Origin of the sequence: Butyricicoccus sp. AM27-36, assembly GCF_003480945.1 — a bacterium.
GTDB classification, from domain to species: Bacteria; Bacillota; Clostridia; order Oscillospirales; family Butyricicoccaceae; genus Agathobaculum; species Agathobaculum butyriciproducens.
Genome location: NZ_QUJR01000001.1, coordinates 229,267 through 286,937, shown reverse-complemented (window position 1 = coordinate 286,937; position 57,671 = coordinate 229,267). Strand labels below are relative to the sequence as shown.

The following is a 57,671-nucleotide window of genomic DNA, read 5'->3' as shown; positions in this document are numbered from 1 at the left end:
GGTGAAAGTCTGCGGCCAGCTTCTGCGCTGCATCATACAGCGAGAGCCGGAACAGCTTGCTTACAAAATCAATCACATCTCCGTGCTCCCCGCAGGCGAAGCAATAATAGTCATCGTCCGCCGCATACAGGCTGGGATGCCGGTCATTGTGAAACGGGCAGAGCGCCATGCCGTAATGGTTGACCTCCACGCCGTACCGCTCCGCCGCCTCCCGGCAGCTTACACCATATTTGACGTTCTGAAAACAATTCATGCGTTATCCTCCGTAAAATAGATTGGAGAGGCAGCTTTCACTCCTCTCTGCCTGTTTTATGTTCGGATTCGCAAAAAGCAGACGGATGGCATGACAAGTTCATTTCAAAAAAAACATGACAGGAGGGTGCAGCATGGCACAGGAGCTTATCAGCCACAAGGTTTTATCTCTGGATTTCTGGCAGGATACCGTAACCTATGCAGGAAGCGTCATGCCGACCGGCACGATTGGCTGTGCGGTACTGAATATCCCAGACGAAACGATTGCGCAGTTGGACGCGCCGTGCATGACCTTGAATCTGCTGCTGACCGGCATCGGGGCAAAGAATGTGGATAGGCAGCTTCTTCCGAAAGCGCAGGAGGCGGGACAGACCATCATTCATGCGCTGCATGATGTCCAACCGTTCTCCCGCTTGGACAGAAAGCAGTTTGAAGATTATCTCATGCAGGCATTTTCCGAGGAAGCATTTACCGAGCTGAACGAGTATTTGCAGCTCCCGATGGAGCAGCAGGCAGCCAGCAATATCACAGGAGCGCATCCCTTGGCGGCGCTGCTGGTGCGCGTTATTCCAGTGCTGGGGCATTTGAGCTATTCCCTGCACCAGTACAAGAAAACTATGACGGCGTTTGCAGAATTTCTGCAAGAGAATGCCGAAATACGAACGCCTGCGGGATACGCCGCTGCATTCGGGCAGTTTTTCAAGGAAAACGTGACTCTGGAGGAAAGCAATCCCTCATGGATGGCACTGACCAATGCGACAGTGCAGTATGTCCCTGCGATCCGTCTCGGAAATACGCAGGCGCAGCTTGTCAAGCGGATGCATTTTGTATCCTTCGTTGGGATGTTCCGCGCCGATCTTTTTGAAGGTTTATGCGTCGGACACGCGCCGAGGAAATGCGCGGTCTGTGGGAAATGGTTTCTGACCACTGACGCAAGATACGCCAAATACTGCGACGGTCTGGCTCCCGGAGACAAGCGCGGGCGTACCTGCCGTCAAGTCGGGAATCTCCGTGGACGGGAGCAGCGGGAGCTTGCCGCCGACCATCCCATCAAGAAAATCTATACGAAGCGGTTCAACACGATCACGCAGTATCTTGGCCGCGGCACACTGGACGAGCAGACCGCCGCCGCAATGAAAGCACTGGCAAAAAGCAAGCTGGAGAAAGCCCTGCAAGACATCGGCTATGCGCAGGGCGGCTATGCCGCCGAGATGGAGCAGGCGGCTCTGCTGGCGGAAGCGAAGGAAACGATGGAGCGGTAATGGAACGCCATAGCGGTGGGAGGTGCAGACATGGAGGATAACCGTAACAAACTGATACCGGCACAGCTTGCGGGCTACACATGGGAGCTGTCCGGTTATGCGTCCAAAGTGCCGTTCGCCAATGAGGACAGCCTGACCATGTGCGAAGTCCGGAACATCTTTCGGCTTGACCCGGAACCGCCGCAAATGGAGCTGGACGACTACATACGCGAAACTGTCCGTCACAAAGACCTTGCATACTTTTCCTTCTTCCTGCACCACTTTGAAAAGCGTCTGAACAGCGTGATTTACCGATTTCTCACCCACAACGGAATTGATCGCTACGATCCGGCGCGGTTTCTGGACTATAAGCTGGAACTCCTGCAAATGCTGCTGTTTTGCCTGCCGAGGTTCGACCCGGCGCAGGAAACAGAATTCCTGAAATACGCGAAGCATTATATTCAGGACGGGCTGCTGTTCTGCCGTATGATGGGAGAAGTCGGTTCCTTTGCCAGTCTTGCGGAGTACCGGCGTGTGCGTCAGATCGGCGCAATCTATAACAATTCGGGTAAGAGACGCGCAGAGGTCGTTTCCGAGTTTGCCATCCAAAGCGGATACAAGGACGAAAGCGTATCTGCGGATGAGCTGCTGACCATTGCCCAGCGCAACCGCAGCATTGTTTCCCTCTACCGCACGGAGCAGGACGAGAACGGCGAAGAAACCAGCGAGGATGTGACGCGCGACGATAGCTGGAACTATGCCGAAATCCTATGGAACGGAATACAGGCAAAGACGGTCACGGCGGCGTTTGAGCAGCTTTCCTACAAAGAGCAATGGTATCTGGGAAAGCGGAACGCCATCTGCATGACCTGCGGGCGCGTCAGCCCCTTGTCCACGCAGTCCACCTTTGAAGATTTAGCGGTGGATTTTGAAGGAACGACAGCCAGCGGTGCGAAGCGGTTCTACCAGCGTACATTAGACAAACTGCGACTGAAGCTGCTGGAAAGCGGTGTGATCCATACCGTGACGCTGAAACAGACCGAGCGCCGCAAGAAGAATAAAAAAATAGCCGCCGCTGTCTACCTGTATCAGGCAGACAACGACAGCGAATGGGGCAAGCTTCGGTTTGATTTTGAAAACGGCACGGCGGAGATCGTAAAGCTGGCGGATTGGGACACGGTGAAAAGCAATATCTTTGCAAAGACGGCGATACGGTTTGTGCAGGGTTTGCCGGAGACGAGACTGCTGAAATCTACAGTGGTTCCGTTTGAGATGGAACGGCTGGATCTGATTTGATCATGACGGAAAGCAAAACGACGCCGTTGACAACATCTTCGGATCGTGCTACAATTTGACTGAAATGAACAATATGGTCATAAATCCAAGGAGCGTGCGCAGTGGCTTTTACAGATGAACAGAATGAACAGATCCGCAAAGACCTGATCCGGGAGGCCCGGCGCTGCGGCATTACCATTGGGATGCGAAAAACCTCTGTGGAGCAGCTGACGGAGGCCGTTGGGATCTCCAAGGGATCATTTTACAAATTCTTTGATTCCAAAGAGCTGCTGTTTTTCGCTGTACTGGAGGACATTCATACCGAGTGCTTCGCGGCGGCGCAGAAGTCTTTGCAGGAAAATACAGCCTTATTGCCTGCCGACCGCGCGGCAGCGGCGATCCTGGCGGCCTGTCGGTGGCTCTCCAGGACAAAAGCTTTTGTGTTCATCGAAAATGACGCAGATTTTCTTCTGCACCGCCTGCCGGAGGAAGTGAAGACCGCTCACTACCACGATGACGAGACGCACATCCGTACCCTGCTGGAGATGGGCGGCTTGCAGCCCAAGGGCGGTATGGCGCTGGCTGCCGCCACAGTGCGGGGCTTGATTTTAACCGTCTCCCATCAGGAGCAGATTGGGGTGCTTTACCCGCAGGTGCTGGAAACGCTGGTGCGGGGCGCCTGCCGGGAGCTATTTGCATAAGCGGAAAAGCCGCAGTGATGCGGCTTTTTCAAAGGACTACGGTTAGCCTGCTCTAACCCATCTGTGCCATCCATGTGAGTTAGAGGAGTTTAACATCTCGTTGTGAGGGCGAAATCATGAGAAACAGTCAAAATTTCTGGGATAAAAACGCCGGGCGGTACGACCGCTTCATGCGAAAGGACGCCGCAGCTTATGAGCAGATGTACGAGCTGCTGCGCCCCGTGGTACGGCAAAAAAACGTTCTGGAGCTGGCGACCGGCACAGGGCTGATCGCCAAAAACATTGTAAACAGTGCCGCTCATATTGATGCCACAGACGCTTCGCCGGAGATGATCGCAGAAGCGAAGCGGGACAACCGATCCGCCAAGCTGCATTTCTCCGTGCAGGATATGTTCCACCTACCTTATGCCGACGAAAGCTTTGACGTGGTCATCGTGGCCAATGCGCTGCATATCGTGCCGGAGCCGGAGAAAGCCCTCTCTGAAATTCGTCGGGTGCTGAAAGAGGACGGGATACTGGTCGCACCGACCTTTACTCATGCCGGTAATGACTTTCGTGGAAAGGGCAAAGCATTTTTCATGAAGCTGGCGGGCTTCCCTCTCCACAGCAAGTGGACAAGCCACGAATACCTGGCATTTCTGCGGGAAAACGGCTGGACGGTGCGGAAAAGCACCGTGCTGAAAGCCTCGTTCCCGCTGACCTACGCAGAGTGCGTGAAATCGGAGGGATGAACCATGCAGATATTGGAACACGGGCAGGCGCAGGAGCGGACGCTGCTGTTTTTCCCCTGCACGGCAGAGCCTGTATGGGCCTTTGCCGACACGATCACGCTGCTTTCTCAGAGATGGCATGTTTTTCAGGTGGTGTATGACGGCCATCAGCCGGAGTATCCCGGGGATTTCACCTCAGTCGAGCAGACCGTGGACGAGGTGATCTCCTATTTGAAGAGCCACGGCGTCTCCCGTCTGGGTGGGGCCTATGGCTGCTCCATGGGCGGTGCCTGCCTGACCCGTATGCTGGCATTGGGGGAAATGCCCATCGACCGGGCCATCATCGACGGCGGGATCACGCCCTATCAGCTGCTCTACCCGGTGCGAAAGCTGCTGCTTTGGCGGGATATTGTGTCCTTTAAAATGGCGGCGAACAGCCGAAAAATTCTGGAAGCGGCCTTTCCGCCGGAACGGTTTACCACCGCAGGGCACGACCCCAAAAAGGAGTACGACGCCATGGAAGCCTATCTCAAAACTTTTTCCGTTCGGACGATCCGCAATGTATTCTGGTCTGCCAACAACTATGCGCTTCCGAAGCGCTCCGCTAAAATCGGTGCGAAAATCACCTACTGGTACGGCGACGATGAAAAGAAGGATCGCAGGCGGGATATCCGGTTCATCAAGCGCTATTTTCCTAAGGCGCGCATCCATGGCATCCCCAAGATGGCCCACGCGGAGCTGGTGATGGTGCACCCGGAAAAGTTCTGCCGGTATGCGGAAAAATTTCTGACTATACAAGCGGAGGAAATATGACATGAGAGAAAAGATCAAACTCTCCGGCGTGCCGGAGACTATGCTGCAAACCGTTTATGCAAGGGCGAAAGAGAGCAGCGGCAGAGGCGCTATCCATGATACAAAGGCGGAAGAAATCATCGGGAAGTTGGATTACGATTTTTCCCTTGCGGACAAGGATACAGCCATGCGCAGCGGCGTTATCGCCCGCACCATCGCGCTCGACCGGATGACGAAGGAATGGCTTGCGTCGCACCCCGGCGCGGTGGTGGTCAACATCGCCTGCGGGCTGGATACCCGGTGCTATCGGATGGCAGGTTATGCGCATTGGTATAACCTGGACCTTCCGGAGGCCATGGCCGTGCGTGAGAAGCTGCTGCCGGAAAGCGGCACGATTTCGCAGATTGCCATGTCTGCCATGGACGATTGGGGCAGCAAAATCAGCGAGCAGAATGTGCCGGTGCTGATCGTCATCGAGGGGCTGACTATGTACCTGTCAGAAGCGGATATGCAGCGCATTTTCACGGTGATTTCCCGCCGATTTGAGAAAGCCACAGTCTTTGTGGAAACCATGAATCCTGCGATGGCGCGGCACTTCAAGGAGAAATCCATTGACGCAAGCAATGCCAAATTCAACTGGGGAATCGAGAATGGGAAAGCACTTGCCGAACTGCTGCCGGGTTTTCGATTCATGGAGGAACACAGTCTGACGGAGGGCATGGCGGCATTCGCACCGATCTATAAACTGCTGGAAAAGCTGCCCGCCGTGCGGAATATTTCCAATAAGATCATTGTGGTGGAAAAGGAGTTGTAGAAGATGTCATTCTTTGAAAACACCCGCAAACCTGTGGGCCTCGGCGGGAAGCTCATGGTCGCCATGATGAATTTGGGTCACAGCCCTGTGGCGCGCTGGGGGCTTCAATTTCTGAATGCTGCGCCGGATGCCAAGGTGCTGGACTGCGGCTGCGGCGGCGGTGCGAACATGAAAAGGCTGCTGAAAAAATGCCCGCAGGGTATCGTGAAGGGTATCGACTATTCTCCCGTCAGCGTGGAGAAGACGAAAAAGGTCAACAAGACCGCCATTGCGGAGGGGCGCTGTGCCGTCCTACAAGGCAGTGTGGCGGATATAATCTTCGCAGATGACTGGTTCGATGCGATCACCGCTTTTGAGACAGTCTACTTCTGGCCGAATCTGCCGCAATGTTTTCGGGTGATTTATCGGGTGCTGAAGCCCGGCGGAACCTTTCTCATCTGCAACGAGAGCAGTGGCGACACGGACAAGGATGAGAAGTGGACGGAGATTATCGGCGGTATGACCATATACAGCGGCGATGAGCTGAAAACATTTCTGGAAAACGCTGAATTCTGCAATGTTCAAATCCATAAAAACAAAATTGGCTGGCTCTGCGTGACAGGACAGAAGCGAGAGGAATAAGGAATGCTGCTGCAAACGATTCTGGAAGGACTGGGACTGGGGGCGCTACTGGTCTTGGTGTGCGCCATCGGCATCCACAAGGGCGCTGTCGGCATGGTGCATCTGTATGACTCGAAGGTACAGGAACGGTGCGTTGCGCTGGGTCTGACCACAAAGGAAAAGATCAAGCAAAACTCGCTGCGCTTCAAGCTGATCTGCGTTCCGGGATATCTTGCTTATGTGCTCATTTTCGTGTATGCCATCAATGGTGCGCAGACATTTTGGGGCGGTTTCTGGCAGTGCTTTGTAATCCTGTCTGTGATGAATCTCATCGACCGGCTTGGCATCGACGGCTATTGGGTCGGACACACCAAGGCGTGGGTGATACCGGGGACAGAGGATCTGATGCCGTACATCTCGAAATCAGACAAGCAGAAGAAATGGCTGTTCGGAACACTGGGAATGGCCGTGATTTCCCTGCTCCTTGCGGGACTCGGGCTGCTGCTGTAAGGAGGAAATACCGATGTCAAAGAAAGCGACCGAATTTCAGAAAAGAGAAATGAGCAAGATGTACCGCGGCAAGGAAATATTCAAGCCGCTGAACACTGGCTGGGTGGATGAGCGCGTAGCCTGCGTGCGGGAGTGGGTGGCGAACATTTTCTTCTACCGCAAGGGCGGCACCACCATCATGATCGATGCCGGGTATAACTACGACCGGCTGGCAGAAAAAATGGACTGGCTGGGCATCGACCCGCAGTCCATCCGGCACATCCTCATCACTCATCAGGACACCGACCACGTGGGCGCGGTGGAGGCAGACAGCCCCGGTTTGTTCCGGAGCGCAAAGCTCTATATCGGTGAGATTGAAAACCGGTATCTCACCGGCGAGGTGCGGCGAAAAGTCATATACCATCTCTATAAATTACCGCAGGTCACAATTAACAACGAAAAGGTGCTGCTGCATGACGGCGAGACTTTCGAGATTGACGGTATCAAAATTGAGTGCTTCCTTGTTCCCGGTCACACATGGGGTCATATGGTCTATCTCATTGACGACAAATATCTCTTCACCGGCGACACTCTCTGGTTCGGCGCGGACGGCGGCTACAGCTTCATTTCCTCTCTGGCAGAAAGCAACAAACTGGCGGTAAAGTCGCTGGCGGCGCTGGAGCAGAAGCTGCAAAGCCGTGACCTGCATCCGCTGTTTCTCACCGGTCACACCGGCTGGACGGACAACTTCGAGTTCGCCTTTGCCCATAAGGACAAGCTTTGCTCACCGTTCCAAAAGCGGGTTCCCGACCCCACCGCGCCTTACGACGCTTATGATGAATCGGACGACACGGAAAAAATGGCAAAGAGTGGGTTCCTGGAGGGGGTGGGGAGATGAAGGTTTATTCCTTCGGCGCAGAAAATGCCCTGGTCATCCTACTGCTTCCCGGCACCTGCTGCCACTGGAAGGGCAATTTTGGACGGGTCATTCCGCTGCTGTCGGACAGGTATCGCGTTCTCTGCGTCAGCTACGATGGCTTCGATGAAACGGAACATACCGAGTTTCCCACTATGCTGGAGGAAACAGAGAAAATAGAATCTTACATTCAGAAACATTGCGGCGGACATATCCGGGCGAGCTATGGCTGCTCGCTGGGCGGCTCTTTTGTGGGGCTGCTGGCGGCGCGGCAGAATATTCATATGGATTACGGAATTCTCGGCAGCTCTGATCTTGACCAAGCATCTCCCATTGCGGCAAAGCTGCAAACAAATCTGCTCCTGCCGCTGATTTATCCGTTTATTCGAGACGGACGGTTCAAGAGTCGATTGCTGCAAAAACGCCTCACGCAGCGAAAGTCGGAAATGGGCGGCTATGTGCAAGTGTTCATGGAGATGCTCGGCGGCGCACGACCTTATGTGACCGTGCAGAGCTGCAAGAATCAGTTCTATTCCGACCTTGTCACCCCGCTGCCGGACAAGATCAACGTTCCGGGAACAGAGATTCATATTTTCTATGCGCTCAAAATGGGTGAGAAATACCGCGAGCGCTATGAACGGCACTTTGCAAACCCAGCCATTCACGAGCAGGACTTGCAGCACGAGGAGCTGCTGGCCTGTTATCCGGAGCGCTGGGTGCAGTTGGTGAAGGATATCATGGAGGGAAAGCGATGAAGCATCAGCACTTTGATGTGGAGACCGCCGGCTTTTACGGCGCGTACTGGGCGTGTGCCGGCGGATCGGACTGCGCGGTCATTGCGATGATTGGTGACGATCCGGAGGATCGGCTTGCGCGTTCAGCCGTGAAATGGCTCTGCGGGCGGGGCGTAAATGTGCTCACCATGTCGCCTGCGAAAAAGGATTACGGCCATCATAATTATCCGCTGGAGCGCGTGGAGACGGCTATTTCGTGGCTGAAAGCCAACGGCAACCATAAAATTGGCATTGCCGGTGCATCAACTACGGGAACGCTCGCGCTGACAGCGGCTGCCATGTTCCCGGATGTTACCCTGACCATTGCCATGACGCCCAGCGATTTTGTGTGGCAGGGTTTCATGCAGGGCAAAAGGGACGGCTGCAAGGAATGGCCGGTCGAGGGCGAGTCGCTGTTCTCCTACCGGGGCAAGCCGCTGCCCTATATGCCGTTTTGCTATCAGCATCCCGACTATTGGCACTGCGTCGCCGCAGAGAGCAAGCGCGCTGGCGATATGGTTAACTCCCGCAAGCTGTTTGACGACTCCGAGAAGGCTCATCCGATCGAGCCGGAGGAATATATTCCTGTTGAAAACATCCGGGGAAAGCTGCTGCTGATCGGCGCGGAGGACGATGCGCTGTGGGATACCGCAAAGTATATCCGCCGTATGGAAAAGCGCCTTGCGGAAAAGCCGCATGAATGCGAGATTGAAACAATGGTTTATGCTCACGGCACCCACTTTGTCTTTCCGGAGGGGATGCTGAAAATCATGCTGCCGGTTGGCTCCGGTCTGTTTGTAAAGTTGGCGTTTCAGGCGGCAAAGAAATATCCCAAGGAATGCCGCCAGACCCGGAAAGACATCGAGAAACGGATGTGCCGGACTCTTGCGGAATGGAAAGGAGCGAAGTGAGATGCGTTGGATGGGAATGCCCATAGCCATATGGGCAGTGTTTGCGAAGTCCTTTCAAGCGCAGCTGACGGCGGTACTGGGCTATGACCCGGACACCGCACGTAAAATCACGGAAAAGGCCAAGCCGAAGTACCGTGAGATCATCGCAAAGCTGCCCGAATTTGAAAAAGGTGATCGGTTCAGCATGAACATCATTGGCTGCGCCATGCTGGGGGCGTTTGTCCTCTCCATGCCGCGCCGTCCCGATGTGGAAAGCCTTACCGACTACTATGAGAAAGCGCAGATGACGCCGCTGATGAAATGGTTCTGCCGCCAAAGCGGCAAGTCGAAGTTCACGCCCAAGGATATTGCCGCCATGAAAGCCACCGCCGCCCGGAAGGCGGCTGACCGCAACCCCTACTCGTGGAATATGGACTTTTACGAGTATCCCGACGGCAGCGGTTATGAGGGGCGCTTCACGAAATGCGGCATCTGCACGCTGATGCAGGAGCTGGGGCTTTATGACCTGACACCCGCCATGTGTCATTTGGACTACGCCATGAGCGAGGCGGGCGGCGTGACGAATTTTGTGCGGCAGTACACGCTGGCCTCCGGCGACCCTTACTGCGACTGCGGATATCAAAAGAAACGAGTGTGAGGTGGCGGAGTATTGAAATATTTTGAGTTCGGACAAGAGTACCCGGAACTGATGGTGATGCCCCACGGCGGCGTATGCTATCGCGGCGCACTGCCGGTGGCGGAGGAAATGGCAAAGACCTATGGCAGGCGCTAGAGGCAGAGTGTGGGAATTACTTGCAGGGAGGGGGAAAACCATGAACTATAAAATCGAGAAAAACACTGTACAGGAAACGCTGATCATCCCACTCTATGCACGGAAAATGTGCGCAGAGGTATATCCAAGCCTCTATCGGGACGAAACGGCACTGCGGCTGGTGAATGCGGTGGACTATAATTTTTCGGCGCTTCAGAAGAAATCCCACAGACTCATGCAGCGGTTTGGCTTTTTAGAGGTTGCCATGCGGCAGAACGACCTTGCCTTCGAGGTGCGGGAGTATCTGAAAAGTCATCCCAATGCGGCGGTGGTGAATCTCGGCTGCGGGTTGGACAGCACAGGTCGGGCTTGCGATAACGGTAAGTGCAAGCTCTACAATCTGGACTTTCCTGACGTCATCGCTGTGCGCAACGAGCTGCTCCCAGCCAGGGATCGGGAGGAAAACATCCCCTGCGACCTCAACGATACATCGTGGTTTGAGAGAATCGACGTCTCCGGCGGTGCGGTCTTCTTTGCTGCGGGAGTGTTCTACTATTTCCTAAAGGAGCAGGTAAAAACACTGGTACGTGCTATGGCAGACGCTTTTCCGGGCGCTGTACTGGCGTTCGATGCCGCCAATGAGAAGGCAGTAAAGCTGATGCTGAAAACATGGCTGAAGGATGCGGAAATCAAGGATGTCGGCGCGTACTTCGCCGTTTCGGACGCCAAGCGCGAGATCGGTGCATGGGACAGTCGCCTGCATATCGCCAGCCGGGGCTATATGCTGGGCTACCACGACCTGAAAGACCCGTCCGTCAGCGGATTTTTCCGCTTTCTTGCAAGGGTCGGTGACGGAGTGATGAATATGCAGATCGTGAAGATTGGATTTGAACAAACAATATAGGAAACAAAACGGAATAGTTTGAAAGCACAAATCATGTTAGAATATCCGGCAGTTAGAGAACACTAACCAAAGAACTTCAGGAGGTACCGTATGAAAAAGAAATTTGCCGCTTTTGTGCCTTGCTTATCATCTGGAACTTCGCCATGCGGAAGAAAGGACGTGATTTAATTGAAAAAACAATCCGATCTTTCCCGGCTGATGGGTTACGCCGGGAACCACCGATATTTCACCTACGCTTCGTGGATGCTGTCTGCGGCCAGTGCGCTGGTGGCGCTGGTGCCTTTTGTATACATCTGGAAGATTCTGCGGGATGTGCTGAACGCGGCGCCAAACTATGCGCAGGCGGTGAACATTCCTCATTACGGCTGGATGGCAGTGTTATTTGCAGTGCTGTCTTACCTTATTTACATTGCGGCACTGATGTGCTCCCATCTGTCGGCGTTCCGGGTGGCGACAAATCTGCGGCTGGCAGTGTCGGAGCATCTGGCAGTGCTGCCGCTGGGCTTTGCTGAGACCTTCGGCAGCGGTAAACTGCGCAAGATCATCCACGAGAGCACCGGAGCCGCCGAGACCTATCTTGCCCACCAGCTGCCCGACCAGTACAATGCCATCGCCACCCCGGTGGGGCTGCTGGTGCTGCTGTTGGCGTTCGACTGGCGGTTGGGGCTGCTGAGCCTTGCGCCGGTGGTGCTGGCATTCCTCATTATGGCGACCATGACTGGCAAGCGGATGGTTGAAAAAATGCGGCAGTACGGCAACGCCTTGGAGGCCATGTCCAACGAGGCAGTGGAATACGTCCGGGGCATTCCGGTGGTCAAGACCTTCGGGCAGAGTGTGTTTTCCTTCAAAAAATTCAAGACCACCATTGATGAGTACGAAAAGTGGGTCATCTCCTACACCAAAGACCTGCGCCTGCCCATGATGTTCTACACCGCCGCCGTCAACGGCGTGTTCGCCTTTCTGATTGCAGGCGGGCTGCTGTTCACGGCTCACGGTGTCACGCCGGAATTTCTGCTGAACCTGCTGTTCTATATCATCATCACTCCGGTGATCTCCCTGACTTTGACCCGCATAATGTACATGAGCGAGAACAAGATGGTGGTAGCGGATGCACTGGCACGCATCGACTCGGTGCTGGAGGCAGCACCCATGCAGGTTCAGGCTGTTCCGCAGCACCCGCAGGATGCTTCTGTCGCGCTGCAGAACGTGCATTTCAGCTACGACGGAAAAAACGAGGTTATTAAGGGCGTTTCGCTGGAGATTCAGCCGGGACGGACTGTGGCTTTTGTAGGTCCCTCCGGCGGCGGAAAATCTACGCTGGCAAACCTTGTCTGCCGGTTCTTTGATGTGCAGAGCGGCAGCGTCCGGGTGGGCGGAGCGGATGTGCGGGCAATCCCCAAGGAAGAGCTGATGGATACCATCTCCTTTGTGTTCCAGAACAGCCGCCTGCTCAAGGGCAGCATTCTGGATAATGTCCGTCTGGGCAGACCGCAGGCCACCGAAGCCGAGGTGCTGGCAGCGTTGAAAGCGGCGCAGTGCATGGATATTATAGAAAAGTTCCCGGCGGGCATCCATACTGTTATCGGCACCAAGGGCGTGTATCTGTCCGGCGGCGAGCAGCAGCGCATTGCCATTGCACGCGCCATGCTGAAAAATGCGCCCATCCTGATTCTGGACGAGGCTACCGCTTTTGCCGACCCGGACAATGAAGCTAAGGTGCAGGCAGCCTTTGCCCGGCTTGCCAAGGGCAAAACCGTGCTGATGATCGCACACCGCCTGTCCACCGTAGCCAATGCCGACTGCATCTATGTGGTACAGGATGGACGTATTACTGAGACTGGCACAAAGGACGAACTGTGCGCACAGAACGGCCTGTTTGCCCGGATGTGGCAGGAATATCAGGCATCGGTGCAGTGGAAGGTCGCAAAGGAGGGGTAAAGATGATCGAAAAAATTCAACACGCCACGGCCAGTTCCCCGGAGGGCGCAAGGGGGCTTGTAAAGGGCGTTTTGGCGTGTGCGTTCCAGAATATATCATTTATGCTGCCCACCGGGCTGCTGTATCTCCTGGTAAAAGATCTGCTGGCAGGCTCAACGAGCGGGAGAACCGCCTTTTATCTGCTGGGGTGTGCGGCCTGCTTTGCGCTGATCTTGCTGACCACATGGTTCCAGTATAACGGCACCTATTTTACTACTTATAAAGAGAGCGGCATCCGCCGCCTGACCCTTGCGGAACGGCTGCGCAAGCTGCCCCTGTCCTTTTTCGGCAAGCGGGATCTTGCCGACCTGACCAGCACCATCATGGCAGACTGCGAGGTGTTGGAAAAGGACTGTTCCCACTTCATCCCCGGTCTATTCGGCTCCCTCATCTCTACGGTGCTCATTGCCCTGAGCCTGTTCACTTTTGACTGGCGGATGGCGCTGGCAGCCCTGTGGGTCATCCCGGTATCCGCCGCCATCGTGGTGGGCAGCTACCGGGTGCAGGACAAGGTGCAGGCCAAGACCATGGCGGCGAAAATGGCCTGTGCGGACGGCATTCAGGAGTACATCGAAACCCTCCGTGACCTGAAAGCCAGCAATGCGGAGCAGCGTTATCTGTCCGGTCTTTCCGACAAAATTCGGGCTGTGGAAAAGCAGTCCATCGCAGCAGAACTGGAAACAGCGCTGTTTGTGTCCTCTGCGAGCATGGTGCTCAAGCTGGGCATTGCATCGGTGGCACTCACCGGCTCGGTGCTGCTGGTGCAGGGCAGTATCGATGTGCTGACCCTGTTTCTGTTCCTGATGGCGGCTTCCCGGATGTATGACCCTATGCAGGGCGCGTTGCAGAATCTGGCGGCGGTCATTGCCATGCGCACCAATGTGGGGCGGATGAACGAGATTCTGGACGCTCCCCTGCAGACCGGCAGCGAGCAGCTGACCAATCAGGGCTGCGATATCGTGTTCGACCATGTGGGCTTTGCCTACAACTCCGGCGAAACGGTGCTGCGGGATGTCTCCTTTACCGCAAAGCAGGGCGAGGTCACGGCACTGGTGGGTCCCTCCGGCGGCGGCAAGACTACCGTTTCCCGGCTGGCGGCACGGTTCTGGGACTACCAGAAGGGCGGCATCACCGTGGGCGGCATGGAGGTTTCCCGAATCGACCCGGAAAAGCTCATGAGCCTGTATTCCATCGTGTTTCAGGATGTGACTCTGTTTGACAATACGATACTGGAAAATATCCGTCTGGGGCGCAAAGGTGCCACCGACGAGGAGGTCCTTGCGGCGGCAAAGCTGGCAAACTGCGAGGAATTTGCCGAAAAGCTGCCGGACAAGTGGAACACGAACATCGGCGAGAATGGCTGCGCCCTTTCCGGCGGCGAGCGTCAGCGCATTTCCATTGCCCGCGCCTTCCTGAAGGATGCGCCCATCATTCTGCTGGACGAAGCCACCGCCAGTCTGGACGTGGAGAACGAAACTGCCATTCAGGAGGCACTTTCCCGGCTCATAAAACACAAAACTGTCCTTATCATCGCCCATCGGATGCGCACCGTAGCTGGGGCGGACAAAATCGTGGTGCTGTCCGACGGCGTGGTGGCCGAACAGGGCGCACCCGATGCACTTTATGCCCGGAACGGCCAGTACACCCACATGGTGGATCTGCAGACCGAAAGCCAGCGCTGGGTCATCTGACCCAATTCAAAACAGCCTCCCGGCACAACAAAAAAGGACATCTACTCAAAAGAATAGATGTCCTTTTTAGCACCCGAATCCGTCAGCTAACAGTCATGTTTAAATTACTTCCTTATCACTGTTAAACCAAGGTTTCGAGTTCTTTGCGTCTCCGCGCTTACTTCATAATGATCAGTGCCATGAACACGAGGTCGGTATCGCCGGTATTATCCAGCGCATGACCGGTGCCATCCGGACAGAAGGTCACATCGCCCGCCTTGACCGGATAGGACTTCTCACCATCGTTATACGAGCCTTCGCCGCTCAGGATGTAGTACGTCTCGGTCTCGCCGTGGTGCTCGTGGAAGCCGAGCGTGCAGTTCGGCTCGATGGTTACCTTTGCATACAGGCCGCACTTGCCGTCCAGCTCCTTCTCACCGAGCAGGCGCTCGATGATAACGTGGCCCTTGCCGCCAGCCATCTGCTCTACCTTATCTACCTGATGTTCGCTTGCAGTCGTAATCATAATTCTTTCCGCCTTTCTTGTCCCGGGCAATACCGCATGATTGAAGCTGCGGTGTTGCCCTTACCGCTCACGCAGTTTCTTGTCAATTCCTATTATAGCGGTTGTAATCCAAATTACAAGATAAGATTTCCATTTCCGCGAAGAATTTACTTTGCAGTAATGCCATACACCGGAAAGCCGATACGCACCTTAAACTGATCGCCGTCCACCGAGACCTCAAACGTGCCGCCGCAGGCTTCGGTATAGCTTTTTGCGATGGCGAGACCCAGACCGCTGCCCTCGGTCGAGCGCGCCGCATCACCGCGGACAAACCGTTCGGTAATTTCGTCGGCAGCAAAGTCCATCTCGTAGTTGGCGGTGTTTTTGAGTTCAATAATGGCCTGACCATTCTCCTCTGCAACAGAGAGGAACACGCGCGTGCCCTTGAGCGCATATTTCACGCAGTTGCCGATGAGATTCTCCAGCACGCGGGACAGCTTGCGTCCGTCCGCCCAGATGGGCAGCTCCCGCTCGGGAATGGCGGCTTTGACGGTCAAGCCGCTCTCCTGCACGGCCTTGTCCTGCTCCGCGAGCGCCTGCCGGGCGAGCGTGCACGCATCCAGCCGTTCGCTGATGATCTGCTCTGCGCCGGACTGCACCTTGGAGATATCGAACAGGTCGCTCGTCAGGTTTTTGAGCCGCAGACCCTTTTGATGGATAATGCGGGCGTAGTCGTTCGCCTCCTCCGGCGTTAAATCCATTTTGCCGAGCAGATCGGAATAGTTAAGGATGCTGGTCAGCGGCGTTTTCAAATCGTGGCTGACGTTGGTGATCAGTTCGCTTTTCATGCGTTCCGCGCGGACTTCGTTCTGCAGCGCCGCCTGCATGCCGTCACCAAGCGAGTTAATGTCCTCGGCCATCTCCGCGAACACGCCCCCCGGCATATCGGTCAGCTTGAAGCCGAGGTCGCCCGCACGCAGCCGGCGCAGTGCGTCCACGATACGCTCAAAGCCGGTGATGCGTTTGATGAGAAAGTAACCTGCCGCGAGAAACCAGACCGTGCCGAACACGAAGACAAAAAACGAGCCGCCCACTCCGCCGAACACCGCCGCAAGGAACGCGAGAACAACCGAATACGCCGTAAAGAGCAGCACAACGTTGCGCGTTTTGTAGTCGCGGAACAGCATGCGGCGCAGTTTTCCGAAGCTTTGCCGGATGCACTTGCATACCTTAATAAAGGTTCGCCAGCACCAGAGGATGAATCGAATCGACCAGCACTGCTTGACGAAGCTGCGGTTCTTGATCACGCGCACGAGCGACAGCGTAAGTTCAAGTGCGAACGCAAACGCCGCGACAAAAAACAGGATGGACGGTACGAGCAATATCGACATGTCGTTTGTGCCGTTCAGCAATTCACCCATCAGTGCCAGATTCAGTCCGCCTGCCGTACCGAGCACCGCCCAGAAGCACAGCACGTTCACTTCCACCGGCAGACGGTCGATGGTGACAAGGTGCACGCCCTCATCCTCCGGCTTGCGGCCGGTGACGAACAGCAGATACACGAACAGCACCAGTGCAATCACCGTCAGCACAATCGCCTGCTGGAGCACGCCGGTAATCTGCGTTTTCTGCGTTTCCCACTCAGCCTTGATGGGTGCAGCCTGTGCGTCCGTGAAGCGCACCAGCAGCAAGGTGTTAGACGGGTACGGATTGAACTTATTGAACTTCCAGCCTTCCTCTGCCGCATCCTCCTCGGTGTAGTAGCCGTAACTTCCCGTCTCCTCATCGTAAACCGCAAGCGGATAGCCGTAGTAAATTCCCACATTGGACTGCACATTGCCACCCGGCCGTGTGATCATGTAAAACGCAGATTTTTTTGCCGCGGCTTCGGTCAGCGTGTCATCGCCGACCGTTTTATCGCCCATTCTGCCGAAATAGTTTCCCGCAAAATCCGTATGCTGCCTGCTGAATTCCGCTGCGTCCATGCCATCCTCAAACGCATTCGCCATTTCAGCACACATTATGCCGAGCTGCTGATGCATATAGGACGAGTCGGCAAAATCGCCCTCAAAGCGATAGACCATTTGGTCAAGGCCGTTCGCGGCAAAATCTGTTATCGTGTTCTCAACGAGAAACAGTGCACCTGCAAAGCACCCCACAATGCCTGCAAACGCGATAAGCTTTACTACCGTACTGCGTAAGATCCCCTTGATATTCATACTCACTCGCTCCTTTCGATTTTGTAGCCGACACCCCATACCACCTTGAGGTAGCGCGGCTCCTTCGGGTTGATCTCTATCTTTTCGCGGATGTGCCGCACATGGACGGCGATGGCGTTGTCGCTGACGATATCGTCATTCCACACCTGCCGGTAAATCTCCTCCGTGGAGAACACCCTTCCCGGGTGACGGCACAGCAGCTCAAGTATTTTGTATTCGAGCGGTGTGAGACGAACGGCTTCGCCGTCTACCGTCACGCTTTTGCTCTCGGTGTCGAGCACCAGTCCGCGGATGGCGATCTGCGTTTCCTTTATCTGCATCGCGCCCAGCTGGGTATAGCGGCGCAGCTGGCTTTTCACGCGCGCAACCAGCTCGGACGGGTTAAACGGCTTTGTAATGTAATCATCCGCACCCGCGGTCAGTCCGAGGATTTTATCCGCGTCCTCGCTCTTGGCCGACAGCAGAATGATCGGCAGATTTTTGCTTTCCCTTACCTTTAATAAGGTTTTGATTCCGTCCAGCTCGGGCATCATAATGTCAAGGATGATAAGGTGTACGTTCTCGGTCATTACGATGTCGAGCGCCTCCAGACCGTTGTACGCCTTGCGCACCAGATAGCCGTCCGCCTGCAGGAATATCGCAATGCTTTCCACGATCTCGCGGTCGTCGTCCACCACCAGAACAGTCAGCTTTTCCATTTTCCCTTCCCCCTTTCGTTACTTCTATCTTACCACAGGTTTCTGTTGTTTTCCGCAGGGAATTTCTTTAGATTTTATGAAGATGAAAAAAAGTCCCTCGGGTGAGGGACTTTTCTTTGCCGCGTGTTTATTTGCTGATTGCGTTGTAAATCATCTGCGCGGCATACTGACGCGGGAGTGCATCATCCGGCTTTGTATTTACAGAGACCAGAAGACCGTCTTTATCTGCCAGCTTCAAGGCATTTTCCTTCCACTGTGCACCGGTCAGACCATCCTTCTGTACATCGTGACCGCTGTATACCAGCAGCATTTTCGCGGCTTCAGCAGTTGTTACAGACGCATTCGGCGCAAAAACCGTACTCGACTTGCCGGAAACGATACCATAAGCCTGACAATACTTAACGTAGCCGTTCGACCAGGTACCAGCCGTATCCGCAAACGTGTCGGTCATATCCTTTGCGTAGTAAGATGCATCATCCGAGCCGGTACGCAGTACAAACATCATCTTTGCCATTTCCGCGCGGGAAACCGTCTTATCCGGCTTGAACGAACCGTCCTCGTAGCCCTTGATGACGTTCTTCTCGGTCAGGGTGTCCAGCACCTTGCTGTCCACCTTAATGCTGCTCTGGTCGGTGAACGCTGCACCGGCAAAGGCTGTTGCTGCGCAGGCTGCCGCCATGCTCAGCGCGATCAGTCGCTTTCTGAGTGTCATATTAAATTCCTCCTTTTATTGCATGGACGCCGTAGTGCATCCATAGGTGAAATATAACACAGTCTACAGTATTTGTCAACCTTTACCTGAATTTGTGCAAATTCGTGTGATTTTGTGCAAAACAAAAAGACTGATGTTTTCACATCAGTCTTTTGGAGGTACCACCCAGAATCGAACTGGGGATCAGGGAGTTGCAGTCCCACGCCTTACCGCTTGGCTATGGTACCATGTGGAGCGGCTGACGAGGCTCGAACTCGCTACCTCCACCTTGGCAAGGTGGCGCTCTACCAGATGAGCTACAGCCGCATATTTAGTTTTTCGCGCTAACGCGATTTTTGTCAGTGCCGATTAGTTACCGGACGCTTCGGGTTTAACGCTCACGGGCGGAATCGCTTTTGCTGCGGCAAAAGCCACGCTGGTTGAAATATGCCACCGGCATATTTCCAAGAGCCAGCTTTCGATTCCTTGGCTTGGAGGTATTATTTTTTCAATGAGTGCTACGGCACTCATTGAAAAAATGGTGCCTCCGGGCGGAATCGAACCACCGACACGGGGATTTTCAGTCCCCTGCTCTACCGACTGAGCTACAGAGGCATATTTCTTCAATCGTTTCCGATTGAAGAATGGCGACCCGGATGGGACTTGAACCCACGGCCTCTAGCGTGACAGGCTAGCGCTCTAACCAACTGAGCTACCGGGCCAGGCCGTCGTCGCTGTTTCGTTTTCGTTCGTATCTCTCAGCGACGATGTTTATTATACAGAACCTGTGCCCAAATGTCAACACTTTTTTCAAAGTTTTTTTATTTTCTTTTTATTTCGTTGCGTGTGTTAAAAGTTCCTGCAACTCTGCGCGGCTGAAACGATAGATTTTATCACAAAACTGGCAGGTTACCTCACTACTTTCCTGTTCTTCCGCCATCTTGCAAAGTTCGGTTTTTCCCATGCTGATGAGCGCGCGCTCTACTTTTTCACGGCTGCACGCACAGCGGTAGCCGATTTCACTGGTCTGCAGAAAATCTACCTCAAAGCCATCGAGCACCGCGCGGATGATGTCCTCGAGGCTCATGCCCTTATCGAGCATAGCAGTCATGCTCTCCAGCTTCGCCAGATTGGCCTCCAGCTTGTCAATGTCGGAATCCTTCACGCCCGGCATAAGCTGCACGAGCCAGCCGCCGGCACATTTGACCGAGCAGTCGGTATCCACGAGCACGCCGAGCGCGCACGCAGACGGGATCTGCTCGCTCTCCGCGAAATAGCGGGTCAGATCCTCGGCAATCTCGCCGTTGACGAGCGCAACCGTGCCCGTGATCGGGTCCTTCATGCCAATGTCCTTAATCACCATCAGATAGCCGCGGCCGACACCGCCGCCTACATTCAGCTTGCCGTCCGCACGCAGCGGCAGATCGACAGCCGGGTCCTGCAGATAGCCGCGCACATAGCCGTCCGAATCACCGACGCAGACGATCGCGCCGAGCGGGCCGTTGCCCTTGATCTGCACGGTCACGGAGCCGTCCTCTACCTTGAGCTGGCTGCCCATGATGGCAGTCGCGGTCAGCGTCCGTCCGAGGGCTGCGGTAGCCAGCGGCGTGGTGCTGTGGATTTCGTGTGCGCGCTCGACCAGCTCGGTCGTGCTGGCTGCACAAATCTGGATGCCCGCGTCACGGGCGATCGCGCGAAGTAACGTATCGCTCATAAGTTAATCTCTCTTTCGTGCTGTAAAGTAAATGCGGTCCTCGCCGCCCTGTACGGGCGCAAAGGACTGATCGCCATAGGTTTTGATCTCGGTAAAACCGGCCTGCTCCAGCATGGCGGTCAGCTGTGCAGGCTCGTAGATGCGCTCCTCGTGCGTTTCCTGCGCACGGTGCCACACATCGTCCTCCTGCTCGAAAATATCGAACTGGTAGGCGCACAGGCCGTCCTCGACCGCCGCCTGCCATACGCAGAATACGCCGTCGTCCTCGCGGACATAGCTTTCGCCATCAATGCGGGCGAATTTTTCCGGTGTGTTGATGTCGAATACGAACAGGCCGTCCGGATTGAGGAACGTGTGTACGCGCTCGAAGGCGGTCTGCAGTGCTTCCGGCTCAGTGACGTAGTTTACGCTGTCCAGACAGCACAGGCACGCGTCTACCGCGCCGTACAGGTCCAGTTCTTCCATGCGCTGATTGAGCAGCAGCGGACGCGGCTCACAGTCCAGCGTGTTCTGCAGCGCCTGCATGAGCATTTCCGGCGATGCGTCCGCGCCGATCATATCATAGCCGCGCTGCGCCAGAATGCGCGTCAGACTGCCGGTTCCGCACGCCAGATCGAGCACCAGCGACGGCTTTACGCCTTCCCGCTCAAACAGGCGCTCGAAAAAGTCAGCCCATTCCTCGTAGCCCACGTCATCCGTGAAGCGGTCATAGTATTCCGACAGAGTCTCGTAACTATTCATGGCTCTCCTCTGCTGTTTCGTCCTCCTTGAGCCGGTCGAGCATCTTGCGGTAGCCGTCCGAGCCATACACAAGGCACTTGTTCACGCGGCTGATCGTCGCGGTGGACGCGCCGGTCTCCTGCACGATATCGCTGTAAATGCGTCCCTCGTCCAGCATGCGCGCCACCTGAAAGCGCTGCACCATGGCACGCAGTTCGGCGATCGTGCACAGATCTTCAAAAAAGTCGTAGCAATCCTCGACCGTCTGCAGCTTGAGAATACCGCGGAACAGAATGTCCATATCCTCGTCCTTCAACTTTCGATTCATGATCTATCCCTCCCTACATTCGTTTTTTCGCTCTTATACCCTGTATTATAGCACATCGCTTTTATAGTGTAAAGCGTAAAAATATTTGGTTTTCACAGGTGGACAGGTGTCCGTGTGCGGCACTCTTTTTTCGCTGCACCGGGCGATTGGGGCACCTGAACCGCGCAGGCGATTCACCCTGTCCGGGCGGCAGTTTTTTCAGCACCGGCTGACCGGGGCACACGAACTGCGTTAGCGAGTTCGCCCCTAACGGGCGGGGAGTTTTCCGCTGAACCTCAGCGTGGGGATTCGCCGTCTGCGGACGGCGGGAACGTGCCGCGCCCCGCGGCAGGGGCAAAAAGGAAGGACAACCTGCGGTTTTCCTTCCTCTTTGAACTCCTGCCTTTCCCTTGCTTCCTAATCTGGCGCAGATTTCCTATATGCGACCGCTGCGAAAAGGGGGTACGGCAGAGGATTTTTTCTTCCGTATCTTTCGCAACCTGTTCGCAGGGTCAGATACATTACTGCTACACATGTGATTTCATCTAAGCAGGCGCGGCATAACAGTGCCGCGCAATTCGTTAGCGCGTTATGATAGACAGCACCTACGAGGATAAATTGTGCCAAACACCTAAATTCGCAGGTGCCTTCCGGTATAACGTGCCAAAGGGTTGCGCGGCACTGTCATGCCGCGCCTGCTTAGATGAAACCACATGTGTAGCAGAACGGTATCCGGCACTGCGTATAGGTTTCGTCATGGGAGCACACTGTGCTCCCATACGGTAGAAAAAATCCTCTGCCGTCCCCTATTTCGAAGCGGTCACATATCGGCAATCTGCGCCAGACTCTCCCCAAAGGAAGTGGGAGTTAAGAGGGTAGAAACCTTGGTGTCTACCCTCTTGCCCCGCCGCGGGGCGCGGCGAATCCCCGCGCTCCGCAGAGCGCAACTCCCCGCTGAATCTCAGCGAAAAACTCCCCGCCCGGAAAGGACGAACACGCTTACGCAGTTCGCGCACCCCGCTCAGCCGGTGCAGAAAAAGAGCCGCCCCGTCAGGACGAACACGCTTGCGCGGTTCGTGTCCCCCGCAGAATCGGTGCAAGGAAAAAACGCAGAGGAAACCCTCTGCGTTTCGCATTAAAGCAATTTGAGCTGCTTATCCGGCAGATCCTCATCGGTAAGCAATGCGCCGATGGACGGAATACTGCGGCAGCGGTAACGCGCGTTATCGCTGAGCGCGGCGTCCTCGGTGCGGCACGCCCGCGTAATGGTATGCTTGCCGCGCAGCACCATGGTCTGCACGCCCTGCGTGGAACGGGTTGTTTTGACATCGAGCATGCTCGCGCGGAACGTGAGCGCACGGTTGGCAGTCGAGAACATGGTGACCTCGCTCTCCTCCTCGATTGGGTGGAAGAACGCCACAGCCGGCGCCTTATCCGAGTACGCGCCGGTCAGGCGGCGTCGGTTGGTCTTGGTCTCGAAGGATTCCATAGAAAACCGGGCTGCCTTGCCGTTTTTGAACACAACGACCATACTGCCCTTGTAATCTCCCGGCAGAACCGCGTAAACCGGCATTTCGCCCTCGTCCATCTCGAGCTTAGACGCAAGGTAATCACCGAGCACAGACGCCTTGCTGTCCTCAAAATCGTACAGGTGCGCCTTGTACGCCTGCTGCATATTGGTGAAAAAGATAATTTCGTTCTTGTTGGTCGCCTCAGCCGTCCAGAACACCTCATCGCCCTCTTTAAGCTTATGGTCCTGCGACATGCGCCACGACTGCGGCGTAATCTTCTTGAAGTAGCCCTCGCGGGTGAGGAACAGCAGCACCGGATAATCCTCGATGTGATCCTCCTCGTCGAACTGCTGCACGTTGTCCGCGGTGATGATGCGCGTGCAGCGCTCGGAGGGGTACTTCTTGATGATCTGCTCCAGCTCTTTGATGATGATATTGCGGATCTTCGCCTTGGATTTAACGATTTCCTCCAGCTTTTTAATCTCGTTTTCGAGTGCTTCGGTCTCCTGCGTGCGCTTCAGGATATACTCCTTGTTGATGTTGCGCAGACGGATATCCGCAATAAATTCGGCCTGGATTTTGTCGATGCCGAAGCCTTCCATCAGGTTCGGGATAACATTTGCGTCCTCTTCGGTCTCGCGGATGATTTTAATCGCCTTGTCGATATCGAGCAGGATTTTTCGCAGACCGAGCAGCAGATGCAGCTTGTCCTTCTTCTTGTTGAGGTCGAAGAACACGCGGCGGCGAACGCATTCGGTGCGCCACGCCGTCCACTCATCGAGCAGCTCGGCTACGCCGAGCACGCGCGGCATGCCTGCAATCAGCACGTTGAAATTGCAGGAGAAGCTGTCCTGCAGAGTAGTCATCTTCATCAGCTTGGCCATCAGCTTTTCCGGGTCGGTGCCGCGCTTGAGATCGATGGCGATCTTCAGACCGGAAAGGTCGGTCTCGTCGCGCACATCGGCAATCTCGCGCACCTTGCCGTTCTTGACCAGCTCGGCGATCTTGTCGATGATAGCCTCAATGGTGGTCGTGTACGGAATCTCCGTGATCTCGATCAGGTTGTCCTTCTTGTTGTACGCCCATTTTGCGCGTACCTTGAACGAGCCGCGTCCGGTGCGGTAGATGGCACGCATTTCCGCCTCATCGTAGATGAGGTCGCCGCCGGTGGTAAAATCCGGCGCGGGCAGCGTGGAAAGGATGTCGTGCTCGGGATTTTTGATAAGCTCGATGGTCGTGCGGCAGACTTCCGCGAGATTAAAGCCGCAGAAATTGGATGCCATGCCGACCGCAATGCCGGTATTCGCGGACACGAGAATGTTCGGGTAGGTCGTCGGCAGCAGCGTCGGCTCCTTCATCTCGCCGTCATAGTTATCCACAAAATCCACTGCGTCGGTGTCGATATCGCGGAACAGCTCGGCACAGAACGCATCCAGCTTGGCCTCGGTATAACGCGGCGCGGCGTATGCCATATCACGCGAGTACACCTTGCCGAAGTTGCCCTTGCTGTCCACAAACGGCATGAGAAGCGCCTCGTTGCCGCGTGTCAGGCGCACCATGGTCTCGTAAATCGCTGCGTCACCGTGCGGGTTCAGCTTCATGGTCTGACCCACGATGTTGGCGGATTTGGTGCGGTTGCCGTTCAGCAGGCCCATCTTGTACATGGTGTACAGCAGCTTGCGGTGGGACGGCTTGAAGCCGTCAATCTCCGGGATCGCGCGGGACACGATAACGCTCATCGCGTACGGCATGTAGTTCTCGCGCAGCGTGTCCGTGATGCGCTGATCGACCGAAGGGTGTTCTTTATATACTTTTGGTTCGTCGGTTTTCTTTTTTGCCATTATGCTCTCCTTTGCAGGATTTTCTTTGTACGTTTTGCGCCGCCCAGATACTCGCCGAACGGCAGATAAGACAGTATGACCGCAATCGCCAATCCGCCCGCAAGCGCAAGCGCAAACATCTGCCACAGCCGCAGATAAGTAACCTGCGGCTGCCGTGTCGTCCATTCGTTCCACAGACGCAGCACCAGCGGATGTGCCAGATACAGTCCGAAGGAATGCCGCGCGACAAACTGCAGCGGCTTCGGAATCTCCGGCAGCCTGCTGAACAGCGACCACAGCACGGCCCATGTCAGCAGCGTGTAAACCGTTGCGTCCGGCCGTAGACCCATTTTATAGGCTGCCGCAGAATGCTCTTCCGTCAGCAGCACCAGCATCGCCGAAAGCACCCACAGCGGCAGACAGACGCGCAGACGCAGTCGGTTGCTCAGGCCGGATTTCGCCAGCCATGCACCAACGGTGTAGAACAGCGGCCAGCACACGAACAGACTGATCGGCGCCACCGGAAACTGCCACTGCAGCTGACCGACGGTCAGCAGGTAAATGACCATCTCCATACCGAAGGTCAGGCCTGCGGACAGAAGCAGCGTCACCGCCGGATGCCGCTCTACCGCACGGCAGAGCAGCTCGCTGAGCAGGATCAGCTGCACCAGTATGAATATGTAATACAGGTGGACGTAACTGCCGCCTGTCAGAATGTTTTTGATCGGATGTGCATGCGGTTTGCCAAACACGGCGTCCATCGCAAGGTAAAGGACCGACCAGATCAGATATGCCGGCAGCACGCGTTTCAGCCGCCGCTTTGCTGTCTGCACCGCAGACTGACCGCTATGCTGCAGCCACGAGTACATGTGTCCGTAGCCGGACAGCATGATAAACAGCGGCACGGCAAACCGCGCTATCTGATTGCAGGATACACCGACCGGGTTCATGCGGCCTGCCGAAACGTGTATCATCACCACGGCCAGCGCCGCAACTGCCCGCAGGCCGTCCATTTGCCGAATCCGCATGTTGCTATCCCCCATTTTTGCCCTTACGAAATATCCGCCAGCTCGAGATAATCCGCGCCGTTCTCGGCAATATACTCCTTGCGTCCGGCGAGGTTGTCGCCGAGCAGCAGGTCGAACATTTCGCTCGTGGCAGCCGCTTCATCCGGCGTAATGCGGATCAGGCGGCGGTTTTCGGGGTTCATGGTGGTCTCCCACATCATTTCGGGCTGGTTCTCGCCGAGACCCTTGGAGCGCTGGATAAGAATCTTTTTGCCCTCCAGCTTTTTGAGGATAGCCGCTTTTTCGCTCTCATCGAACGCAAAATAGCTTTTGTCTCGGTAGGTGATCTCATACAGCGGCGACTCCGCAATATAAACGTAGCCCTGTTCGATGAGCGTCGGCACCAGACGGTACAGCATGGTCAGAATGAGCGTGCGGATCTGGAAGCCGTCCACATCGGCATCGGTGCAGATGATGATACGGTGCCAGCGCAGGCTTTCGAGATCGAACGCAGACAAATCCTTTGCCGCCTTGCCGCGCACCTCGACACCGCAGCCGAGGACTTTGAGAAGGTCGGTGATGATGTCATTCTTAAAGATTTTATCGTAATCCGCCTTGAGGCAGTTGAGGATCTTGCCGCGCACCGGCATGATGGCCTGAAATTCACTGTCGCGGCCCTGCTTTACCGAACCGAGCGCGGAATCACCCTCGACGATATACAGCTCACGGCGGGACGCATCCTTGGTGCGGCAGTCCACAAACTTCTGCACACGGTTAGCGAGGTCAATATTGCCGGACAGCTTCTTTTTGATATTCAGACGCGCCTTTTCCGCCTGTTCGCGGCTGCGCTTGTTGATCAGGATCTGCTCGGCGATCTTGTCTGCCTCGGCCTTGTTCTCGATAAAGTAGATCTCGAGTCCTTCCTTGAGGAACTCGGTCATGGCCTCCTGGATAAACTTGTTGGTGATGGCCTTCTTGGTCTGGTTCTCGTAGGAGGTCTGGGTGGAGAAGCAGTTGGTGACAAGCACGAGGCTGTCGAAAATATCCTGATAAGTGACCTTGCTCTCGCTCTTGTTGTACTTGTTGTTCTGCTTGAGATACGCATCAATGGCAGACACGAACGCCGAGCGAACGGCCTTGTCCGGTGCACCGCCGTGCTCCAGCCACGAGGAGTTGTGGTAATACTCGATCTGCGACACCGCCGAGGAGAAGCAGAACGCGCACGACAGCTTCACCTTGTACTCGGCCTTGTCGGCGCGGTCACGTCCGCGTCGTTCGCCCTCGAGGAACTGCACCGAGGTCAGCGGATTCTCGCCTGCCAGCTCGGTCACATAGTCCACAATGCCGTTCTGATAAAGAAATTCGGTGGTCTCGTACCTGCTGCCCACCTGATTTTTCAGCACAAACTTGATGTGGCTGTTGACGACCGCCTGCCGCTTGAGCGTATCCAGATAATAATCCACAGGGATGTTGATATCCGTGAAGACCTCAAGATCGGGCTTCCAGCGGATGGTCGTGCCGGTTTTGCGCGCGTTCGTCGCCTTCTTGGTGTAGCCTTCCTTGGTGCCGGTCTTGTTTTCGCCCTTTTCAAAGTGCAGGCCGTACTCGAAGCCGTCACGGATAACGGTGACGTCCATGTACTCCGAGGAATACTGCGTCGCGCAGGTACCGAGACCGTTGAGACCAAGTGAAAACTCATAGTTTTCGCCGGTGTCGTTCTTGTACTTGCCGCCTGCGTACAGCTCGCAGAAGACCAGTTCCCAGTTGTAGCGCTGCTCGTTTTCGTTCCATTCGATCGGGATACCGCGGCCATGGTCAGCGACTTCGATCGAGCCGTCCGCATAGCGTGTGGTGATGATCTCGGTGCCGTGTCCCTCTCGTGCCTCGTCGATCGAGTTGGACAGAATCTCAAAGACCGCGTGCTCGCAGCCCTCCAGTCCGTCCGAGCCGAAGATAACGCCCGGGCGCTTGCGCACACGGTCCGCACCCTTCAGCGAGGAGATGCTTTCGTTGCCGTATGACGGCTTTGCTTTGCTCATATATACTTTAACACCCAATTTCCGAAGTTTTACTTACTCTATTATATCTGTTCAGATGTGAAATAGTCATTTATAGCAATTTTACACCATATCATTGTTCATGTCAACGAAAAGCAGAACAATTGTTCCGTTCTCACAATCCATCGAAATGCTAAAACCAGACAAATCACTGCCTTGCCCCCCATTTTGTCCGAACGCAAAAATGCGCGCTCTCAGCTCCTGCTGAAAGCGCGTTGTATGGGGCAACACCGCGCAATTAAAGCAGCGGCTTCTTGCGCAGGCTTCGGTCGCGCTGCCGCGGTGCTTTGCGGAAATTGTGTGGTATTGCCTAATGGGTGTCTTGCACCTCTTGTTTTTGGACTGTCCGGGAGCCTGCGCGGTATTCCGTCCCACAGGGCCAGACAGATTTTTGAGGGATTGACTGCTCACACAGTCGGAGAAAAAATTCCCTATGAAGTATCTATTTTTAAAGGGATGGCAAGTGGTTTTTATCACTCAGCTTGCTGTTCCCTTGCTGTGATTACAGGATACAGGAATCCCATGTCTAAAGTATGTAGAAAGTTTGAAGAAATCGTAAACATACCGTTTCTAAATTGAAAATGACGCGACCGCAAACCCGATACGTTCATTCTCAATTCAAAAGTGCTGTAACCTCTTCCAAGGTATCCGCAAAATAGATTTTCTTCTGCCGTTCTTTGGTGGACAGCTCCATCTCGATCATGTGGTCGAGCAGTGCCTTCATATGGTCGTAATAGCCGTTGAGATTATAGAAAATACACGGTGCATCCAGCTGGTTCAGTGCCAGCTTGCTCATCACCTCGGCAATCTCCTCGAGCGTGCCCGTACCGCCCGGAAAGGCGATGAACGCGTCTCCAAGCTCGATCATTTTGGTTTTGCGATCGGTCATATCCTCGGTGACGATCAACTCGGTCAGACCGTCCAGCTGCAGCTCCTGCTCGATAAAAAAGCGCGGCTCTACGCCGATTACCTTGCCGCCTGCGGACAGTGCGCTCTCCGCGACCGCGCCCATCAGACCGACCCGTGAGCCGCCGTAGACCAGTGTATGGCCGTGCTCGCCAATCCATGCGCCAAGCTCGCGCACGGCGGTTTTAAGGGCAGGCTCGCGGCCCTCGTTCGCACCCAGATATACGGTTATGTTCATAATTTTGTCCTCCATTATACAGGTGTATGCAGGGTTATCGGCGGTAATGCCGGAAATTCTGATTTGCTAATTTGCACCAGCTAATCGGGGTACGCAAACTGCGTAAGTGGGTTCGTGCGCCCTGCTGGGGCGGTGCAGAAAAAAGAAAAGAGCAGACGTTTACACATCTGCTCTCTGGAAATTCTATTTTAGCGGAACTTCTTCTTCTTTGCGCGTGCAGCCTCAGACTTCTTGCGGCGCTTTACGCTCGGGCTTTCATAATGCTCACGCTTGCGGAGCTCGGAAAGCGTACCCGCCTTGGCACACGAACGCTTGAAGCGACGCAGTGCGCTGTCAATAGACTCATTTTCCTTGATGCGGATCTCCGACACAGTTTTCCCTCCCTCCGCACGTTCCCCTCATGGGGATCGCTTAGCACAGTTTGTATACATTCGTACACAAAACCGTAAGGATATTATATCGAATTTTCGCGTCAATGTCAACTACTTTTTCCCGTAGTTTTCGATTTTTTCTTTTTGACGCGGAAATCCGGCATTCCTTCTTACTTTACGACAAGGTTTACGATCTTGCCCGGAACAACGATCTGCTTTACGATCTGCTTGCCCTCGATGGCGTGCTGTACCTTTTCCTCTGCCATTGCAGTATCGATCGCAGTCTGCTTGTCGGCGTCGACTGCCAGCTTAATGGTGCACTTCAGCTTGCCGTTTACCTGTACCGCCAGCTCTACCGTGCTCTCGACGGTCTTGGCCTCGTCGTAGGTCGGCCACGGTGCTACGGAGAGCAGACCGGTCTCGCCGAGCTGCTGCCACAGCTCCTCGGTGATATGCGGTGCAAACGGATTGAGCAGCGCCAGGAAAGTCTTGTACTCAGCCTTGTTCACGCCCTTGTCGTAGAACTCGTTGAGCATGGTCATCAGCGCTGCGATAGCGGTGTTGGCCTTGAGGTTGTCTGCGTCCTCGCCGACCTTCTTGATGGTACGGTTCATGAGCACCTCGTGCTGCTCGGAGTAGGTATCGCCGTCCTGCACCTTGTCAGCCAGCGCCCATACGCGCTCGAGGAAGCGGCGGCAGCCCTTGATGGACTTCGGGCTCCACGGAGCAGCCTTCTCAAAGTCACCGATGAACATCTCGTACAGACGCATGGTATCTGCGCCGTAGGTGTCAACGATCTCGTCCGGGTTGACGACGTTGCCGCGGCTCTTGGACATCTTCTCGCCGTTCTCGCCGAGGATCATGCCGTGGCTGGTGCGCTTTGCATACGGCTCCTTGGTCGGCACTACGCCGATGTCATACAGGAACTTATGCCAGAAACGGCTGTACAGCAGATGCAGCGTGGTGTGCTCCATGCCGCCGTTGTACCAGTCAACCGGAGACCAGTATTTCAGTGCTTCCGGCGAAGCAAGCGCCTTGTCGTTGTGCGGGTCCATATAGCGCAGGAAATACCAGGAGGAACCGGCCCACTGCGGCATGGTATCGGTCTCGCGCTTTGCCGGACCGCCGCAGCACGGACAGGTGGTGTTTACCCAGTCGGTCATGTGCGCCAGCGGAGACTCGCCGTTGTCGGTCGGCTCGTAGCTGGTTACGTTCGGCAGCTCAAGCGGCAGCTGATCCTCCGGCAGAGCCACATAGCCGCACTTGTCGCACTTGACGATCGGAATCGGCTCGCCCCAGTAACGCTGACGGGAGAATACCCAGTCACGCAGCTTGTACTGCACCTTGGCATGGCCGATGCCCTTCTCGCCCAGCCACTCGATCATAGCCGGGATAGCGTCCTTAACGGTCTTGCCGTTCAGGAAATCGGAATTTACCAGAATGCCGGTTTCGTCCTTTGCGGTGAACGCAGCCTTCTGGACATCCTCGCCGCCGGAAACAACCTCGATGATCTCACAGCCGAACTTCTTAGCAAACTCCCAGTCGCGGTCATCGTGCGCCGGGACAGCCATGATTGCACCGGTGCCGTAGCCCATCAGAACATAGTCGGAAACGAAGATCGGGATCTGCTTGCCGTTTACCGGGTTAATTGCGGCAACGCCGTCCAGCTTAACGCCGGTCTTGTCCTTATTCAGCTCGGTACGCTCGAAGTCGGACTTGCGGGCAGCCTCCTCACGGTATGCGCGAACGTCCTCGATGTTGTTCAGCTTGTCCGCCCACTTCTCGATCATCGGGTGCTCCGGAGAGATTACCATGTAGGTCGCGCCGAACAGGGTGTCCGGACGGGTGGTGTAAACGGTCAGCGTGTCGCCCTCGGTGGTCTTGAAATCCACCTCGGCACCGGTGGAACGGCCGATCCAGTTGCGCTGCTGAATCTTAACGCGTTCAATATAATCCACATCATCCAGATCGTCGATCAGACGCTGTGCGTACTTGGTGATGGCGAGCATCCACTGGCTCTTGGTCTTGTGAACGACCTCGCTGCCGCAGCGCTCACAAACGCCGTTGACAACCTCCTCGTTCGCCAGAACGCACTTGCAGGAGGTACACCAGTTTACGCTCATTTCCTTCTTGTAGGCCAGGCCCTTCTTGAACAGCTGCAGGAAAATCCACTGGGTCCACTTGTAGTAGCTCGGGTCGGTGGTGTTGATCTCACGCGACCAGTCGAACGACAGACCGAGGCTCTTGAGCTGGCTCTTGAAGCGTGCGATGTTCTTCTTGGTGACCTCTGCCGGATGAACGTGATTCTTGATGGCAAAGTTCTCGGTCGGCAGACCGAATGCGTCCCAGCCCATCGGATACAGCACGTTGTAGCCCTGCATGCGCTTTTTGCGCGCAACGATATCCAGCGCGGTGTAGGAGCGCGGATGGCCTACATGCAGACCCTGACCGGACGGGTACGGGAACTCAACGAGTGCATAGAACTTCTCCTTGTCCGAGTCATTCTCGGCGCAGAAGCACTGCTTCTCGTCCCAGATGTCCTGCCATTTCTTTTCTACTTGTTTATGATCGTACTTCAACGGATTCTCCCCCTAAAGTGAGTTTTTGATTTTGAGCGCGACAACGCGGCGGACACGTTTCCGGGGCCGCCGCATGTCGATATTTTACTTGTCCTCGATACCCAGCTCTTCAAGCGTTACCGGCGTGCCGTCCTTCCACAGGTTCTCCAGATTGTAGAACTTGCGTGCCTCCGGCATGAATACATGCAGTACAGCGCAGCCGTAGTCCAGCAGCATCCACTGTGCGGATTCATAGCCCTCGGTGTGGTGCGGCATCTCGTCGTGATCGTACTTCAGGTGCCACTCTACATTGTCCGCCAGTGCCTTAACCTGCGTAGTGGAGGACGCAGAGCAGATGACGAAATACTCGGTCAGCTCGGTCAAGCGCTCAACATGCAGCACCTCAATGCCCTGAGCCTTTTTCTCGATCAGCGCTTCGCAGATCGCCTTTACAGTTTCTTTTGCAGTCAAAGTATAAACTCCTTTTGTGCGGCAGAAAAGGGTTTGCCTTTCTGCCGATTATGGTATATTGCCTTTATTATGCCTCGGGATCGTACGTTCCGCCGTCGTCCCCGCCGGAGGAAGCACCGCTGTCCTCTCCGCCGCCGGTGTAATCGCCGCCGGAGGAGTCGCCGCCGCTTTCCTCACCGGAGTCGCCGCCGGAATAGTCTCCGCCGCTGTCGCCGCCCGAGTAGTCATTGTTATCCGAATAATCACCGCCCGAGCCGCTGTTGTCGTAGGATGGCTCATCGTAGCTGTAATCCGGTTCTTCGTAATAATCTTCGCTGTAATCGTACGAGCCGGAGGTGTCACCCCATACATTATCTTCCTCGCCCGAGCTTACATAGCCGCCCGAGTAAGTAGTGGTATCCGGTCCGCCGACAATGTCCAGCTTGGAGATCGGCTCCTCGTAGGGGTTGAAATACTTGTTTACCAGCTCCAGCGTCTGGTCGTAATACGGGAAGAAGAACGAATACTGCACTGAGGTGCCCGCCGTGCTCATCTTGCCGTAGCCGGGCAGTGTAAAGAACTGAATGCTGCTGTTGTCGATCTGCATAGCCTGCATGCCCATCCACAGCAGCTCGCCGGCACTGAAGTCGGTCTTGACGTTCTTGAACACGGCCTCTGCGATCGAGCGGATCTTGGTCACATTCTTGATCTGCAGTACCTGACCTGCCAGCGACTTGAGGAACTTCTGCTGATTCTCTACACGGCCTTCATCGCCGTTGGTGTACTGTACGGTGTAATCGTTGTTGTGTCTCCAGCGCAGGAAGCCGACGGTCTGCTTGCCGTCCAGATGCTGCTGGCCTTTTTTCAGGTCGATATGCAGATTCTGCGACGGATCATCGTACTTCATATCGAACGGCACGTCATAATCCACGCCGCCGATCGCATCCACGATGGCTGCAATGCCGTCAAAGTTGACGATAACGTATTTATCCGGCCGGAATCCCATCAGACGCTCGATTTCCTTGCCCATCTGCTCGATGTTGCCGCCCTTGCCGCCGGTATCCATGCCGTAGGCCGCGTTGATCTTCTTGCTCGCGCCGGTTGCCGTGTTGTTGCACATGGTGTCGCGCGGGATGTTCATGACGTTGATAGTCTTATCCTTGGTATCCATGGTTGCGACTATCAAAGCGTCTGTTCGTGTTTCGTCCTCATCAACTGCGCCGACCACGAACGTAAACACATCGTCAATGCGGGTGCCCGAGTTGAGCAGGCTGCTCACATCGACCTTATCGCCGTTTTCCTTGTCCTTGATCGTCGCCTGCGGCGAACGGACGAACCACACAGCCGCAGCTGCTGCGCACGCGAACAGCACCAGCACAACCGCCATAATGATGGCAATGCGCTTGCCCTTCTGTCTGGGTGTCAGCTTTTTTTTCTCCTTCGGAGCCTTTCCCTTTTTGCCGCCCGGCTTGGGCGCCGAGATCGGCTGGTGGTTCCCTTCCGGCTTGGGCGCTGCCTGCTGTGCGGGAGCCTGTGCCGGAGTGCTGTCTCCGTTGCGGTTTTTCCTGCCGCCGCTTCCTCCGAATAGTTTCAAACGATTCCTGCCTCCATTTTACTTGTCCCGCCAGCTGACACCCTGCCGGATCATATCATTATAAGCGGCAATGGTATCGCTGTGGATGAGTTTTCCGCGTGCGACCAGCTCGGTCAGCGTCTGGTCATAGCAGTAGAGCAGGGCGCTGTCGATGTCGATCTGCGCCAGCTCACGCGCCTTATCCACGCCGGGAAAATCACGAGTTTCTTCGATGTAATCCGCCAGATACAAGATCTTGTCAAGCAGCGTCATATGGTTCTTGCCGGTGGTGTGGCAGGCGATGGCATCGCAGATATCCTTGGGCATGTGGTATTCGGCCCGCGCGATGGCTGCCGCCGTCTTTCCGTGCAGCATTTTCGGCTCGCTTTTTTCGACGGTACAGGGTATTATACCGTATTTCTCGCATAAATTCAACTGTTCTTGCGGAGAAAGATATTTTGTTATGTCATGCAGAATGCCTGCGGTACCCGCTTTTTCCGGGTCCTCGCCGTACTTTTCTGCCAGCATGATCGCCGCACGCTCCACGCCGAGCGAGTGCTCATAGCGGTAGCCCTGCAGTCTGGAAAGGATACTTTTACGCATTTCTTCATTACATAACATAACTTTTCCCGCCTTTCTCTGTATTTCTTGCCGCAAAACTACAGCTTTGCCGACAAGGAGGAACGAGCCGCAGGCTGTTCCTAAACTACTGATTTTGAACAAGCTGCTGTATTTATCTGTCAAACCTGTATTTTACAGGCTTAATAGCCGTACAAATGCTTTTCTTCGATGTAATCCGCGACCGATTCCGGTGTATAGCATCGCAGTGCACCGCCCTGCCGCAGCTCGGTCGAGGAAATGGTCAGGCTGTCACCCTGCACCAGCTCTACGGTTGCACCGAGTGAGTCCTTGAGCGCCGCCGCCTTTTCACGCAACGCGTCCCAGTCCTCGTTTTCGCGGGCGCAGACAGCAAGCGAAGCCAGCCGCGCGATCTCGTCCGGCGCACGCCAGATTTTATCGAACGAGAGCAGCATATCCGTGCCGACGATCAGGTGCAGGTCGGTCTCACCGCGTGCATGAAGCGCGCGGAGCGTGTCCACCGTGTAGCTTGCGCCACCGCGGTCGATCTCGATGGTGTCGAGCTGTGCCCACGGCATATCTGCCGTCAGGCGGCGCACCATTTCGCACCGGTCCTCTGCGGACGCGGTGTTCTCCGGCAGAGCCTTGTGCGGCGGAATGTTAGTCGGAATGAACAGCACCCGATCTAAGTTCAGCGCACGGTGCGTGAGTTCCGCCGCGTGCAGATGTCCCAGATGCGGCGGATTGAACGTGCCGCCGAGAATCCCTGTCCTCATTTTACCAGAACGATCTTGCGCTTGTCCTCATCGCTGGACTGGCGGTACAGCACAAACTTGGAGCCGATGCACTGTACAGCGTCCGCGCCGGTGGCCTCGCAGAGCGCCTCGGATACCGTGCGCGGCGTCAGCATCGCACTCTCGAGCACCTTGCCCTTGACCAGTTCATGGGATTCGAGCAGCGCGTCCAGTTCGCGTTCTACCGCGTCGGTTACGCCTTCCTTGCCGATGATCAGCGTGACCGCCAGCGGGTTTGCCATTGCACGAAGCTGTGCGCGTTGTTTTGTGTTAAGCATAAATGTAAACTCCTGTAATTTCGTTATATTTTTTCGTAGGGCGGGCTGCCCTACGGATTCGCTTATATTTTATCCTTTAAGGCTTCTTTCAGCTTATTCAAAGCATTTGCCCGATGAGAGATTGTATTCTTGACCTCTGCGGGCAGTTCGCCGAAGGTACAGCCGTATTTCTCTACATAGAACAGCGGGTCATAGCCGAAGCCGCCTGCACCGTGGTTCTCGCGGAGCAGTTCTCCTTCACATTCACCGCGCACGGTGAGCGTTTCGCCGTCCGCAAGCACACACGCGATCGCGCACACGAAACGGCAGGCGCGGTTTTCCTTATCCTGCATATTTTTCAGCAGGAAGGCATTGCGGTCCTCGTCCGTACCCTCGCAGTAGCGCGCGGAGTAGATACCGGGAGCGCCGTCCAGCGCATCCACGCACAGGCCGCTGTCGTCCGCGAGAGCGGGCAGACCGGTGAATTCTGCGGCGGATTTTGCCTTGATCATGGCGTTTTCCTCGAAGGTTTTGCCGTTTTCCTCGGGTTCGGGGGCACCCTCCGGCAGCGGGATGATTTCAATGCCGAGGCTGCTCACGATAGCGGACAGCTCTGCCAGCTTTTTCTTGTTATGGGAAGCAAGTACAAACTGCATTACAGACTTTCCCCCATCACCTTGGCCTGCTTGCGGCACAGCGTCAGGCAGCCGCGCTTGCCGAGTCCGAGCAGCTTGCGCAGCTCGGTATCCGTGAACGGACGGCCCTCGCCGGTGCCCTGCACCTCGATGAACTCACCCTTGCTCGTCATAACCACGTTGCAGTCCACGATGGCGTGGCTGTCCTCGGCGTAGTTGAGGTCGAGCACGGCTTCATCCTCAAAAATGCCGACCGAAACGGCTGCAACCTGTGCGGTGAGCGGCATTTTCTCGATCACGCCGTCGGCCAGCAGCTTTTTGCATGCAAGCCAGAGTGCAACAAATCCGCCGGTGATGGACGCGCAGCGCGTGCCGCCGTCCGCCTGAATAACATCGCAGTCAATCGTGATCTGGCGCTCACCGAGTGCTTCGCGGTCAACGACCGCACGCAGCGCACGGCCGATCAGACGCTGGATCTCGCTCGAGCGACCGTCCAGCTTGAGCGACTTGATATCGCGTTTTTTGCGGGTGTTGGTCGCACGCGGGAGCATCGCGTACTCGGCGGTTACCCAGCCGAGGCCCTTGCCCTCGAGGAACGGCGGTACCTTTTCCTCGACCGACGCGGTGCAGATGACCTTGGTGTTGCCCATCTCGACCAGCACCGAGCCTTCCGCGTACATCGTATAATCAGTGGTAATCTTCACCGGACGCATTGCGCCCTTGGTTCTTCCGTCAGGTCTCTGCATTTTCGTCCTCCTCGGTCTGTTCCTCGTCGTTTTCTGTGTTTTCGTGAACCGGCGGCAGGATGGCCTCCAGGAATGCCGCACGATCAAAGTCGATCAGATCGTCAATGCCCTCGCCAACGCCGACCAGCTTGACCGGAACACCCAGTCCTGCCGAAATGGCGATTACGATGCCGCCCTTTGCGGTGCCGTCCAGCTTGGTGAGAATAATGCCGGTCAGCTCGGCAGCCTTGTTGAACTCCTCAGCCTGATGAACCGCATTCTGACCGGTGGTCGCGTCCAGCACGAGCAGCGTTTCGCGCGACGCATCCGGCAGCTCGCGGGAGATAACGCGGTCGATCTTCGCCAGCTCGTTCATCAGGTTGGCCTTGTTGTGCAGACGGCCTGCCGTATCCACGATGATAATATCGCTGCCGCGTGCCTTGGCCGCCGAGATGGAGTCAAACACAACAGCTGCCGGGTCTGCGCCCTCGCCGTGGCGAACGATGTCCGCACCGGCACGTTTAGCCCAGATTTCGAGCTGGTCCGCTGCCGCTGCGCGGAAGGTATCCGCCGCCGACAGCATAACCTTTTTACCCTCATTGACATAGCGGGCCGCCAGCTTGCCGATCGAGGTCGTCTTGCCGACACCGTTGACGCCGATTACCAGAATGACCGCCGGCTTGCCGTCCGTATTCAGCGGCTGGTTATCGAGCATGTTGTCGGTCAGCACCTCGCGGAGTAAATCGCGCAGCTCGTCTGCCGTGGTGGTCTTGCGCAGCTTGGCGCGCTTTTCCACCTCAGCGACGATCTTCGCCGCCGTGGATGCACCGACGTCCGACAGGATGAGTGCTTCTTCCAGCTCCTCGAGCAAATCATCGTCGATCTTGACAAATGCCGCAAACACGCTGTCCAGCGAATGGCTCACCGCATCCGAGGTTTTCTTGAAGCCCTGCTTAATTTTATCAAAAAATCCCATGCTTATCTCCTTATGTTTTTATCTTGCAAATCAGGAATCCGTATTTAGTTATTATTTCCCATAGTAGTTGATACGCCAGTTTTCCCAGTCCGTGCGGTCAATCCGCTCACCCCAGAGAACATAGCCGCGGGCGTGTCCCCAGTGCCGAAACTCAACCGGATGCCGCGCCGCATAGCCGTCTGTCGTAAGAGAGCCGTCCGGCAATCGCCTTTCCACATCCAGCCGATACGGATATTTTGCGCTTCGCATATCCATTGCCGCAATTCTCCATTTTCCATTACTTAATGGTATTTTTGAGCCGTTTTTCTGCCTCAGCCAGATTGAGCATCAGCATTTTGGAAACGCCCTGCTCCTGCATGGTCACGCCGTAGAGCATATCTGCTTCTTCCATTGTACCACGTCTGTGGGTAATTACAATAAATTGTGTCGAATCTGTCAGGCGGCGAATGTATTTTGCAAACCGCTGCACGTTTACATCATCGAGCGCGGCTTCGATCTCATCGAGCACGCAGAACGGCGTAGGCCGCAGCTTGAGAATCGCAAAGTACAGCGCAATAGCGACAAACGCCTTTTCACCGCCCGAAAGCAGCGTAATCGTTTTAACCGCCTTGCCCGGTGGAGACACGCGGATGTCGATACCGCAGTTCAGAATATCCGAGGTATCGGCAAGCTGCAGTTCGGCGTGTCCGCCGCCGAAAATCTCGCGGAAGGTATCGCGGAAGTACACATTCAGCTTGGCGAACTCGGACGCGAAAATCTCCTTCATGCTGACGGTCAGCTGGTCGATGACCTTGCGCAGATCGGTCTGCGCGGTCTCGAGGTCGTCCTTCTGCTCCCGCAGAAAGCTGTACCGCTCCTGCACGCGCTGAAATTCGTCCACCGCATCCAGATTGACGTTGCCGAGCGCCCGCATTTTCAGGCGCAGTTCCTGCACACGGCCGCGCGTTTCACCGAGGTTTTCAATCGGTTTGGCAATCTCTGCCGCCGGTGTGGGTGTCAGCTCGTAGCTTTCCCACATTTTATCCAGAATCTGTGTTTCCTCGGTTTTCAGCTGTCCGGCGCGGTTTTCCAGTCGGGCGGTCTCGCGTTCGAGTTCAAGGATTTCCTCGTTGCGGCTCTGTGCCGCCTTTTCCAGACGGACCCGTTCGCCCTCGGTCTGTTCGCGCCTGCCGGTCTGCCGCGCAAGCTGTTCGCTGAGCAGCCGGGCGGTCGTGTCGCGTCCGTGCTTGGCTGCGCGGACTTGGGTGAGTTCATCGGTCAGGCGTGCGATTTCCGCCGCAAAGCCTGCAATCGTCTGCTCCGCACCGGACACGCCCGCGTCGAGGTCGGCCTTGAGCCGCTCAAGTTCCGCGAGTGCGCGTGCTTCGCTGTCCTGCGCCGTGCGCGTCTCCGCGAGCGCGGTCTGCGCGGCTGTGATGCGCGAAGCCGTCTGCGCCAGCTGTTCCGCGGCGGCGTTCACTGCCGTACGGTGCTCGGTGCAGACCTGCTCGGCAGCTGCAAGCGCCTGCTCTGCGGCAGACCGGCGCTCCGTGCAGGCGGCAAGTGTCTGTTCATACTTCTGCTGTGTCGCTGTGAAGTTAGTCTGTTCAGAAATCAGGCTGTCATACCGTTTCTGCAGGCTTTCCAACAGGAATTTATGCTGTTTTACCGAAGCAGCAAGTCCGGCTCTCTCCTGCTCCGCGTGCCGGCGGTCGGTTTCGATGGTCTGCGCCTGCCCGGCAAGCGATTCCAGTTCCTGTCCTGCAGCCTGCTCGGTCTGTGCCAGCATTTTTCGCTCCTGCTCGAGTGCGCGCACGCGCTCCTCGGCAGCGTGCAGGCGTTCCGCACGCGCCAGTGCGCCGGTGCCGTGGGAGACCGAGCCACCTGTCATGGCGCCGCCTGCCTGCAGGATTTGTCCGTCTAAGGTGACAATGCGAAACCGGTGTCCGTACGCCTTGGCCAGTGCCAGCGCAGTGTCCATATTCTCCGAAATGACCGTGCGCGCCAGCAGATTGCACACAATATTCTTATATTTTTCATTAAATCTGACGAGAGCATCTGCGGTGCCGAAGCAGCCGTTCTGCCGTTCCAGGCCGGTCTCCCGCAGGCTGTTTGCCCGAATGGTATCCAACGGCAGGAAGGTCGCGCGGCCGCCGTCCGTGCGCTTGAGGTACGAAATGCACTGCTTGCCCACGCTCGTGCTGTCCACCACGATGGAGGACGCCGACGCACCGAGTGCAGTGTCGATTGCCGTCACGAACCGCTTTTCGGTCGTGATGAGCGCGGAAACCGGACCGTGCACGCCGTTCATCGCACCCTTTTCAGCCTGCCGCATGACGGCTTTCACCGACCGAGAGAAGCCCTCGTACTCGTGCTGCATGTCAGTCAGCATTTTTACACGGCTCTGCATTTCGCTCAGCGAGGACTGCGCTGCTCGCAGGTCGTTCTTCGCCTGCTCGGCCTTTCGGCGGCAGGTCTCCGCCTGAGCGGCTGCCGTCTGCGCCTGCTTTGCCGTTTCGGTAAGCGTTTGCTCGCACGCGGTCAGTTCCCGCTCGAGATTGTCCTGTACCTGCTTTTCGGTATCCAGCTGCTGTGCCGCTGCTGCGATTTCGGAATCCAGCGTCATTTTGCGGTCGTTCATGCCCGCCAGACCGCTCTCGGCGGCTGTTCGGTCGAGTTCGAGCACGTGCAGCGTGCGCTCCTGCCTGCGCTGCGCCTGCTCAGCCTGCCCAAGTGCCTGCTCGGCCTGTGTGCGCTGCTGCTCCTGCTCAGCAGACTGTTTTCGGAGTGCATCCAGTTCAGCCGACTGTACCTTCTCCTGCTCATTCCATGCAGAAATACGCTCGCGCCGTTCGGCGAGCTGCGCATCCATGCTCTGCACCTGCTCGGCGCGGTGTGCGCTCTCCTGCCGTGTGCGCTCGATATTCTCCTCGCAGTTGCGGATGTTCGCCTGAATAACCGCCTCACGGCTGATCTGCTCGGCGGCAAACTGCTCGGCTTCGCGCAGCTCGTTTCGCAGACGTTCGGTTTCCCTGTCAATCTCACGCAGTGACTCAGCCAGCTGCTCGGACTGCGCATACAGCGTTCCCTGCTGCTGTTTTGCATCCGCAAGCTGCTTTTCGCAGGTTGTCCGGTCTTTATTCAGCTTGGCAGTGTCATTCTTGAGCTGCTCGAGCGACAGCAGCCACAGCGAGACCTCAAGCACGCGCAGCTCATCCCGCAGATGCAGAAACCTTTTCGCCTTGCCAGCCTGCTGCTCGAGCGGCTCGAGCCGGTTTTCCAGTTCGCCGTACAGGTCGCGGATACGCACCAGATTTTCCTCGGTGGCTGACAGTCTGCGCTCGGCTTCCTCCTTACGGTAGCGGAACTTGGTGATGCCTGCGGCTTCCTCGAAGATTTCGCGCCGGTCCTCGCTCTTGAAGGACAGAATCTCATCAATGCGGCCCTGTCCGATGCTGGAATAGCCGTCGCGTCCCAGACCGGTATCCATAAACAGCTCGTGCACGTCCTTGAGGCGGCAGTGCTTTTTGTTGAGGAAATACTCACTCTCGCCCGAGCGGTAGTACCGGCGCGTGACCATAATTTCGGTAAATTCCGAGCGGAACACATGCGCCGAATTGTCCAGAATGAGCGAAACCTCGGCAAAGCCGACCGGACCGCGCTTGGCTGTGCCGCCGAAGATCACGTCCTCCATCTTCGCGCCGCGCAGAGACCGCGAGGACTGCTCCCCCAGAACCCACCGGATGGCATCCGAAATATTCGATTTTCCCGAGCCGTTCGGACCGACGATCGCCGTAATGCCGCCGAGAAATTTGATCTCGGTGCGATCCGGGAACGACTTGAAGCCCTGTAAAATCAGGCTTTTGAGAACCATATGCCACCTCTTTATTATAGATAGTTTTATTTTACCACTGCGGCAGTATCTTTTCAACGACTAACTGCGTCACGCAGAAAAAAGAGGTCGATTTCTCGACCTCTTTGCCGTTTATCTCTATTGCGGTTTGACGATAAGCGTCAGCATCCCATATTTTCCAAGGCCTTCTTCGCAGCCATCTGCTCGGCTTCCTTTTTGCTCTTGCCGATGCCCTGCGCGAACACATTGGAGTTGAGCAGCAGCTCCATGGTGAACCGCTTGTCGTGGTCCGGGCCGGACTGGCCTGCCAGACGGTATTCCAGCGTTTCCTGCTTGTTCTTCTGCACGATCTCCTGCAGCATGGTCTTGTAGTCCTTGAACGCGCCGCCTGCCAGCGCAACCTCGACCTTGTGCGGGATAAACCGCAGCACGAACGCGCGGGCAGGCTCGATGCCGCCGTCCATAAAGATGGCGCCGAGCAAAGCCTCTGTTGCGTCAGCGAGAATGGACGCACGCTTGCGTCCGCCGCCCATCTCCTCACCGTGCCCCAGACGGATGGCTTCCGGGATACCGATCTCGTGCGCGATCTCGTCCAGTGCGCCCTCGCAGACAACTGCCGCGCGCAGCTTGGTCAGGTCGCCCTCGGGCAGGTCGGGATAGTGCGTGAACAGGTAACCCGCCGTGACAAAGCCCAGCACGGAATCGCCCAGAAACTCCAGGCGCTCGTTGCACTGCAAATGCGTGCCGTGGTGCTCATTCGCATAGGACGAATGGGTCATCGCCAGCCGGAGAAGGCTCTCGTCCTTGAATTTATAGTCAATTTTCAGCATTTTTGTTCCTTCTTCCTGTGGATCACTCGGAAACCGTCATGTACTGAATGTTTTCCTTAACTGCATCGATCATGCCGGATTTGGTGTACGCAATCGCCTGACGGACCGCGTTCATCACCGCGATCTCGTTGGACGAGCCGTGCGCCTTGATGACCGGCTTTGCGATGCCGAGGAACGGCGCGCCGCCGATCTTGTCCTGATTGAACACCTCGCGGAAGTCGTCCATGCCTTTCTTGCACAGCAGGTAGCCGAGCTTGGTGCCGACAGACGCCATAAACACGCCCTTGATCTCCTTCGACATGAACTTCGCCACGCCCTCGATGGTCTTGAGCTGCACATTGCCGGTAAAGCCGTCGCAGACAGCAACATCACACGCACCGAGCGGCACCATGCTGCCCTCTACGTTGCCGACAAAATTCAGACGGCCTTCGTCGCCCGCCTTTTTCAGCAGCGCGTAAGCCTCCTTGCGGAGCGGATCACCCTTGGTATCCTCCGTGCCGTTGTTGACAAGACCGACACGCGGCTTGATGACACCGTTTATCTTCTCCGCATACAGCGAAGCGAGGAACGCGAACTGCAGCAGCATTTCGGCGGTGCATTCGGTGTTCGCGCCTGCATCGCACAGCATGACCTGACCGTTCGCGCACGGCATAACCGGTGCCAGCGCACCGCGTCGGATACCCTTGATGCGGCCGCCGTACAGCGTCGCGCCGGTGAGCAGTGCGCCGGTGTTGCCCGCGGAAACAAGCGCATCGCCCTCGCCGGCCTTGAGCAGCTTGAACGCTACCGCCATGGACGAATCCGGCTTGCGGCGAAGTACCGTTGCGGGATCGTCATGCATATCGACTAAGTCGTTCGCAGGCATGATGGTGATGCCCTTGACATCGGAGAGGCCCTTTTCTTTCAGGACGTTCGCTACGACCTCCGGCTTGCCGACCAGCAGCACTTCCTCGCCGTATTCCTTCGCAGCCAGCGCACCGCCCCATACAGCGGATTCGGGCGCGTTATCGCCGCCCATCGCATCAACGATGATCCTCATATTACAGCTCTCCCTTCAGTTTTTCGATCTGCTCGAGCGCCCGCTCGGAGATTTTGGTGTTCTTCTCCCGCTTGCCCTTGATTTTATAGCCGAGCGGCTCGATAATGCCGAAGTTTACGTTCATCGGCTGGAATTTCGCGACCGTATGGTCGGAAATATAGGTCGCCAGTGCGCCGGTGGCGGTCAGGCGGTCGAGTGTCGGCATCGGTTTGCCGAGCACGTCCATGGCCGTTGCCACGCCTGCCACCCAGCCGGAGGCGGTGGACTCCACATAGCCTTCTACGCCGGTCATCTGGCCCGCAAAGCGGATGCGCGGGTCGGATTTGAGCGCGTAAGTCGCGTTCAGCAGGCGCGGAGAATCCAGGAATGTGTTGCGGTGCATGACACCGTAGCGCACGAACTCAGCGTTTTTCAGCGCCGGAATCATGGAGAACACGCGCTTCTGCTCACCGAACTTGAGGTGAGTCTGGCAGCCGACCAGATTGTACAGCGTGCCGTTTGCGTTGTCGCGGCGCAGCTGCAGGACTGCATACGGGTCCTTGCCGGTTTTCGGGTCCGGCAGGCCGATGGGCTTCAAAATGCCGAAGCGCAGCGTGTCAAAGCCGCGACGCGCGTTGACCTCGATGGGCATACAGCCCTCGAATACCTTGGAATCCTCAAAGCCGTGTACCGGTGCTTCCTCAGCGGTGGTCAGCGCGTTCCAGAACGCCTCGTACTCCTCGCGGGAGAACGGGCAGTTGATGTAATCTGCGGTGCCCTTGCCGTAGCGGGACGCCTCGTAGGCGGAATCCATATCGATGCTCTCAGCCGTGACAATCGGCGCGGCGGCATCGTAAAAGTGCAGGAAATCGCCGCCCACCTTGGCGTGGATGGCCTCGAACAGCGCATCCGAGGTCAGCGGGCCGGAAGCGATAACCACTCTGCCCTCCGGAATCTCGGTCACTTCACCGTAGACCACCTCGATATTCGGGTGGTTCTTGATCTTCTCGGTGACGGCTGCCGCGAAGGCTTCGCGGTCAACCGCCAGTGCGCCGCCTGCCTCAACGCGATGTGCATCCGCACAGGAAAGGATAAGGCTGTCCAGACGGCGCAGCTCCTCCTTGAGCAGACCGGCGGCGTTCGCCAGCTCATCCGAGCGCAGCGAGTTGGAGCACACCAGCTCAGCGAAATCGTCCGAGTGGTGCGCAGGCGTGTGCTGCACCGGCTTCATCTCACACAGGCGCACGGAGATACCGCGCTGTGCCAACTGCCATGCAGCCTCACAGCCGGCCAGTCCTGCGCCGACTACTGTTACCATTTCACTCATTCGGCGCTCTCCTTTGCCGTGGTCTTTTTCTTTGCGGCAGGCTTTTTCGCTGCTGCTTTCTTCTCAGCGGCTTTTTTTGCCTTTTCTGCCGCCTTTTCTGCTTCATACTTTGCCAGAGCCTTGGCATACTGCTCCTGCTGCTTGGCAGTCAGCTCCTGTACAGCCTCGTCCTTCAGCTTTTTGAATTTATTGGTGGTCTTGGTCATCCACGGCAGGGTTTTCTTCGCGGTGGATTTCTTGACAGCCGCCTTTTTCGTTACCTTCTTGACCTTTTCCTCGGTCTCGCCGTTCTTCTCGGCGGCTTCCTTTGCGGCAGCACGTTCCGCAGCCTTGGCGGCACGCGCTTCGCGCATCTTGCGGCGCTTTTCGGTTTCCTCAGGCGACAGACCCTCCTTGACCAGCTCCTTGTAGCCGCAGCCCTCACGCAGACAAACGTCCGTGACCTCCTTGGAATCGCGGTCGGTGTGGCGGAACAGCGAGGAATCGCAGTTCGGGCACTTGGTCTTGAGCGGCTTGTCCCACGTCATAAACTGGCAGGTCGGATAGGTGTCGCACGAGTAGTACACATAGCCGCGTGCGGACTTTTTCTTCACGACCTTTGCACCGCAGACCGGGCACGCAGCGCCGGTGTCCTCGGTGATGGGCTTGGTGTTGGTGCACTCCGGGAAACCGGGGCACGCAAGGAACTTGCCGAACCGGCCGGACTTGATGACCATGTTGCGTCCGCATTTCTCGCAGATAACGTCGGTCACTTCGTCCTGAATCTTGATGCGCTTGCCCTCGAGGTCGATCTCTGCCTGCTTGAGCGCAGCTTCAAAGCCGTCATAGAAGTTGTGCAGCAGCTGGATATAGTTCAGCTTGCCCGCTTCGACCTCGTCCAGCTCGTGCTCCATGTTGGCGGTGAACTCGTAATCGGCAACCGACTTAAACTCGTCTACCAGCAGGCCGGTAACGCCCTCGCCGAGCGGTGTCGGACGGAGCGCCTTGTTCTCCTTGGTGACGTAATCGCGGTCAATAATGGTGGAAATCGTCGGTGCATAGGTGGACGGACGGCCGATGCCGCGTTCCTCCATCGCGCGGATGAGCGATGCCTCGGTGTAGCGAGCCGGCGGCTGCGTAAAGTGCTGGGACGGCTCGATCTTCTCGGCGGTCAGCTTGTCGCCCTGATCGAAGCGCGGCAGCGGCTTTCCTGCGGAATCCTGCTTTTTCTCGTCGTCCGTGCCCTCCTCGTAAACCGCAGTAAAGCCCGGGAACGCGACCGTATGACCGGATGCGCGGAACACCTGACCCTCGCAGACGATATCGGCGGAAACCGTATCGAGAATGGCGTCTGCCATCTGGCAGGCCACAAAACGCGACCAGATCAGGCGGTACAGCTTGAACTGATCGGGCGTCAGGTACTTGCGGATCTCCTCGGGCAGCAGCTGCACGTTGGACGGACGAATGGCTTCGTGCGCGTCCTGCGCGTTGCCCTTGGTCTTGAACACACGCGGCTTGCCCGGATAATATTCCTCGCCGTAGCGGCCGCGAATGAATCCGGCAGCGGCAGCGGTGGCCTCGTCCGCCAGGCGGAGCGAGTCGGTACGCATATAGGTGATAAGGCCGGTCAGACCGTATTCACCGAGTTCAATACCTTCGTACAGCTCCTGCGCGATGCTCATCGTGCGGCGCGGCGTCATATTCAGCTTGCGACTGGCTTCCTGCTGCAGCGTCGAGGTGATGAACGGAGGTGCGGCGGTGCGCTTTTTCTTGCCGCGCTTGATATTGCCGACGGTGAACGGCTTGCCGGTAACAGCGTTGACAACATGCATCGCCTGCTCTTCGTTTTTCAGCTCGGCCTTGCCGTTCGCATCGCCGTAGTAGCGCGCTGAAAACTTGCCGCCGTCCGCGGTCTGCAGCAGGGCCTCGATCGACCAGTATTCCTCCGGCACGAATGCGCGGATTTCGTTCTCACGGTCCACGACCAGACGGGTTGCAACGCTCTGCACACGGCCTGCGGACAGACCGCGCTTGACCTTGCGCCACAGGAACGGCGACAGCTGATAGCCAACGATTCGGTCGAGAATGCGGCGTGCCTGCTGTGCATTTACCAGATCGATATCAATATCGCGCGGGTTCTCGATGCCCGAGCGGACCGCCTGCTTGGTGATCTCGTTAAAGGTCACGCGGCGGGAATTTTTGTCCTTGAGCTTGAACAGCTCCTTGATATGCCACGAAATCGCTTCTCCCTCGCGGTCAGGGTCAGTTGCGAGATAGACGAAATCGCTCTTGCGGATTTCGCTGCGGATTTCCTTGATGATTTTATCTTTACCCTCGATCGGCACATATTCCGGATGGAAATCGTGCTCGATATCGATGCTCATTTTCTTTTTCGGCAGATCGCGCAGATGTCCCATCGAAGCCTTGACGACATAGTCCGAACCGAGATATTTTCCGATCGTCTTTGCCTTGGCCGGGGACTCCACGATGACTAACTTAGACATAAAAACCTCCAGAAATGGCTTCGTACGCAACCACGCTTGCGTACGAGAGGATGTACCGAACCGCGGGTTCGGATACATCCCATGCGGAGAAAAGTTCCTCCTTCGTCGAATCTTTTCTCGGCACTTGTATAAAAAGGGTGATACATGCTCCCCCTTTTTATGAATTTCCTGCGGAAATTCTATTGAATGCGCACCCTACGGTGCGGAATGCGTGTATTTCTTTTCTTCTCTCTCCTGCTTATCACCAAGTACCGAGAATGAGTCTGCCCTTTTCACGGCGCAGTATCCCATCCATTTCCAGCATAGTGACAAGGCTCATCACCCGCGGTGCTGCCAGACCGCAGCGGTCGATCAGCTCCTCGGGCGTGCTCACACCGTCCCGCACAAGCGTGACGATGGTTTTTTCATCCTCATTTAAGCCGTCCGGCAGCGGTTTTGCGGCCGCGGACGGCTGTCTGTGTTCGACTTTCGCCTTTTCTGCCGCAGCAGCGCGGCGCTGTTCGGCCTGCTGCTCGCGCCTGCGAATGTCCTCCCACGCGCTCCGTGCCGCCGGTTCCGGATACTCGCCGGTCTGGCGCCGGAACGCCTGCTGTACCGCCTGTTCGGGCATCATGCCGCCGTAGGCGCGCACGAGCGTCACCGGGCTGCTGAGCAGCGCGGCTTCGCCTTTTTCGATCAGCTCATTGCATGACTGCGACTGCGGCGCGTCGATCGGGCCGGGCACAGCGTACACATCGCGTCCCTGATCGAGCGCGTGACGCGCAGTAATGAGCGCACCCGAACGCCAGTCGCTCGCCTCCACGATGACGGACGCGACCGACAGGCCGCTGATAATGCGGTTGCGCTGGTGATAATTGCGTCCGTGCGGCTCGGTGCCGGGCGGATATTCGCTGATGATGGCACCCATGAGCAGGATATCGCCCATCAGGCTGCGGTGCTGCGGCGGATAACACACATCGGGTCCGCCCGCCAGCACGGCGACCGTCAAGCCGCCTGCCTTCAGCGCACCGCGGTGTGCCGCGCCGTCATTGCCGAGCGCCATGCCGCTGACGGTTATCATGCCCGCTCGGGCAAGCGTTGTGCCGATCTGATCGGCGACTTTCAGGCCATACGGCGTCGCCTTGCGCGTGCCGACGACGGCTACAGCGGGAACGCTGTCGAAATCCGGCCAGCGTCCGCGCACATACAGCACGGTCGGCGGATCCGGGATCGCCCGCAGGCGGTCCGGGTAAGCGCTGTCACCGATGGTAATGATCTGGATATTCTTTTCCGTGCAGGACCGGATGACCTGCTCTGCTTCGGACGTATCCTTGTCGCACAGCAGATCGACATGGGTCTTGCGCAGCTCACACGGCGCAGCTGTCAGTGCCTGCCGGTCGGCGGCGAACACCGCCTCCGGAGAGCCGAAGGCATCGAGTACCTCGGCGGCTGTGCGCGAGCCGAGTCCGCGCTTGAGCGAAAGCCAAACATAGCTGAGTCTTGACGGCATAGTGCCCGCCTCCTCATTTTGTCATTTCGTAGATCACGATGGCCGCGGCAACACCTGCATTGAGCGATTCGGCACGGCCCTTCATGGGAATGATCACGCGCTTATCGGACAGACGGAGCGCCTGCTCGGTCACGCCCTTTCCCTCACTGCCGATGATAACGGCGGCTTTGGAAAGCGACACCGAGGAAAGCGGCACGCTGTCCTCGTGCAGCGCGGTGGCATACAGCGGCAGACCGTTCCGGTGCAGCCGTTCGGCGGCCTCTGCAAGCGGGAGCGTCACGCACGGCAGACGGAACACCGCGCCCATCGTCGAGCGCACGACCTTGGGTGAAAACGGATCGGCGCAGCCCTCGCACAACACAACGGCGCCGAGCGCGAACGCTTCGGCGGTGCGTAAGATCGTGCCAAGGTTGCCCGGGTCCTGTAAGCCGTCCAGCAGGAGCACCTGCCCGGCTCCGTCCAGCGCGTCCGCCGTCCACTGCGGCTGTGAGCAGGAGAAGATGACGTTCTGCGGCGTTTCCACCTCGCTTGCGAGTTTGAACAGCGCATCCGGTGCAGAATAGAGCGATGCTCCCTGCTCTTCCGCCTCTTTGACGAGCGGACTGTCCCAGCCGTCTCTCACAAGCACGGTTTTCAGCTTCGCGCCCGAACGCAGTGCTTCTCCCAGCATTTTTTCGCCCTCGCACAGCATTTCCCCCGTGCTCCGGCGGTATTTTCGTTCCCGTCCCAGCCGCGCAAGGTGCTTGAGCGCGGCATTCTGACGGCTCTGTATCTCAATCAACCCAGTTCCACCACCCTGCTCACAAATTTATTTTCGCCCATGATAAACAGAAGATCATCCGGCTCGATGGCCCTATCCGGCTTAGGACTTGCATCCAGTGCACCCTGTTCACCATGACGGACGGCGAGCACATTCACTTTATGCTTCTGCCGCACGTCAAGCTGCACCAGCGATTTGCCGACCCAGCTTTTCGGCGCGTGTATCTCCAGAATGCTGTATTCGTCCGACACGCCGATAAAATCCACCACGTTGGTATGTGCCAGGCGCTGTGCCAGCTTGCAGCCCATTTCGCTCTCCGGCAGGACAACACGGTCCGCACCGACGCGCTCGAGCACCTTGGCATGCACATTGCTTCTTGCTTTGGCAATGATGTATTGCGCGCCCAGATCCTTGAGCATGACTGTGATGAGGATGCTCGCCTCCATATCCGTACCTACCGCAACAATACAGCAGTCGAAGTTGCGCACGCCGATGGCCCCCAGCACGGCTTCGTCCTGCGCGTCGCCCTGCATGACCTGCGTCACATCCTCCGCGATGCGCTGCACGCTCTCGGCGTTCTCGTCGATGGCAAAAACCTCCTGACCGAGCTCGGTCAGCTCCTGCGCAACAGCGGTACCGAATCGGCCCATGCCGATTACCAGAAAGGATTTCATATCTGTCTCTCCTTTGGATAACTGCTTAATCTACTTCACTATAAAGGCATCATCACGTAAAGCGCCGCTGCTTTAATCGTGCGATGTTGCCTTAACCAATAAACACATCTGCGTCCGGGTATTTGAGCCTTGGCGGCTCTCTGCGGCGCATGAAAACGGCAACGCCGAGCGTCAGCACACCGACACGGCCCATATACATCATCGCGATCAGAATGACGCGCGAAGCCGACGACAATGTCGGTGTCAGGCCCATGGACACACCGACCGTGCCGAACGCGGAGACCGCTTCAAACAGGCACTGGTGAAACGGTGCGTCCTCAATTCCGGCGATCGCACAGGCGCCCGCCAGACAGAACACGCCGCCTGCCATGAGCAGGGATACAGCGTTCATGATGCTGCGCGGCACAATCGTCCGGCCGAACGCCGAAACCGTTGTGCGTCCGCAGAAGGCGCTGATGGCCGTGAGCACGAGCACGGCCGCCGTCACGGTCTTGATGCCGCCTGCTGTCGAGCCGGGTGAGCCGCCGATGAACATGAGCAGGCACGACACCGCCTGACTCGGGCCGGTAAGCGCGCCGAGGTCGATGGTGTTGAAGCCTGCCGTGCGCAGGGTCACGGACTCAAACGCCGCCGCAAGCAGCTTGTGCGGGGTATCTAACGCACCGAGCGTTGCCGGATTGCTCCACTCGAACAGCAGCGTCCAGCCGAAGCCGAACAGCAGCAGTCCTGCCGTAGCCGTCAGCACGATTTTCGTGTGCAGGCGCAGGCGGCGGAAACTGTGCTTGTCCCACACGTCGCTCCACACGAAAAAGCCGAGGCCGCCGAGCACGATGAGCGCCATCACCGTAATGTTCACGAGCGGATCCTCCGCCCAGCCGATGAGCGACTGAAACGGATCGTCCGGTGTGCCCATCAGGTCAAAGCCTGCGTTGCAGAACGCCGAAACCGCGTGGAACACGCCCATTACGATTCCCTTCGGGAAACCGTAATGCGGCACGAACCGGCAGGACAGCAGAATTGCTCCCGCTCCTTCGATGATAAACGTGCCGAACAGCACGCGCCGTGTCAGACGGACAATGCCGCCGCCGTCCGGCAGATTAAGTCCCGCGCTCATCACCATGCGCTCGTGCAGCGTGATCGTTCGCCGCAGGACAAACGACGCAATAGCCGCGACGGACATAAAGCCGAGTCCGCCGATCTGAATCAGCAGCAGGATGACGCACTTGCCGAATACCGACCAGTGCACCGCCGTGCTGACCGTGACGAGTCCGGTAACACAGCTCGCCGAGGCTGCTGTAAACAGCGCGTCGAGAAACGGCGTTATCTGTCCGTCTGCCGCCGACACCGGCAGCATCAGCACCAGCGCACCCACCAGAATCGTCAGCGCAAAGCCGACGGCAAGCACCGTCGGCGCCCGCAGTCCCAGATGCCGCTTATGCACCATAAAAATCTGCGTCTGCACGATAAATCCCCTCCTTTAACGATGCTGCAGTATGATATACCGAAAGCCTGAACGCACCGTTCAGGCTTAGGCTGTCGGCGAAACTACAATTTCGCTGACAAGCAGGAACGGACCGTGAGCCGTTCCAAAGTCGTCCGAAAGTTCCAATACAGAAACTTTCTCCCTCCAGAAGTCAAAAAAGTCAGGTACACGCCCCGACTTTTTTGCATTTGCAAAGCAAATGCTATTTTACACGCGCTGCTGCGCGAATTGGCTGAAGCTGCATGAATATTGACCTTTTCGACAAACCGAGCCTGACCATACCGTTCAGGCTTCAAACAGGCATACATTATATAATAGTATAACATCGAATTTTTGACTGTTCAATATAATCTTATACCCGAAATTTTTCGATAAGTCAAGCGATTTACGGAATTTTTCCACGCAAGAATAAGCAAGTGCTCTCTGATTTCCAACAGATCAGAGAGCCCGGAGGGGGCTGCCGCCGGCAAATACTCCAACAATCCGGCAGACAGAGATTTATTCCACAGTTCAAACGCATCTACACATGTCCCTTTTCACGGTGAGAGGGAACCGCATTGAACTGTAAAATAACACAGGCAACAAATAGTACGTTTTTTTGCGTACCCATCCAGTATAACACCATATCCTGCACAGTCAATAGTTATTTTTTGCCCAAAGCCTGCTATTCCTTAACGCAGATGAGCCTTCCGGCACAGGTGGCTGCCGGAAGGCTCAGGAGAAAGATTAAGATGCTACCAGATTCGGGAGGAAATATACAATCTGCGGAAATACCGTTACCAGAATTACCACTGCGATGATAATCAGGATGAACGGGATAACGCCGCGGTAGATTTCCTGTATTTTGACCGACGGCGGCACAATGCCCTTGATGTAGAACAGTGCGAAGCCGAACGGCGGCGTCATGAAGCAGGTCTGCAGCATAACAGCTGTAACTGCGACGATCCACAGGCGGTCAAAGCCGAACATATCCATAATCGGCAGGAAGATCGGGAACACGATCATAACGATACCCAGCCAGTCGAGGAACATGCCCATAACGAATACGATCGTCATCATGATTGCGAACGCGCCCCATTTGCCGATGCCAACGCTCGAAATCCAGGTTGCGATCAGCTGGTCGCCATCGAGCGACATGAAGATGCCGGTGAAGGCAGACGCGCCGAACAGGATGATGAATACCATCGCAGAAGTCTTTGCGGTGTCGATCAGCGAATCGTACAGCATTTTGAAGCTGAACTGCTTGTAGAAAATTGCGAGAATAAGCGAGAACAGTGCGCCAACGCCTGCCGCCTCGGTCGGAGTTGCCCAGCCGGTGAAGATGGAACCAAGCACGCCGACGATCAGGATGACCGGCGGGATCAGGTTGATGAGCGAACCGGTGATGCGCTCACGCAGCGGCATGGCAGCCAGCTCTTCGGTAGTCATCGCCGGACCGTAATCCGGGTGGATATGGCAGATGACGAACACATAGATCATGTAGAACAGCGACAGGACAAGACCCGGAACGATGGCGGCGAAGAAGATCTTGCCGACCGATACATTCGCATAGGAGCCCATCGAAACCAGCATGATGGACGGCGGGATCAGGATGCCGAGCGAACCGCCCGCACACACCATGCCGCACGCGAGAGACGGCTTATAGCCGCACTTCAGCAGCACCGGTACGGACAGCATGCCCATGGTAACAACGGATGCGCCGACGATACCGGTCGTGGCAGCAAACACGGTGGAAACCACGATCACTGCCAGACCGAGACCGCCCTTCAGAGGACCAAGCAGGTAGCGGATAGAGAGGAACAACCCATCCGCAACCTTGGAATGTGTCAAAAAGTTTGCCATCAGCACGAACATCGGGATGGCGACCATGGAATAGCTTTGCATCTGGTCGTACACCTTGGTCATGGCGATGGTGATGCCCGGGCCGCCCCAGGCGAGATAACCGATAACAACACCGGCGCCGCCGAGGACGAACGCAAGCTCCTGACCGGCCGCAAGACCGATGATCATGATAAGGAACAGTACGCCAAGCAGGATCGCGCTGAGCTGTGTTGCGCCAACGCCGGACTGCGTGACAAGATTGGTCAGCATTTCCATCATGCAGCGTCGCCTCCCTTCGTATCATCCGTGCCGGAAACGGCTTCACCGATGCCGCGCACGCACTTGAGCATCTCGGAAATGCCCTGCAGTGCGAGCAGCGTCATGCCGACGAACAGCGCCAGCTTGACCGGCCATGCCGGCGGCGCCCATACCGAGTAGCCGCGCTCACCCGTGGTATACGAGCGAAGGAAAAATCCGAAGCTCTCGGGCACGAGCACGAATACGAACGGAACAAAGAACACCAGATAGGTAATCAGGTGCAGAATGTTCTGCGCAAGCGGTTTAAGCCGTGCATACAGCACATCAACCGCAACAAAGGCCTTCTTCTGGAAGCCGTAGGCGCAGACCATGATAATGTAGCAGCCGAAGGTCATGCAGATGACGTCCATCGTCCAGATCTGCGGACTGTGGAACAAACGGCGCAGCACGACTTCGGTAACAATGACCGCGAGAATGCCAAGAACGGCGAAGGAAGCAATCCTGCCAATCCAGTCATTGACGAGGTCGATCACATCGCAGATGCGTTTGATCACTTTCATATATTACACCTCATCTTCTGAGGCTCCGTACTCTCAAAAGAGAGCACGGAACACTCTGTCGGTCACTTTTCGGATTCATCGTAGTTGAAGCCCCAGCCGTAGTCACCGAGCATTGCGCGGTAGGTATCGGCATGTTCACGGTAATCCTGCATAGAGCTGTATACCATGTTGAAGTTTTCATTCTTCGCAGCTTCTTCCTCGTAAACCTGACGGCAGGTCTCACGGATGGTGTTCCAGTCGTCCTGGTTCATCTTGGTGACGATGCAGCCGTCCTCCTCGAGCATCTTCTTGGTGGAATCGAAATCCATCCACAGGTAGCGGGACAGCTGCTCGGAGGTGCAGATCTCAGCCGCCATCTGGATGGCGTTCTGGTACTCCTCAGGAAGCTCGTTCCACGCGTCCTTGTTGATCATAACGCCGTTGACACCGCCGGACTGATACCATGCAGGCGAGCACCAGTACTTGGCAACCTCCTGTAATTTCAGCGAATCATCCGAGCACGGCGTGGAGAACTCGCCGCCGTCGATAACGCCGCGCTGCAGCGACTCATACAACTCGCTTGCTGCAACGGTGGTGATGTTGATGCCCAGCTTTTCCGCTGCACGGCCTGCCATAACGCCGCCGAGGCGGATCTTCATGCTCTGCATGTCCTTGATAGAAGTGATCGGCTTGGTCGAACGGATACCGGACTCTGCGTGATTGATCATGATCGGGAAATACGTCATGTTGTACTTGCCGTACATATCCTGATAGCACTGCAGACCGCCGCCCTGGGTGATCCAGATGTAGTAGTCCATGCCGGTGAAGTTATCCATCGTGGTAGAGAGCAGCTCAAAAGCGGTATCCTTGCCGCTCCAGTAGCCGCCCCAGTCACCGCCGCACTGAATGGTGCCGTTCTGGACATAATCAAACAGCTGATTTGCCGCACACAGCGAGCCTTCCGGATAGTTGGTGATGGTGAAGCGTCCGTCGGTCAGCTGGCTGACCAGCTCGGAGAAGCGCTCGTCACAGGTGAAGTGAATGTTGCCGTCACCCCAGGTGGAACCCATCTTCCAGGTGATGACCGGCAGATCACTGCTGCCGCCTGCAACTGCATTGGCGTTTGCCGCATCCATCATGCCGCTGTCCGCGGCGTTGCCGCACCGACTGCACCGCAAAGCAGACCTGCCATCAATCTTTTGATTTTCATCTTTTTAGCCTCCTTGTTCTTTTTCCTCTATCGAAAACGCCGTTTTGCGGACGTTTGCGAACTAACTGCTCGTGCACAAGGAGGGGATTCTCGCTAGTCGCTGTCGGCCAGTGCCTGTACGGCCTGCACGACCTCCTTCTGCGCATCGGAAAGGTGTTCGTAAATCGGCTGCACCGCTGCACGGAACTTATCGGCCTGCTCCTCATCGAGCAGCGCCATGTAGCAGCCGCTGCGGGATGCATGCAGCATTGCTCGAACCTCGGCACTCTGCCAGTGGTCGCGCTGCCACGAAGCCGCCTCGGCGGCGCACCGCTCAATGATGGTCTGCTCCTCCTGTGAGAACGTTTCCCACGTTTCCGAGGACGCGACCAGCACATCCGCGTTGTAGGAATGTCGGTCGTACGTCCAGTACGGTGCAAGCTGATAGTAGCCGCTGTCCACATAGGTAGGCAGCGTGCTCTCGGCGCCGTCAATCCGGTCAGTGCGGAGCGCGAGCGCGATCTCATCCGGCGGCAGCGTCACCGCCTCGGCGCCCCACATCGGAATGACCTGCTTCATCTGCGAGGAATCCTCGGTGCCGAGCCGCAGATCCTTCATGTCATCGAGTGAGGTGATCGCCTTTCCTGTCGTGAAAAAGCACCGGTAACCGGCATAAAAATAGCTTAAACCGGTAAGGCCCTTGTCCTCGAGCGAGGCCATCACCTGCTGACCGACTGCGCCGTCCAGCACCCGGAACAGGTGCTTGTCCGAGGTGTACTCGTACGGCAGCTGCAGCGCCGCAAGCTGCGGTGCATACGCTGCGGCAGACGAGATTGGCGTGCGTACAAAATCAATTCCACCGTACACGCACTGCTCAAGTGCGGATGCATCGGTGCCAAGCTCGTTATCAAAGCTCGGCAGAATTTGTATCGCGCCGTCCGTTTCCCTGCGCACCTGATCACAGAAGCGCTGACACGCCTGATTGGCGAGGTAGTTTTCGCTCTGTCCGCTGGCAAGGCGGTAATAGCGGATATGCGGCTCGTCCGTGCCGCCGGTACATGCACAGAGCATGAGCAGCAGCCATCCGGCGATCACACACCGAAAGCGTTTATTCATCTTTCCATCTCCTATTATATAGGGTGACAAGTTCCGGCAACATCGTAAATACTTGCGGTAAACAGGTAAAATCACAGCGCACTGAAAATCTTCACATTCTTTTTTGTGACATTTGCATAAACACTTTGGCAGGAATAATAAATTTTCGTATGGATTCCGTAAATCCTGCTGCGCAGCTCGTTCAGTTTGCGTTATGATTGCGGTACTCGGTAGGCGTTACGCCCAAATGCCGCTTGAACACCTTCGTGAAGTAGTTTGCATCCGTGTAGCCGACCCGGACGGCAATTTCCCGTACCGGAATGTCTGTCTGCTGCAGCAGCTCAACCGCACGGTCGATACGGTAAGCGGTCAGGTATTCCAGGAAGGTCTGGTTGTATGAGGTGCGAAAAAAGCGTGAGAAGTAGAACGCACTCATGCCCATCGCCTCTGCCGCCTGATCGAGCGACACATCCTGCATGTAATGATGCTCCAGCCACACGGAAAACTGGGTGCAGAACGCATTTCCCGGCTTGTCCCCGCGTACCGCCGGACGGCTTTCCGGCAGCAGATTCAGCTTGCGCAGGCAGGCGGTAATCTGGGCACTGTCGAACGGCTTGACCAGATAATCCGTTCCGCCGGCCCGCATGGCGCCTACGGCGTAGTCGAAGCGGTCGAAGGCAGTCAGGAATACAATGTGTGTTTCCGGCATGGCTTTGTGGATGATGGCTGCCGCATCAAGGCCGTTCATCACCGGCATTTCAATGTCCATCAGCACCAGCTGCGGCT

At 56.5% G+C, this 57,671-nt stretch carries 53 protein-coding genes and 4 tRNA genes (2 of these 57 only partly in view); 16 read left to right on the top strand and 41 right to left on the bottom strand.

Features of this window, described 5'->3' with window-relative positions; translation table 11 throughout:
* Window positions 1-253: the 5' portion of a CHC2 zinc finger domain-containing protein gene (locus DW724_RS01335; RefSeq protein WP_118760406.1), read on the bottom strand. It extends 341 nt beyond the left edge of the window; only the first 253 of its 594 coding nucleotides appear in the window; the start codon lies at window positions 251-253; the stop codon falls past the left edge of the window.
* Window positions 254-386: 133 nt separating this feature from the next.
* Between DW724_RS01335 and DW724_RS01330 the strand changes: the two genes are divergently transcribed.
* The 16 genes from DW724_RS01330 to DW724_RS01260 all read left to right on the top strand — a co-directional run bounded on the left by DW724_RS01330 (window position 387) and on the right by DW724_RS01260 (window position 14,797).
* Window positions 387-1,514, top strand: a complete 1,128-nt coding sequence (locus DW724_RS01330) for a DUF6076 domain-containing protein (RefSeq protein WP_118760405.1) — start codon at window positions 387-389, stop codon at window positions 1,512-1,514.
* A gap of 30 nt (window positions 1,515-1,544) precedes the next feature.
* A complete protein-coding gene (locus DW724_RS01325; RefSeq protein ID WP_202183494.1) occupies window positions 1,545-2,789 on the top strand; it encodes a hypothetical protein in 1,245 nt (414 codons plus the stop codon).
* Window positions 2,790-2,890: 101 nt separating this feature from the next.
* Entirely contained in the window at window positions 2,891-3,469 is a 579-nt protein-coding gene (locus tag DW724_RS01320) for a TetR/AcrR family transcriptional regulator (RefSeq protein WP_118760404.1), read from the top strand.
* A 116-nt stretch (window positions 3,470-3,585) separates the two neighbouring features.
* Window positions 3,586-4,200, top strand: a complete 615-nt coding sequence (locus DW724_RS01315) for a class I SAM-dependent methyltransferase (protein ID WP_118760403.1) — start codon at window positions 3,586-3,588, stop codon at window positions 4,198-4,200.
* Between the two features lie 3 nt (window positions 4,201-4,203).
* Entirely contained in the window at window positions 4,204-4,992 is a 789-nt protein-coding gene (locus tag DW724_RS01310) for an alpha/beta fold hydrolase (protein ID WP_118760402.1), read from the top strand.
* 1 nt (window position 4,993) lies between these two features.
* Entirely contained in the window at window positions 4,994-5,785 is a 792-nt protein-coding gene (locus tag DW724_RS01305) for a class I SAM-dependent methyltransferase (RefSeq protein WP_118760401.1), read from the top strand.
* A gap of 3 nt (window positions 5,786-5,788) precedes the next feature.
* Window positions 5,789-6,406: a class I SAM-dependent methyltransferase gene (locus DW724_RS01300; protein ID WP_118760400.1), complete on the top strand. Its 618-nt coding sequence runs from the start codon at window positions 5,789-5,791 to the stop codon at window positions 6,404-6,406.
* 3 nt (window positions 6,407-6,409) lie between these two features.
* Window positions 6,410-6,895, top strand: coding sequence for a hypothetical protein (locus tag DW724_RS01295; RefSeq protein ID WP_118760399.1), 486 nt, complete (start codon window positions 6,410-6,412; stop codon window positions 6,893-6,895).
* Window positions 6,896-6,908: 13 nt separating this feature from the next.
* Window positions 6,909-7,772 (top strand): MBL fold metallo-hydrolase, encoded by an 864-nt coding sequence (locus tag DW724_RS01290; RefSeq protein WP_118760398.1) that lies wholly within the window; start codon window positions 6,909-6,911, stop codon window positions 7,770-7,772.
* On the top strand, window positions 7,769-8,545 hold the full coding sequence (locus DW724_RS01285; protein WP_118760397.1) for an alpha/beta fold hydrolase: 777 nt from the start codon (window positions 7,769-7,771) through the stop codon (window positions 8,543-8,545). Before DW724_RS01290 ends, DW724_RS01285 begins: the two co-directional genes overlap by 4 nt.
* Window positions 8,542-9,474 (top strand): acyl-CoA thioester hydrolase/BAAT C-terminal domain-containing protein, encoded by a 933-nt coding sequence (locus DW724_RS01280; RefSeq protein ID WP_118760396.1) that lies wholly within the window; start codon window positions 8,542-8,544, stop codon window positions 9,472-9,474. The genes DW724_RS01285 and DW724_RS01280 overlap by 4 nt, the downstream gene beginning before the upstream one ends.
* 1 nt (window position 9,475) lies before the next feature.
* Complete coding sequence (locus DW724_RS01275; RefSeq protein ID WP_118760395.1) at window positions 9,476-10,111, top strand: L-2-amino-thiazoline-4-carboxylic acid hydrolase; 636 nt, start codon at window positions 9,476-9,478, stop codon at window positions 10,109-10,111.
* Window positions 10,112-10,123: 12 nt separating this feature from the next.
* A complete protein-coding gene (locus tag DW724_RS16200) occupies window positions 10,124-10,246 on the top strand; it encodes a hypothetical protein (RefSeq protein ID WP_256372128.1) in 123 nt (40 codons plus the stop codon).
* A 40-nt stretch (window positions 10,247-10,286) separates the two neighbouring features.
* Entirely contained in the window at window positions 10,287-11,129 is an 843-nt protein-coding gene (locus DW724_RS01270; RefSeq protein WP_118760394.1) for a class I SAM-dependent methyltransferase, read from the top strand.
* A gap of 168 nt (window positions 11,130-11,297) precedes the next feature.
* The gene (locus DW724_RS01265) at window positions 11,298-13,067 is read left to right on the top strand and encodes an ABC transporter ATP-binding protein (RefSeq protein ID WP_118760393.1); all 1,770 of its coding nucleotides are present in this window, start codon (window positions 11,298-11,300) and stop codon (window positions 13,065-13,067) included.
* A 2-nt stretch (window positions 13,068-13,069) separates the two neighbouring features.
* Window positions 13,070-14,797 (top strand): ABC transporter ATP-binding protein, encoded by a 1,728-nt coding sequence (locus DW724_RS01260; protein ID WP_118760392.1) that lies wholly within the window; start codon window positions 13,070-13,072, stop codon window positions 14,795-14,797.
* A 157-nt stretch (window positions 14,798-14,954) separates the two neighbouring features.
* Here DW724_RS01260 and DW724_RS01255 read toward each other — a convergent pair whose 3' ends face one another.
* From DW724_RS01255 to DW724_RS01060, 40 genes are all read right to left on the bottom strand, one after another.
* Window positions 14,955-15,302 carry a cupin domain-containing protein gene (locus DW724_RS01255; RefSeq protein WP_117491053.1) on the bottom strand — a complete coding sequence of 116 codons (348 nt, stop codon included), beginning with the start codon at window positions 15,300-15,302 and terminating at the stop codon, window positions 14,955-14,957.
* Between the two features lie 146 nt (window positions 15,303-15,448).
* On the bottom strand, window positions 15,449-17,500 hold the full coding sequence (locus DW724_RS01250; protein ID WP_158580178.1) for a sensor histidine kinase: 2,052 nt from the start codon (window positions 17,498-17,500) through the stop codon (window positions 15,449-15,451).
* A gap of 2 nt (window positions 17,501-17,502) precedes the next feature.
* Window positions 17,503-18,189, bottom strand: a complete 687-nt coding sequence (locus DW724_RS01245) for a response regulator transcription factor (protein ID WP_165815475.1) — start codon at window positions 18,187-18,189, stop codon at window positions 17,503-17,505.
* A 136-nt stretch (window positions 18,190-18,325) separates the two neighbouring features.
* Window positions 18,326-18,910, bottom strand: coding sequence for an S-layer homology domain-containing protein (locus tag DW724_RS01240; protein WP_118760390.1), 585 nt, complete (start codon window positions 18,908-18,910; stop codon window positions 18,326-18,328).
* 153 nt (window positions 18,911-19,063) lie between these two features.
* Window positions 19,064-19,137, bottom strand: a tRNA-Cys gene (locus tag DW724_RS01235).
* 3 nt (window positions 19,138-19,140) lie between these two features.
* Window positions 19,141-19,216: transfer RNA gene (locus DW724_RS01230), tRNA-Gly, on the bottom strand.
* Window positions 19,217-19,428: 212 nt separating this feature from the next.
* A tRNA-Phe gene (locus DW724_RS01225) sits at window positions 19,429-19,504 on the bottom strand.
* A gap of 30 nt (window positions 19,505-19,534) precedes the next feature.
* Window positions 19,535-19,611: transfer RNA gene (locus tag DW724_RS01220), tRNA-Asp, on the bottom strand.
* A gap of 110 nt (window positions 19,612-19,721) precedes the next feature.
* The gene (hslO, locus tag DW724_RS01215; protein ID WP_118760389.1) at window positions 19,722-20,603 is read right to left on the bottom strand and encodes an Hsp33 family molecular chaperone HslO; all 882 of its coding nucleotides are present in this window, start codon (window positions 20,601-20,603) and stop codon (window positions 19,722-19,724) included.
* A gap of 3 nt (window positions 20,604-20,606) precedes the next feature.
* Window positions 20,607-21,344 (bottom strand): class I SAM-dependent DNA methyltransferase, encoded by a 738-nt coding sequence (locus DW724_RS01210; RefSeq protein ID WP_118360405.1) that lies wholly within the window; start codon window positions 21,342-21,344, stop codon window positions 20,607-20,609.
* Complete coding sequence (locus DW724_RS01205; RefSeq protein WP_110436460.1) at window positions 21,337-21,651, bottom strand: YerC/YecD family TrpR-related protein; 315 nt, start codon at window positions 21,649-21,651, stop codon at window positions 21,337-21,339. Before DW724_RS01205 ends, DW724_RS01210 begins: the two co-directional genes overlap by 8 nt.
* A gap of 1,114 nt (window positions 21,652-22,765) precedes the next feature.
* A complete protein-coding gene (locus DW724_RS01200) occupies window positions 22,766-24,982 on the bottom strand; it encodes a DNA gyrase/topoisomerase IV subunit A (RefSeq protein WP_118760388.1) in 2,217 nt (738 codons plus the stop codon).
* A complete protein-coding gene (locus DW724_RS01195) occupies window positions 24,982-25,989 on the bottom strand; it encodes an acyltransferase (RefSeq protein WP_158580177.1) in 1,008 nt (335 codons plus the stop codon). The genes DW724_RS01200 and DW724_RS01195 overlap by 1 nt, the downstream gene beginning before the upstream one ends.
* A 23-nt stretch (window positions 25,990-26,012) precedes the next feature.
* Complete coding sequence (locus DW724_RS01190; RefSeq protein ID WP_117492738.1) at window positions 26,013-28,007, bottom strand: DNA gyrase/topoisomerase IV subunit B; 1,995 nt, start codon at window positions 28,005-28,007, stop codon at window positions 26,013-26,015.
* Between the two features lie 631 nt (window positions 28,008-28,638).
* Window positions 28,639-29,169 carry a TIGR00730 family Rossman fold protein gene (locus tag DW724_RS01185; protein ID WP_118760386.1) on the bottom strand — a complete coding sequence of 177 codons (531 nt, stop codon included), beginning with the start codon at window positions 29,167-29,169 and terminating at the stop codon, window positions 28,639-28,641.
* A gap of 188 nt (window positions 29,170-29,357) precedes the next feature.
* On the bottom strand, window positions 29,358-29,540 hold the full coding sequence (rpsU, locus tag DW724_RS01180) for a 30S ribosomal protein S21 (protein ID WP_031472056.1): 183 nt from the start codon (window positions 29,538-29,540) through the stop codon (window positions 29,358-29,360).
* 170 nt (window positions 29,541-29,710) lie between these two features.
* Complete coding sequence (gene leuS / locus DW724_RS01175; protein WP_118760385.1) at window positions 29,711-32,119, bottom strand: leucine--tRNA ligase; 2,409 nt, start codon at window positions 32,117-32,119, stop codon at window positions 29,711-29,713.
* Between the two features lie 84 nt (window positions 32,120-32,203).
* Window positions 32,204-32,569 carry a ribosome silencing factor gene (rsfS, locus tag DW724_RS01170; protein ID WP_110436454.1) on the bottom strand — a complete coding sequence of 122 codons (366 nt, stop codon included), beginning with the start codon at window positions 32,567-32,569 and terminating at the stop codon, window positions 32,204-32,206.
* 67 nt (window positions 32,570-32,636) lie between these two features.
* Window positions 32,637-34,142 (bottom strand): LCP family protein, encoded by a 1,506-nt coding sequence (locus DW724_RS01165; protein WP_118760384.1) that lies wholly within the window; start codon window positions 34,140-34,142, stop codon window positions 32,637-32,639.
* An 18-nt stretch (window positions 34,143-34,160) separates the two neighbouring features.
* Complete coding sequence (gene yqeK / locus DW724_RS01160; RefSeq protein WP_118760383.1) at window positions 34,161-34,742, bottom strand: bis(5'-nucleosyl)-tetraphosphatase (symmetrical) YqeK; 582 nt, start codon at window positions 34,740-34,742, stop codon at window positions 34,161-34,163.
* Between the two features lie 140 nt (window positions 34,743-34,882).
* Entirely contained in the window at window positions 34,883-35,476 is a 594-nt protein-coding gene (gene nadD / locus DW724_RS01155; RefSeq protein WP_118760382.1) for a nicotinate (nicotinamide) nucleotide adenylyltransferase, read from the bottom strand.
* Complete coding sequence (locus DW724_RS01150; RefSeq protein ID WP_110436450.1) at window positions 35,473-35,772, bottom strand: YhbY family RNA-binding protein; 300 nt, start codon at window positions 35,770-35,772, stop codon at window positions 35,473-35,475. Before DW724_RS01150 ends, nadD begins: the two co-directional genes overlap by 4 nt.
* Window positions 35,773-35,834: 62 nt before the next feature.
* Complete coding sequence (gene rdgB / locus DW724_RS01145; protein WP_118760381.1) at window positions 35,835-36,407, bottom strand: RdgB/HAM1 family non-canonical purine NTP pyrophosphatase; 573 nt, start codon at window positions 36,405-36,407, stop codon at window positions 35,835-35,837.
* Window positions 36,407-37,132, bottom strand: a complete 726-nt coding sequence (rph, locus tag DW724_RS01140) for a ribonuclease PH (protein ID WP_117492600.1) — start codon at window positions 37,130-37,132, stop codon at window positions 36,407-36,409. Before rph ends, rdgB begins: the two co-directional genes overlap by 1 nt.
* Window positions 37,119-38,087, bottom strand: coding sequence for a signal recognition particle-docking protein FtsY (gene ftsY, locus DW724_RS01135; RefSeq protein WP_118360396.1), 969 nt, complete (start codon window positions 38,085-38,087; stop codon window positions 37,119-37,121). The genes rph and ftsY overlap by 14 nt, the downstream gene beginning before the upstream one ends.
* A 51-nt stretch (window positions 38,088-38,138) precedes the next feature.
* Window positions 38,139-38,342 (bottom strand): hypothetical protein, encoded by a 204-nt coding sequence (locus DW724_RS01130; protein ID WP_117492604.1) that lies wholly within the window; start codon window positions 38,340-38,342, stop codon window positions 38,139-38,141.
* 22 nt (window positions 38,343-38,364) lie between these two features.
* The gene (smc, locus tag DW724_RS01125) at window positions 38,365-41,940 is read right to left on the bottom strand and encodes a chromosome segregation protein SMC (protein ID WP_118760380.1); all 3,576 of its coding nucleotides are present in this window, start codon (window positions 41,938-41,940) and stop codon (window positions 38,365-38,367) included.
* A 140-nt stretch (window positions 41,941-42,080) separates the two neighbouring features.
* Window positions 42,081-42,749 carry a ribonuclease III gene (rnc, locus tag DW724_RS01120; protein WP_117750987.1) on the bottom strand — a complete coding sequence of 223 codons (669 nt, stop codon included), beginning with the start codon at window positions 42,747-42,749 and terminating at the stop codon, window positions 42,081-42,083.
* A gap of 22 nt (window positions 42,750-42,771) precedes the next feature.
* Window positions 42,772-43,788: a phosphate acyltransferase PlsX gene (plsX, locus tag DW724_RS01115; RefSeq protein ID WP_118760379.1), complete on the bottom strand. Its 1,017-nt coding sequence runs from the start codon at window positions 43,786-43,788 to the stop codon at window positions 42,772-42,774.
* Between the two features lies 1 nt (window position 43,789).
* Window positions 43,790-45,094, bottom strand: coding sequence for a methylenetetrahydrofolate--tRNA-(uracil(54)-C(5))-methyltransferase (FADH(2)-oxidizing) TrmFO (gene trmFO / locus DW724_RS01110; RefSeq protein ID WP_118760378.1), 1,305 nt, complete (start codon window positions 45,092-45,094; stop codon window positions 43,790-43,792).
* Window positions 45,091-47,577, bottom strand: coding sequence for a type I DNA topoisomerase (topA, locus tag DW724_RS01105; RefSeq protein ID WP_118760377.1), 2,487 nt, complete (start codon window positions 47,575-47,577; stop codon window positions 45,091-45,093). Before topA ends, trmFO begins: the two co-directional genes overlap by 4 nt.
* 241 nt (window positions 47,578-47,818) lie before the next feature.
* A complete protein-coding gene (gene dprA / locus DW724_RS01100) occupies window positions 47,819-49,066 on the bottom strand; it encodes a DNA-processing protein DprA (RefSeq protein WP_118760376.1) in 1,248 nt (415 codons plus the stop codon).
* Between the two features lie 13 nt (window positions 49,067-49,079).
* Entirely contained in the window at window positions 49,080-49,847 is a 768-nt protein-coding gene (locus DW724_RS01095) for a TrmH family RNA methyltransferase (protein ID WP_118760375.1), read from the bottom strand.
* Window positions 49,844-50,500, bottom strand: a complete 657-nt coding sequence (locus tag DW724_RS01090) for a potassium channel family protein (protein ID WP_118760374.1) — start codon at window positions 50,498-50,500, stop codon at window positions 49,844-49,846. The genes DW724_RS01095 and DW724_RS01090 overlap by 4 nt, the downstream gene beginning before the upstream one ends.
* A 91-nt stretch (window positions 50,501-50,591) precedes the next feature.
* Complete coding sequence (locus DW724_RS01085; RefSeq protein ID WP_243105663.1) at window positions 50,592-51,962, bottom strand: TrkH family potassium uptake protein; 1,371 nt, start codon at window positions 51,960-51,962, stop codon at window positions 50,592-50,594.
* 747 nt (window positions 51,963-52,709) lie between these two features.
* Window positions 52,710-54,083: a TRAP transporter large permease gene (locus DW724_RS01080; RefSeq protein ID WP_202183493.1), complete on the bottom strand. Its 1,374-nt coding sequence runs from the start codon at window positions 54,081-54,083 to the stop codon at window positions 52,710-52,712.
* Window positions 54,080-54,622, bottom strand: coding sequence for a TRAP transporter small permease subunit (locus tag DW724_RS01075; protein WP_110436437.1), 543 nt, complete (start codon window positions 54,620-54,622; stop codon window positions 54,080-54,082). Before DW724_RS01075 ends, DW724_RS01080 begins: the two co-directional genes overlap by 4 nt.
* A 62-nt stretch (window positions 54,623-54,684) precedes the next feature.
* Window positions 54,685-55,779 (bottom strand): TRAP transporter substrate-binding protein, encoded by a 1,095-nt coding sequence (locus tag DW724_RS01070; protein ID WP_118760373.1) that lies wholly within the window; start codon window positions 55,777-55,779, stop codon window positions 54,685-54,687.
* Between the two features lie 125 nt (window positions 55,780-55,904).
* Window positions 55,905-56,906, bottom strand: coding sequence for a TRAP transporter substrate-binding protein DctP (dctP, locus tag DW724_RS01065; protein ID WP_118760372.1), 1,002 nt, complete (start codon window positions 56,904-56,906; stop codon window positions 55,905-55,907).
* A 181-nt stretch (window positions 56,907-57,087) separates the two neighbouring features.
* On the bottom strand, window positions 57,088-57,671 hold the 3' portion of the coding sequence (locus tag DW724_RS01060) for a response regulator transcription factor (RefSeq protein ID WP_118646188.1). The gene runs 142 nt beyond the window's last position; the window shows 584 of its 726 coding nt (coding positions 143-726); its start codon lies beyond the right edge, outside the window; the stop codon is at window positions 57,088-57,090.

Excerpts from the sequence above, each read along its gene's own strand:
- DW724_RS01305 (WP_118760401.1), top strand. The coding sequence starts at position 4,994 with ATGAGAGAAAAGATCAAACTCTCCGGCGTGCCGGAGACTATGCTGCAA.
- dctP (WP_118760372.1), bottom strand. The coding sequence starts at position 56,906 with ATGAATAAACGCTTTCGGTGTGTGATCGCCGGATGGCTGCTGCTCATG.
- trmFO (WP_118760378.1), bottom strand. The coding sequence starts at position 45,094 with ATGAGTGAAATGGTAACAGTAGTCGGCGCAGGACTGGCCGGCTGTGAG.
- DW724_RS01240 (WP_118760390.1), bottom strand. The coding sequence starts at position 18,910 with ATGACACTCAGAAAGCGACTGATCGCGCTGAGCATGGCGGCAGCCTGC.
- DW724_RS01290 (WP_118760398.1), top strand. The coding sequence starts at position 6,909 with ATGTCAAAGAAAGCGACCGAATTTCAGAAAAGAGAAATGAGCAAGATG.
- DW724_RS01285 (WP_118760397.1), top strand. The coding sequence starts at position 7,769 with ATGAAGGTTTATTCCTTCGGCGCAGAAAATGCCCTGGTCATCCTACTG.
- DW724_RS01250 (WP_158580178.1), bottom strand. The coding sequence starts at position 17,500 with ATGAATATCAAGGGGATCTTACGCAGTACGGTAGTAAAGCTTATCGCG.
- smc (WP_118760380.1), bottom strand. The coding sequence starts at position 41,940 with ATGGTTCTCAAAAGCCTGATTTTACAGGGCTTCAAGTCGTTCCCGGAT.
- rdgB (WP_118760381.1), bottom strand. The coding sequence starts at position 36,407 with ATGCAGTTTGTACTTGCTTCCCATAACAAGAAAAAGCTGGCAGAGCTG.
- DW724_RS01310 (WP_118760402.1), top strand. The coding sequence starts at position 4,204 with ATGCAGATATTGGAACACGGGCAGGCGCAGGAGCGGACGCTGCTGTTT.
- rnc (WP_117750987.1), bottom strand. The coding sequence starts at position 42,749 with ATGCTGAAAATTGACTATAAATTCAAGGACGAGAGCCTTCTCCGGCTG.
- DW724_RS01150 (WP_110436450.1), bottom strand. The coding sequence starts at position 35,772 with ATGCTTAACACAAAACAACGCGCACAGCTTCGTGCAATGGCAAACCCG.
- DW724_RS01325 (WP_202183494.1), top strand. The coding sequence starts at position 1,545 with ATGGAGGATAACCGTAACAAACTGATACCGGCACAGCTTGCGGGCTAC.
- DW724_RS01315 (WP_118760403.1), top strand. The coding sequence starts at position 3,586 with ATGAGAAACAGTCAAAATTTCTGGGATAAAAACGCCGGGCGGTACGAC.
- DW724_RS01300 (WP_118760400.1), top strand. The coding sequence starts at position 5,789 with ATGTCATTCTTTGAAAACACCCGCAAACCTGTGGGCCTCGGCGGGAAG.
- topA (WP_118760377.1), bottom strand. The coding sequence starts at position 47,577 with ATGTCTAAGTTAGTCATCGTGGAGTCCCCGGCCAAGGCAAAGACGATC.
- DW724_RS01185 (WP_118760386.1), bottom strand. The coding sequence starts at position 29,169 with ATGAACATAACCGTATATCTGGGTGCGAACGAGGGCCGCGAGCCTGCC.
- DW724_RS01330 (WP_118760405.1), top strand. The coding sequence starts at position 387 with ATGGCACAGGAGCTTATCAGCCACAAGGTTTTATCTCTGGATTTCTGG.
- plsX (WP_118760379.1), bottom strand. The coding sequence starts at position 43,788 with ATGAGGATCATCGTTGATGCGATGGGCGGCGATAACGCGCCCGAATCC.
- DW724_RS01205 (WP_110436460.1), bottom strand. The coding sequence starts at position 21,651 with ATGAATCGAAAGTTGAAGGACGAGGATATGGACATTCTGTTCCGCGGT.
- yqeK (WP_118760383.1), bottom strand. The coding sequence starts at position 34,742 with ATGTTATGTAATGAAGAAATGCGTAAAAGTATCCTTTCCAGACTGCAG.
- DW724_RS01090 (WP_118760374.1), bottom strand. The coding sequence starts at position 50,500 with ATGAAATCCTTTCTGGTAATCGGCATGGGCCGATTCGGTACCGCTGTT.
- DW724_RS01195 (WP_158580177.1), bottom strand. The coding sequence starts at position 25,989 with ATGCGGATTCGGCAAATGGACGGCCTGCGGGCAGTTGCGGCGCTGGCC.
- DW724_RS01270 (WP_118760394.1), top strand. The coding sequence starts at position 10,287 with ATGAACTATAAAATCGAGAAAAACACTGTACAGGAAACGCTGATCATC.
- DW724_RS01210 (WP_118360405.1), bottom strand. The coding sequence starts at position 21,344 with ATGAATAGTTACGAGACTCTGTCGGAATACTATGACCGCTTCACGGAT.
- rph (WP_117492600.1), bottom strand. The coding sequence starts at position 37,132 with ATGCAGAGACCTGACGGAAGAACCAAGGGCGCAATGCGTCCGGTGAAG.
- DW724_RS01200 (WP_118760388.1), bottom strand. The coding sequence starts at position 24,982 with ATGGCAAAAAAGAAAACCGACGAACCAAAAGTATATAAAGAACACCCT.
- DW724_RS01295 (WP_118760399.1), top strand. The coding sequence starts at position 6,410 with ATGCTGCTGCAAACGATTCTGGAAGGACTGGGACTGGGGGCGCTACTG.
- DW724_RS01275 (WP_118760395.1), top strand. The coding sequence starts at position 9,476 with ATGCGTTGGATGGGAATGCCCATAGCCATATGGGCAGTGTTTGCGAAG.
- DW724_RS01075 (WP_110436437.1), bottom strand. The coding sequence starts at position 54,622 with ATGAAAGTGATCAAACGCATCTGCGATGTGATCGACCTCGTCAATGAC.
- dprA (WP_118760376.1), bottom strand. The coding sequence starts at position 49,066 with ATGCCGTCAAGACTCAGCTATGTTTGGCTTTCGCTCAAGCGCGGACTC.
- DW724_RS01280 (WP_118760396.1), top strand. The coding sequence starts at position 8,542 with ATGAAGCATCAGCACTTTGATGTGGAGACCGCCGGCTTTTACGGCGCG.
- DW724_RS01190 (WP_117492738.1), bottom strand. The coding sequence starts at position 28,007 with ATGAGCAAAGCAAAGCCGTCATACGGCAACGAAAGCATCTCCTCGCTG.
- DW724_RS01080 (WP_202183493.1), bottom strand. The coding sequence starts at position 54,083 with ATGATGGAAATGCTGACCAATCTTGTCACGCAGTCCGGCGTTGGCGCA.
- ftsY (WP_118360396.1), bottom strand. The coding sequence starts at position 38,087 with ATGGGATTTTTTGATAAAATTAAGCAGGGCTTCAAGAAAACCTCGGAT.
- DW724_RS01130 (WP_117492604.1), bottom strand. The coding sequence starts at position 38,342 with ATGGATATGCGAAGCGCAAAATATCCGTATCGGCTGGATGTGGAAAGG.
- DW724_RS01260 (WP_118760392.1), top strand. The coding sequence starts at position 13,070 with ATGATCGAAAAAATTCAACACGCCACGGCCAGTTCCCCGGAGGGCGCA.
- hslO (WP_118760389.1), bottom strand. The coding sequence starts at position 20,603 with ATGAGCGATACGTTACTTCGCGCGATCGCCCGTGACGCGGGCATCCAG.
- DW724_RS01255 (WP_117491053.1), bottom strand. The coding sequence starts at position 15,302 with ATGATTACGACTGCAAGCGAACATCAGGTAGATAAGGTAGAGCAGATG.
- nadD (WP_118760382.1), bottom strand. The coding sequence starts at position 35,476 with ATGAGGACAGGGATTCTCGGCGGCACGTTCAATCCGCCGCATCTGGGA.